The 54,256-nt window shown below is 73.9% G+C and carries 59 protein-coding genes, 1 tRNA gene and 2 pseudogenes (2 of these 62 cut by a window edge); 34 read left to right on the top strand and 28 right to left on the bottom strand.

All coding sequences use genetic code 11. The features are described 5' to 3' along the window. The 4 genes from D7193_RS17100 to D7193_RS17085 all read right to left on the bottom strand — a co-directional run. A protein-coding gene (locus D7193_RS17100; RefSeq protein WP_120780533.1) for a LacI family DNA-binding transcriptional regulator crosses the window boundary here: on the bottom strand, positions 1 to 171 show its start. 903 nt of this gene lie to the left of the window's left edge; 171 of the gene's 1,074 nt are visible here — the first part of the coding sequence; the start codon lies at positions 169 to 171; its stop codon lies beyond the left edge, outside the window. A 64-nt stretch (positions 172 to 235) separates the two neighbouring features. Then, positions 236 to 1,201 carry a carbohydrate ABC transporter permease gene (locus D7193_RS17095; RefSeq protein WP_120780532.1) on the bottom strand — a complete coding sequence of 322 codons (966 nt, stop codon included), beginning with the start codon at positions 1,199 to 1,201 and terminating at the stop codon, positions 236 to 238. Position 1,202: 1 nt separating this feature from the next. After that, positions 1,203 to 2,252, bottom strand: a complete 1,050-nt coding sequence (locus D7193_RS17090; protein WP_120780531.1) for a carbohydrate ABC transporter permease — start codon at positions 2,250 to 2,252, stop codon at positions 1,203 to 1,205. 69 nt (positions 2,253 to 2,321) lie between these two features. Next, on the bottom strand, positions 2,322 to 3,668 hold the full coding sequence (locus D7193_RS17085) for an ABC transporter substrate-binding protein (RefSeq protein ID WP_120780530.1): 1,347 nt from the start codon (positions 3,666 to 3,668) through the stop codon (positions 2,322 to 2,324). A 245-nt stretch (positions 3,669 to 3,913) separates the two neighbouring features. Here D7193_RS17085 and D7193_RS17080 point away from each other — a divergent pair, with 245 nt between their 5' ends. Beyond that, on the top strand, positions 3,914 to 4,687 hold the full coding sequence (locus D7193_RS17080; RefSeq protein WP_120780529.1) for a M23 family metallopeptidase: 774 nt from the start codon (positions 3,914 to 3,916) through the stop codon (positions 4,685 to 4,687). Positions 4,688 to 4,868: 181 nt separating this feature from the next. On the opposite strand, the gene D7193_RS33710 is transcribed toward D7193_RS17080, so the two are convergent. From D7193_RS33710 to D7193_RS17065, 4 genes are read right to left on the bottom strand one after another with little or no spacing between them, the layout of a single operon-like run. Next, entirely contained in the window at positions 4,869 to 5,012 is a 144-nt protein-coding gene (locus tag D7193_RS33710; RefSeq protein ID WP_165435832.1) for a GPGG-motif small membrane protein, read from the bottom strand. A 6-nt stretch (positions 5,013 to 5,018) separates the two neighbouring features. Further along, on the bottom strand, positions 5,019 to 5,780 hold the full coding sequence (locus D7193_RS17075) for a metallophosphoesterase family protein (RefSeq protein ID WP_120780528.1): 762 nt from the start codon (positions 5,778 to 5,780) through the stop codon (positions 5,019 to 5,021). A 10-nt stretch (positions 5,781 to 5,790) separates the two neighbouring features. Then, positions 5,791 to 6,066 (bottom strand): hypothetical protein, encoded by a 276-nt coding sequence (locus tag D7193_RS17070; protein WP_241563154.1) that lies wholly within the window; start codon positions 6,064 to 6,066, stop codon positions 5,791 to 5,793. Further along, entirely contained in the window at positions 6,063 to 6,752 is a 690-nt protein-coding gene (locus D7193_RS17065; RefSeq protein ID WP_338324092.1) for a nucleotidyltransferase, read from the bottom strand. The genes D7193_RS17070 and D7193_RS17065 overlap by 4 nt, the downstream gene beginning before the upstream one ends. 52 nt (positions 6,753 to 6,804) lie before the next feature. On the opposite strand from D7193_RS17065, the gene D7193_RS17060 reads away from it, so the two are divergent. Further along, positions 6,805 to 7,533: a dTMP kinase gene (locus tag D7193_RS17060; RefSeq protein ID WP_120780526.1), complete on the top strand. Its 729-nt coding sequence runs from the start codon at positions 6,805 to 6,807 to the stop codon at positions 7,531 to 7,533. A gap of 8 nt (positions 7,534 to 7,541) precedes the next feature. Here D7193_RS17060 and D7193_RS17055 read toward each other — a convergent pair whose 3' ends face one another. Continuing rightward, on the bottom strand, positions 7,542 to 8,234 hold the full coding sequence (locus D7193_RS17055) for an SDR family oxidoreductase (RefSeq protein ID WP_120780525.1): 693 nt from the start codon (positions 8,232 to 8,234) through the stop codon (positions 7,542 to 7,544). Between the two features lie 297 nt (positions 8,235 to 8,531). On the opposite strand from D7193_RS17055, the gene D7193_RS17050 reads away from it, so the two are divergent. The 3 genes from D7193_RS17050 (at position 8,532) to D7193_RS17040 (ending at position 11,947) form a co-directional block, all read left to right on the top strand. Then, on the top strand, positions 8,532 to 9,446 hold the full coding sequence (locus D7193_RS17050; RefSeq protein WP_120780524.1) for a MurR/RpiR family transcriptional regulator: 915 nt from the start codon (positions 8,532 to 8,534) through the stop codon (positions 9,444 to 9,446). After that, entirely contained in the window at positions 9,443 to 10,402 is a 960-nt protein-coding gene (murQ, locus tag D7193_RS17045) for an N-acetylmuramic acid 6-phosphate etherase (protein ID WP_120780523.1), read from the top strand. The genes D7193_RS17050 and murQ overlap by 4 nt, the downstream gene beginning before the upstream one ends. A gap of 555 nt (positions 10,403 to 10,957) precedes the next feature. Continuing rightward, the gene (locus D7193_RS17040; protein WP_174242655.1) at positions 10,958 to 11,947 is read left to right on the top strand and encodes a sigma-70 family RNA polymerase sigma factor; all 990 of its coding nucleotides are present in this window, start codon (positions 10,958 to 10,960) and stop codon (positions 11,945 to 11,947) included. A 68-nt stretch (positions 11,948 to 12,015) separates the two neighbouring features. Here D7193_RS17040 and D7193_RS17035 read toward each other — a convergent pair whose 3' ends face one another. After that, positions 12,016 to 12,993: a C40 family peptidase gene (locus D7193_RS17035; protein ID WP_120780521.1), complete on the bottom strand. Its 978-nt coding sequence runs from the start codon at positions 12,991 to 12,993 to the stop codon at positions 12,016 to 12,018. A 548-nt stretch (positions 12,994 to 13,541) separates the two neighbouring features. Here D7193_RS17035 and D7193_RS17030 point away from each other — a divergent pair. Beyond that, complete coding sequence (locus tag D7193_RS17030) at positions 13,542 to 14,024, top strand: DUF6232 family protein (protein ID WP_241563152.1); 483 nt, start codon at positions 13,542 to 13,544, stop codon at positions 14,022 to 14,024. A gap of 70 nt (positions 14,025 to 14,094) precedes the next feature. On the opposite strand, the gene D7193_RS17025 is transcribed toward D7193_RS17030, so the two are convergent. Beyond that, entirely contained in the window at positions 14,095 to 14,421 is a 327-nt protein-coding gene (locus D7193_RS17025) for a DUF3817 domain-containing protein (protein WP_120780519.1), read from the bottom strand. A gap of 25 nt (positions 14,422 to 14,446) precedes the next feature. Continuing rightward, positions 14,447 to 14,881, bottom strand: coding sequence for a hypothetical protein (locus tag D7193_RS17020; RefSeq protein WP_120780518.1), 435 nt, complete (start codon positions 14,879 to 14,881; stop codon positions 14,447 to 14,449). 130 nt (positions 14,882 to 15,011) lie between these two features. Between D7193_RS17020 and D7193_RS17015 the strand changes: the two genes are divergently transcribed. The 3 genes from D7193_RS17015 (at position 15,012) to D7193_RS17005 (ending at position 16,335) form a co-directional block, all read left to right on the top strand. Continuing rightward, the gene (locus D7193_RS17015; RefSeq protein WP_120780517.1) at positions 15,012 to 15,353 is read left to right on the top strand and encodes a DUF6158 family protein; all 342 of its coding nucleotides are present in this window, start codon (positions 15,012 to 15,014) and stop codon (positions 15,351 to 15,353) included. Next, complete coding sequence (locus tag D7193_RS17010) at positions 15,353 to 15,688, top strand: hypothetical protein (RefSeq protein ID WP_120780516.1); 336 nt, start codon at positions 15,353 to 15,355, stop codon at positions 15,686 to 15,688. Before D7193_RS17015 ends, D7193_RS17010 begins: the two co-directional genes overlap by 1 nt. Positions 15,689 to 15,792: 104 nt before the next feature. After that, positions 15,793 to 16,335: a DUF1360 domain-containing protein gene (locus tag D7193_RS17005; protein ID WP_120780515.1), complete on the top strand. Its 543-nt coding sequence runs from the start codon at positions 15,793 to 15,795 to the stop codon at positions 16,333 to 16,335. A gap of 57 nt (positions 16,336 to 16,392) precedes the next feature. Here D7193_RS17005 and D7193_RS17000 read toward each other — a convergent pair whose 3' ends face one another. The 3 genes from D7193_RS17000 to D7193_RS16990 all read right to left on the bottom strand — a co-directional run bounded on the left by D7193_RS17000 (position 16,393) and on the right by D7193_RS16990 (position 18,146). Continuing rightward, positions 16,393 to 16,602 (bottom strand): hypothetical protein, encoded by a 210-nt coding sequence (locus tag D7193_RS17000; RefSeq protein ID WP_120780514.1) that lies wholly within the window; start codon positions 16,600 to 16,602, stop codon positions 16,393 to 16,395. 37 nt (positions 16,603 to 16,639) lie between these two features. After that, positions 16,640 to 16,873, bottom strand: a complete 234-nt coding sequence (locus D7193_RS16995) for a hypothetical protein (protein ID WP_377456127.1) — start codon at positions 16,871 to 16,873, stop codon at positions 16,640 to 16,642. A gap of 178 nt (positions 16,874 to 17,051) precedes the next feature. Next, positions 17,052 to 18,146: a 3-deoxy-7-phosphoheptulonate synthase gene (locus D7193_RS16990; protein ID WP_120780512.1), complete on the bottom strand. Its 1,095-nt coding sequence runs from the start codon at positions 18,144 to 18,146 to the stop codon at positions 17,052 to 17,054. A gap of 282 nt (positions 18,147 to 18,428) precedes the next feature. Between D7193_RS16990 and D7193_RS16985 the strand changes: the two genes are divergently transcribed. Then, the gene (locus D7193_RS16985) at positions 18,429 to 18,641 is read left to right on the top strand and encodes a hypothetical protein (protein WP_120780511.1); all 213 of its coding nucleotides are present in this window, start codon (positions 18,429 to 18,431) and stop codon (positions 18,639 to 18,641) included. Here D7193_RS16985 and D7193_RS16980 read toward each other — a convergent pair. Continuing rightward, positions 18,608 to 19,360, bottom strand: coding sequence for a phosphodiesterase (locus tag D7193_RS16980; protein WP_120780510.1), 753 nt, complete (start codon positions 19,358 to 19,360; stop codon positions 18,608 to 18,610). The two genes, D7193_RS16985 and D7193_RS16980, sit on opposite strands and share 34 nt — an antisense overlap. 105 nt (positions 19,361 to 19,465) lie before the next feature. Between D7193_RS16980 and D7193_RS16975 the strand changes: the two genes are divergently transcribed. From D7193_RS16975 to D7193_RS16945, 8 genes are all read left to right on the top strand, one after another. Continuing rightward, the gene (locus D7193_RS16975) at positions 19,466 to 20,758 is read left to right on the top strand and encodes a M16 family metallopeptidase (RefSeq protein ID WP_120780509.1); all 1,293 of its coding nucleotides are present in this window, start codon (positions 19,466 to 19,468) and stop codon (positions 20,756 to 20,758) included. Continuing rightward, positions 20,755 to 22,113 carry a M16 family metallopeptidase gene (locus D7193_RS16970; RefSeq protein WP_120780508.1) on the top strand — a complete coding sequence of 453 codons (1,359 nt, stop codon included), beginning with the start codon at positions 20,755 to 20,757 and terminating at the stop codon, positions 22,111 to 22,113. The genes D7193_RS16975 and D7193_RS16970 overlap by 4 nt, the downstream gene beginning before the upstream one ends. 306 nt (positions 22,114 to 22,419) lie before the next feature. Continuing rightward, positions 22,420 to 23,445, top strand: coding sequence for an aspartate-semialdehyde dehydrogenase (locus D7193_RS16965; protein WP_120780507.1), 1,026 nt, complete (start codon positions 22,420 to 22,422; stop codon positions 23,443 to 23,445). A gap of 148 nt (positions 23,446 to 23,593) precedes the next feature. Next, complete coding sequence (locus D7193_RS16960; RefSeq protein ID WP_120781334.1) at positions 23,594 to 24,034, top strand: PPOX class F420-dependent oxidoreductase; 441 nt, start codon at positions 23,594 to 23,596, stop codon at positions 24,032 to 24,034. Between the two features lie 108 nt (positions 24,035 to 24,142). Beyond that, on the top strand, positions 24,143 to 24,304 hold the full coding sequence (locus tag D7193_RS33480) for a hypothetical protein (RefSeq protein WP_158674819.1): 162 nt from the start codon (positions 24,143 to 24,145) through the stop codon (positions 24,302 to 24,304). A 189-nt stretch (positions 24,305 to 24,493) separates the two neighbouring features. Next, complete coding sequence (locus D7193_RS16955; protein WP_120780506.1) at positions 24,494 to 24,910, top strand: CBS domain-containing protein; 417 nt, start codon at positions 24,494 to 24,496, stop codon at positions 24,908 to 24,910. Positions 24,911 to 25,184: 274 nt separating this feature from the next. Continuing rightward, positions 25,185 to 25,556: an SCP2 sterol-binding domain-containing protein gene (locus D7193_RS16950; protein WP_120780505.1), complete on the top strand. Its 372-nt coding sequence runs from the start codon at positions 25,185 to 25,187 to the stop codon at positions 25,554 to 25,556. Then, a complete protein-coding gene (locus D7193_RS16945; RefSeq protein ID WP_120780504.1) occupies positions 25,556 to 27,616 on the top strand; it encodes an amylo-alpha-1,6-glucosidase in 2,061 nt (686 codons plus the stop codon). The genes D7193_RS16950 and D7193_RS16945 overlap by 1 nt, the downstream gene beginning before the upstream one ends. 121 nt (positions 27,617 to 27,737) lie before the next feature. Here the strand turns inward: D7193_RS16945 and D7193_RS16940 are convergent, their stop codons facing one another. After that, on the bottom strand, positions 27,738 to 28,385 hold the full coding sequence (locus D7193_RS16940) for an alpha/beta hydrolase (protein WP_120780503.1): 648 nt from the start codon (positions 28,383 to 28,385) through the stop codon (positions 27,738 to 27,740). Positions 28,386 to 28,485: 100 nt separating this feature from the next. On the opposite strand from D7193_RS16940, the gene D7193_RS16935 reads away from it, so the two are divergent. The 3 genes and pseudogenes from D7193_RS16935 to D7193_RS16925 all read left to right on the top strand — a co-directional run. Then, positions 28,486 to 29,205: a lysophospholipid acyltransferase family protein gene (locus D7193_RS16935; protein ID WP_120780502.1), complete on the top strand. Its 720-nt coding sequence runs from the start codon at positions 28,486 to 28,488 to the stop codon at positions 29,203 to 29,205. A gap of 213 nt (positions 29,206 to 29,418) precedes the next feature. Continuing rightward, a complete protein-coding gene (locus tag D7193_RS16930; RefSeq protein WP_174242653.1) occupies positions 29,419 to 30,027 on the top strand; it encodes a cysteine hydrolase family protein in 609 nt (202 codons plus the stop codon). Positions 30,028 to 30,029: 2 nt separating this feature from the next. Continuing rightward, positions 30,030 to 30,860: pseudogene (locus D7193_RS16925) on the top strand (GlxA family transcriptional regulator); the annotation flags it as partial. A gap of 31 nt (positions 30,861 to 30,891) precedes the next feature. On the opposite strand, the gene D7193_RS34725 reads toward D7193_RS16925, so the two are convergent. From D7193_RS34725 to D7193_RS16905, 4 genes are all read right to left on the bottom strand, one after another. Next, positions 30,892 to 31,623: a hypothetical protein gene (locus D7193_RS34725; RefSeq protein ID WP_120780499.1), complete on the bottom strand. Its 732-nt coding sequence runs from the start codon at positions 31,621 to 31,623 to the stop codon at positions 30,892 to 30,894. A 75-nt stretch (positions 31,624 to 31,698) separates the two neighbouring features. After that, a complete protein-coding gene (locus tag D7193_RS16915) occupies positions 31,699 to 32,412 on the bottom strand; it encodes a response regulator transcription factor (RefSeq protein ID WP_120780498.1) in 714 nt (237 codons plus the stop codon). Continuing rightward, on the bottom strand, positions 32,385 to 33,551 hold the full coding sequence (locus tag D7193_RS16910) for a hypothetical protein (RefSeq protein WP_241563245.1): 1,167 nt from the start codon (positions 33,549 to 33,551) through the stop codon (positions 32,385 to 32,387). Before D7193_RS16910 ends, D7193_RS16915 begins: the two co-directional genes overlap by 28 nt. An 85-nt stretch (positions 33,552 to 33,636) precedes the next feature. After that, the gene (locus D7193_RS16905; protein ID WP_120780497.1) at positions 33,637 to 34,815 is read right to left on the bottom strand and encodes a sensor histidine kinase; all 1,179 of its coding nucleotides are present in this window, start codon (positions 34,813 to 34,815) and stop codon (positions 33,637 to 33,639) included. Positions 34,816 to 35,040: 225 nt separating this feature from the next. On the opposite strand from D7193_RS16905, the gene D7193_RS16900 reads away from it, so the two are divergent. Next, positions 35,041 to 36,042: a hypothetical protein gene (locus tag D7193_RS16900; protein ID WP_147434418.1), complete on the top strand. Its 1,002-nt coding sequence runs from the start codon at positions 35,041 to 35,043 to the stop codon at positions 36,040 to 36,042. Positions 36,043 to 36,112: 70 nt separating this feature from the next. Here the strand turns inward: D7193_RS16900 and D7193_RS16895 are convergent, their stop codons facing one another. Then, complete coding sequence (locus tag D7193_RS16895) at positions 36,113 to 37,000, bottom strand: septum formation family protein (protein ID WP_120781332.1); 888 nt, start codon at positions 36,998 to 37,000, stop codon at positions 36,113 to 36,115. A 257-nt stretch (positions 37,001 to 37,257) separates the two neighbouring features. Between D7193_RS16895 and D7193_RS16890 the strand changes: the two genes are divergently transcribed. Both D7193_RS16890 and D7193_RS16885 read left to right on the top strand, forming a co-directional pair. Continuing rightward, on the top strand, positions 37,258 to 37,998 hold the full coding sequence (locus tag D7193_RS16890) for a class I SAM-dependent methyltransferase (RefSeq protein WP_120780495.1): 741 nt from the start codon (positions 37,258 to 37,260) through the stop codon (positions 37,996 to 37,998). Between the two features lies 1 nt (position 37,999). Continuing rightward, positions 38,000 to 38,770 (top strand): aminoglycoside adenylyltransferase family protein, encoded by a 771-nt coding sequence (locus tag D7193_RS16885; RefSeq protein ID WP_120780494.1) that lies wholly within the window; start codon positions 38,000 to 38,002, stop codon positions 38,768 to 38,770. A gap of 72 nt (positions 38,771 to 38,842) precedes the next feature. On the opposite strand, the gene D7193_RS16880 is transcribed toward D7193_RS16885, so the two are convergent. Beyond that, on the bottom strand, positions 38,843 to 39,373 hold the full coding sequence (locus D7193_RS16880) for a hypothetical protein (protein WP_120780493.1): 531 nt from the start codon (positions 39,371 to 39,373) through the stop codon (positions 38,843 to 38,845). A gap of 221 nt (positions 39,374 to 39,594) precedes the next feature. After that, a tRNA-Arg gene (locus D7193_RS16875) sits at positions 39,595 to 39,667 on the bottom strand. 215 nt (positions 39,668 to 39,882) lie between these two features. On the opposite strand from D7193_RS16875, the gene D7193_RS16870 reads away from it, so the two are divergent. Further along, the gene (locus D7193_RS16870) at positions 39,883 to 40,578 is read left to right on the top strand and encodes a hypothetical protein (RefSeq protein WP_120780492.1); all 696 of its coding nucleotides are present in this window, start codon (positions 39,883 to 39,885) and stop codon (positions 40,576 to 40,578) included. A gap of 8 nt (positions 40,579 to 40,586) precedes the next feature. On the opposite strand, the gene D7193_RS16865 is transcribed toward D7193_RS16870, so the two are convergent. Continuing rightward, positions 40,587 to 41,702, bottom strand: a complete 1,116-nt coding sequence (locus tag D7193_RS16865; RefSeq protein ID WP_120780491.1) for an alpha/beta hydrolase — start codon at positions 41,700 to 41,702, stop codon at positions 40,587 to 40,589. A 99-nt stretch (positions 41,703 to 41,801) separates the two neighbouring features. Further along, on the bottom strand, positions 41,802 to 42,215 hold the full coding sequence (locus D7193_RS16860) for an HPF/RaiA family ribosome-associated protein (protein WP_120780490.1): 414 nt from the start codon (positions 42,213 to 42,215) through the stop codon (positions 41,802 to 41,804). A 295-nt stretch (positions 42,216 to 42,510) separates the two neighbouring features. On the opposite strand from D7193_RS16860, the gene D7193_RS34880 reads away from it, so the two are divergent. From D7193_RS34880 to D7193_RS16845, 3 genes are all read left to right on the top strand, one after another. Then, the gene (locus tag D7193_RS34880) at positions 42,511 to 43,482 is read left to right on the top strand and encodes a single-stranded DNA-binding protein (RefSeq protein WP_120780489.1); all 972 of its coding nucleotides are present in this window, start codon (positions 42,511 to 42,513) and stop codon (positions 43,480 to 43,482) included. 322 nt (positions 43,483 to 43,804) lie between these two features. Further along, positions 43,805 to 44,812, top strand: coding sequence for a cobalamin biosynthesis protein (locus D7193_RS16850; protein ID WP_120780488.1), 1,008 nt, complete (start codon positions 43,805 to 43,807; stop codon positions 44,810 to 44,812). Next, complete coding sequence (locus D7193_RS16845; RefSeq protein ID WP_120780487.1) at positions 44,809 to 46,350, top strand: cobyric acid synthase; 1,542 nt, start codon at positions 44,809 to 44,811, stop codon at positions 46,348 to 46,350. The genes D7193_RS16850 and D7193_RS16845 overlap by 4 nt, the downstream gene beginning before the upstream one ends. A gap of 163 nt (positions 46,351 to 46,513) precedes the next feature. On the opposite strand, the gene D7193_RS16840 is transcribed toward D7193_RS16845, so the two are convergent. Beyond that, a complete protein-coding gene (locus D7193_RS16840; RefSeq protein ID WP_120781331.1) occupies positions 46,514 to 46,915 on the bottom strand; it encodes a rhodanese-like domain-containing protein in 402 nt (133 codons plus the stop codon). A 270-nt stretch (positions 46,916 to 47,185) separates the two neighbouring features. Here D7193_RS16840 and D7193_RS16835 point away from each other — a divergent pair. From D7193_RS16835 to D7193_RS16820, 4 genes and pseudogenes are all read left to right on the top strand, one after another. Continuing rightward, a pseudogene (locus tag D7193_RS16835) lies at positions 47,186 to 48,059 on the top strand (uridine kinase family protein); the annotation flags it as partial. Next, complete coding sequence (locus D7193_RS16830; RefSeq protein WP_187356262.1) at positions 48,052 to 49,404, top strand: dipeptidase; 1,353 nt, start codon at positions 48,052 to 48,054, stop codon at positions 49,402 to 49,404. The pseudogene D7193_RS16835 and the gene D7193_RS16830, both read left to right, overlap by 8 nt. Positions 49,405 to 49,486: 82 nt before the next feature. Beyond that, positions 49,487 to 49,693 (top strand): hypothetical protein, encoded by a 207-nt coding sequence (locus D7193_RS16825; protein WP_120780485.1) that lies wholly within the window; start codon positions 49,487 to 49,489, stop codon positions 49,691 to 49,693. Positions 49,694 to 50,088: 395 nt separating this feature from the next. Beyond that, positions 50,089 to 51,672 (top strand): ATP-dependent DNA ligase, encoded by a 1,584-nt coding sequence (locus D7193_RS16820; RefSeq protein ID WP_120780484.1) that lies wholly within the window; start codon positions 50,089 to 50,091, stop codon positions 51,670 to 51,672. A 16-nt stretch (positions 51,673 to 51,688) separates the two neighbouring features. Here the strand turns inward: D7193_RS16820 and D7193_RS16815 are convergent, their stop codons facing one another. Continuing rightward, positions 51,689 to 52,513, bottom strand: a complete 825-nt coding sequence (locus tag D7193_RS16815) for an SURF1 family cytochrome oxidase biogenesis protein (protein WP_174242651.1) — start codon at positions 52,511 to 52,513, stop codon at positions 51,689 to 51,691. Positions 52,514 to 52,742: 229 nt separating this feature from the next. Here D7193_RS16815 and D7193_RS16810 point away from each other — a divergent pair, with 229 nt between their 5' ends. Together D7193_RS16810 and D7193_RS16805 are read left to right on the top strand one after the other, a co-directional pair. Next, positions 52,743 to 54,146 (top strand): cobyrinic acid a,c-diamide synthase CobB, encoded by a 1,404-nt coding sequence (locus tag D7193_RS16810; protein ID WP_120780482.1) that lies wholly within the window; start codon positions 52,743 to 52,745, stop codon positions 54,144 to 54,146. Beyond that, positions 54,143 to 54,256, top strand: the beginning of a protein-coding gene (locus D7193_RS16805; RefSeq protein ID WP_120780481.1) for a GNAT family N-acetyltransferase. 456 nt of this gene lie beyond the right edge of the window; only the first 114 of its 570 coding nucleotides appear in the window; the start codon lies at positions 54,143 to 54,145; its stop codon lies beyond the right edge, outside the window. Before D7193_RS16810 ends, D7193_RS16805 begins: the two co-directional genes overlap by 4 nt.

Raw genomic sequence — 54,256 nt, 5'->3', positions numbered from 1 at the left:
GCCACCGGCCAGGCGCGACGCGCTCGGCGAGACCGCGTACTCCAGTTGCTCGGCCGCGGCGAGCACCCGGCGGCGGGTCTGCGGCGACACCGTCGGGAGGCCGCGCAGCGCACGGGAGACGGTGGCCGTGGAGACCCCGGCCAGGCGGGCGACATCATCGATCGTCGTCACGGTTCCCCCCGCTCCACGTCCGCGCCCGCCGCCGCCCGGGTGGCGGGCGGCGGCGGAGGCACGGTCAGCCCTTGACGCTGCCGGCGAGCAGACCCCGGACGAAGTAGCGCTGGAGCGACAGGAACACGATCAGCGGTACGACGATCGAGACGAACGCGCCGGCCGTGAGCCGCTGCCACTCGTTGCCCCGGGTGCCGGCCATCTCGGCCAGCCGGACGGTGAGCGGGGCGGTCTCGTTCCCGCCGCCCGCGAAGATGAGCGCGACCAGCAGGTCGTTCCAGACCCAGAGGAACTGGAAGATGCCGAACGCGGCCAGCGCCGGGGTGATGAGCGGCAGCACGATGGTGCGGAAGATCTTCGGGTGGGTCGCCCCGTCGACCCGGGCCGCCTCCATGAGGTCGCCGGGCAGCTGCGAGATGAAGTTGTGCAGCAGGAAGACGGCGAACGGCAGCGCGAAACAGGTGTGCGCGAACCACACCTGCGCGAACTTCTGCTCGTCGACCAGGTCCCAGGCGGGCAGTACCTGGATGCCGCCGACGGTGACGCCGGTGGAGAAGAACTTCAGCAGCGGCACCAGGGCCATCTGCAGCGGCACGATCTGCAGGGCGAAGATCGCGATGTAGAGCCAGTCCCGACCGCGGAAGTTCATCCACGCCAGCGCGTACGCGGCCAGGGCCGCGAAGGCGAGCGGGAAGAGCACCGACGGGATGGTGATGGCCAGCGAGTTGATGAAGTAGCTGGCCAGCTGCCCGGAGGAGGACGAGCGGCCGAACAGCACCTCCTGGTAGTTCTCCAGCGTGAACTGCGGGTTGCCGAAGAAGGTCCACCAGCCGGTCGTCTTGATCTCGTCCTCGGGCCGGAACGAGGAGATGAACAGGCCGAAGGTCGGGACGGTCCAGAGCAGCGCGATGACGATCGACACCAGGGTCGCGGTGCGGCTGTTGAGCCGCTTGCGGACCCGGCCGGCGACGGTCTTCGGGGCGGTGGTGTCCTGGGTGCCCGCGGGGATCGTGGGGGTGGCGGTGGTCATCTCAGCCCTCCCGCTGCTGACGGAGGTTGCGGATCTGGTAGATCACGATCGGGATCACCAGGATGAAGAGGAAGACCGCGAGTGCGGAGCCCTGCCCGTTCTCGCCGTAGCGGAACGCCTGGTTGTACATCTCGCTGGCGATCACGTTGGTGTCGTAGTTGCCGTTGGTCGCGGTCCGGACGATGTCGAAGACCTTGAGCGTGCCGATCGACAGGGTCACCACCACGACGATCAGCGCCGGGCGGATGCTCGGCATCGTGATCTGCCAGAACATCTGCCACGGGCTGACCCCGTCGAGCCGCGCCGCCTCGACGATGTCCGCCGGGATGGCCTTGATGGCCGCGGAGAGCACCACCATGGCGAAGCCGGCCTGGATCCAGATCATGATGACGACCAGCAGCAGCGTGTTGAGCGGTGACTCCAGCAGCCACTGCCGGGGCTCGCCGCCGAGGCTCACGACGATCTGGTTCAGCAGGCCGATCTGCTCCTGCCCGTCGCCCCGGTAGGCGTAGACGAACTTCCAGATGATGCTGGCGCCCACGAAGGAGATGGCCATGGGCAGGAAGATCAGCGACTTGGCCACCGCCTCGAACCGGGCCTTGTCGACGAGCACCGCGTAGATGAGGCCGAACGCGGTGGCCACGAGTGGTACGAGGAGCACCCAGACCAGGGTGTTGATCAGCACCCGGACGATGGAGTTCTCGCTGAACATCCAGCCGTAGTTGCGCAGCCCCACCCAGTCGTTGCTGTTCGAGTCCATGAACGAGAGCAGCGTGGTGCGGATGGCCGGGACGATCAGCCCGATGGTGAGCAGCAGCAGCGTCGGCAGCAGGAAGAAGAGCGCCATGCCGCCCTCCCGCCGTCTCCGGCGTCGGGGGAGCGGGGCGCCGCTCGCGGAGGCGGCGACGAGCTGCGCCTCCCGGCGGCGGGCGAACCAGGCCGGCACCACGTCGAGAAGCAGGAGCAGCCCGCCCACCACCGCGACGAAAGCGATCAGCCCGTACATCAGCATGAGGAACTTCGGCTGTTCCTCCGCGAAGTCGAACTCCATCGACCCTCCCAGGTCCGTTGTCCGCCGGTGGGCCGGCCCGCGTCCCGCGGACCGGCCCACCGGCTCAGATCACTTCCAGCTGCTCTCGATGCCCTGGAGCACCGACGCCGTGTCCTTGCCGTTCACCCAGTCGACCATGCCCTTCCAGAACGTCCCCGCGCCGACCGCGGCCGGCATCAGGTCGGAACCGTCGAAGCGGAAGACCGTGCTCTTGTCCTGGAGGATCTGGACGGAGAGCTTGTCGATCGGGTTGGCGACGTTGGCCAGGTCGAGCTTGTTGTTGGCCGACACCCAGTCGCCGATCTTGGCGCGGCTGTTGGCGTACTCGCCGGAGGCCAGGTAGGTCTGGACCGCCTGCACCTCGGGCCGGTCCGCGAACGCCGCCACGAACTCGCCGCCGCCCAGCACCGGCTTGCCCTTGGCCGGGTCGACGGCCGGGAAGTAGAACGCGAAGACGTCGCCGTCCTCGGCCACCTTGGTGCCCTCGGGCCACTGGTTGGCGTAGAAGGACGCCTGGCGGTGCAGGGCGCACTTGCCCGTGGTGATCGGCACGCCGGCCTCCTGGAAGGAGGTGGTGGCGAGGCTCTTCACGCCGCCGAAGCCGCCGTTGACGTACTTCTCGTTCTTCAGGATGGTGCCGGCCCGGTCGACGGCCTCGGCGACCTTCGGGTCGTTGAACGGGATGCCGTGGGTGGTCCACTGGTCGTAGACCTCGGGTCCCGCCGTCCGCAGCATCAGGTCCTCGATCCAGTCGGTGGCCGGCCAGCCGGTGGCGTCACCGGACTCGATGCCGGCGCACCACGGCTTCATGCCGGTGGCCGCGATCGTGTCGCTGAGCTTGATCAGGTCGTCCCAGGTGGTCGGGACGGTCCAGCCCTTCTCCTGGAACTGCTTGGGGGAGTACCAGACGAAGGACTTCACGTTCGAGCCGAGCGGCGCCCCGTAGAGGGTGCCGTTCACGGTGCTGTACTTCAGCCAGTCGGCCGGGTAGTTCTGCTCGGCCTGGGCCTTGGTGTCGGCGGGCGCCGGCTTCAGCTTGCCCGCGTCGGCGAACCGCTTGAGCAGACCAGGCTGGGGGATGAACGCCAGGTCGGGGGCGTTGCCGCCGTCCACGCGGACGCCGAGCTGGGCCTCGAACTCGCCGCTGCCCTCGTGGTCGATGTCGATCCCCGTGCACTCCTCGAACTGCTTCCAGGACTCGTCGAGACGGTCGGCCTCGATGTCCCGGATCGAGGAGTAGATCGTGACCTTCTTGCCGTCGTGGCCCTGGTACTTGTCGTATGCGGCGCACTCCGCGGAGTCCGCGTTGCTGCTGCTCCCCTTGTCGTTGCCGGTGCCGCAGGCGGCGGCGCTGAGCGCCAGCCCCAGTACGCCGGCGATCACGAAGGCCTGGCGTGGTCTGGCAAAGACCGCCATGCCGTCCTCCTTTCTTGCCGGCGCGATCGGGTGACCCCGGCGCCGGTCCGATGGGCGTCTCCACATGTAAGCGCTTGCATCCGGCGCGGTCCACCCCCTGTCAGACACGGACGAGTAACAATCCGGAAACCTCGGGTCCCCCCGTGGGCACGCTCCCGGCCCAGATCCCCGCCTCTTTCGATAGCCGGCGATATCTGTCAGGCTAGACGCATCCCATCGAAGGATTTCGACATAGGGGGAACTGGATGCGTAAACGTTGGTTCAGCCTGATGGCGGCCGCCCTGCTGCTCGGGAGCACCCTGCTCCCGGCGGCGCCGGCGATGGCCGCCCCGACGTTCAAGGTGCCCTTCCCGTGCGGCCAGTCCTGGTCCGGGCAGACGCGCAGCGACCACAGCCCGGCGTACGCCATCGACTTCAACCGCACCGACGACCTCGGCGACCCGGTGGTGGCCAGCGCGCCGGGCACCGTCGACCGGGTCACCGACCTCGGTGGCACCAGCTACGGCAAGTACGTACGGATCGACCACGGCGGCGGCTACACCACGTACTACGCCCACCTCAACGGCTTCAACGTCTCCGTCGGCCAGAGCGTCGGCTACGGCAAGGTGATCGGCTGGGTCGGCAGCACCGGCGGCTCGACCGGCCCGCACCTGCACTACGAGCAGCGCCTCAACGGCAGCGACATCCAGGTGCGGTTCAACGGCAGCCTCGCCCTCTACTGGGGCACGAAGACGTACACCAGCGACAACGCCTGCTCCTCGGGCGCCGGCTCGGGCACGGTCGACACCAGCGGCACGCCGCTGACCGTGCGCTCCGGGCCGGGCACCAACTACTCGGCCGTCGGCACGGTGGCCGACGGCACGCGCGTCACCATCCAGTGCCAGACCAGCGGCACCACGGTCACCGGCACGTACGGCACGAGTTCGATCTGGGACCGGATCGGCTCCGGGCGGTTCATCGCGGACGCGTACGTCTACACCGGCTACGACGGCTACATCCCGAACGTCCCGCGCTGTTGACGCGGCCGGCGGGCCCGGTCGACCGTGGCCGGGTCCCGCCGAGCGGGCCCGGGCTCGGCGGACCCCGGCGGGCCCGGACAGTAGGGCGCCGGGGCCACCGCGTCCGGTGCCCCTGTCGGGAGGACGGAGCAACGGGTCGCGGTGACCCCGGCGGGTCGGGGTGGGGGAGGCGGTGCCGGCGTCAATTGAAGATGCTGACACCGCCCGGGCCGACGAGCAGCCCGACGATGATGAGGACGATGCCCCACAGGATCTGCCGACGGAACAGCGCCAGGATGCCGGCAACCACCAGTACGACCGCGAGAATCCAGAGAATCAGCTCCATGTCGGGTCAGGTACCCGACGCGCTCAGGCGGGAAACCTCTCCCTGATCAAGGTGGTCGCCCACGTGGAAGACGCTGTACGCCTGCTTGATGACGGGGTGGGCGACGTTGCGGACGCGGACCCCGCCCGGCGTGACGCCCCGCTCGCTGCCGGCATGGGCGTGCCCGTGCAGGGCCAGCGCGGTCGGGGCCGAGTCGATCGCCTGACCGAGCTGGTACGCCCCGAGGAACGGGTAGATCTCCAGCGGCTCGCCGGCGAGGGTGTCCGGCACCGGCGCGTAGTGCGTGAGCGCCACGAGCAGGTCGCAGTCGAGGCTGTGCAGCGCCTGGGCCAGCCGGTCGGCGCTGTCGGTGGTCGTCCGGACGAACGCCTTCATCTCCGGCTCGCCGAAGTCGCTCGCGCAGCGCCCGGCGAAGCCGCCGCCGAAGCCCTTCACACCGGCCACGCCGAGCCGGCCGCCCGCGCACTCCAGCACCACCCCGGTGCCCTCCAGCACGGTGATGCCGGCGTCCTCCAGCACCTTGACCACCTGCGGCACCTGGTCGCACTGGTGGTCGTGGTTGCCCAGCACGGTGATCACCGGCACGCCGAGGCCGCCGAACTCCTGGGCCACGCAGCGCGCCTCGGCCTCGGTGCCGTGCCGGGTCAGGTCTCCGGCGAGCAGCAGGACGTCCGCGCAGTCGGGCAGCTCCTCCAGGGCCGGCCGGAACCGTCCGACCACGTCCTCGTCCAGATGCACGTCGCCGACGGCCGCGATCCGGATGACCATGAAACCTCCCTCAGGGCAGTTGCTCGATCTGCGTGGGCGCCTCGGTCCGGATGACCCCGATCTCGCTGGTCACCGGCACGTCCGGGAAGCGGTCCGCGACGCGGCGGACGATCTCCTCCCGCCGGTGCGCGCTCTCCACCTCGCCGTAGAGGACGAGGCCGGTCTCCCGGCGGACGACGGTGATGCCCTGCTCGGCGACGGCGGGGTCCTCGGCGAGCAGCCGGTGGATCTCCGCCTCGATGTACTCGTCGGGTGGCCCGATACCGGTGCCGCGGTGCTGGGTCACGATGTCCCCTTCTCTGCCGGGGTGCCGGACTGCGGCACCACCTCCAGCCGGTCCAACAGCACGAGGAACGCCTCGGCGTACGGCGAGTGCTGCGTCTCCTTCCGTACCCGTTCCCAGTCGATCTGCTCCCGCAGCGAGCGGGCCAGCGGCAGGCCCCGGGCGAAGTCGCAGTAGTGCTGGGAGAAGCTGAGCAGCTTGTGGACCATCAGCTGCGTCGCCGAAAGCACCGGCATGTGGATCGCGTCGACCGGCCGCACCATCGTGTCCGCGAACGTCTCCTCCGTCACCGGTGTCTCGATGGGCCGGTGGATGAGGTCGACCATCCGCCCGTCGTCGTAGACCTTCACCAGCCAGTCCTCCGGCGGCCGCTCGGCCGTGAAGCCCGCCTCGACCAGCGCCTCCAGCGCCTTCTCGACGTCGGACTCCCGGATGAGGAAGTCGACGTCGTGCTCGCTGGAGTGGCCGCCGTGGGCGTACACGGCGAAGCTGCCGCCCAGTGCGAACGGGATGTCGGACTGCTTGAGCACGGCGGCGACCTTCTTGAGGGTGTGCAGAAGACTCTCGTCCCCGCGCTCGGCCATCTGGGTCTCCCGTCGGTCGTGAACTGGCGGTTGATTCCAACTTCGATACCCGGCATTCCGGTCGCCCACACCTGCGTCGGTGGCGGTTAGGTGCGAACACGGCATAACCGGGACATAGTGCCGGCCCGGAGAGCGTGGGTCCGATAGCCTGGGCAAGGTGGTGAGATCACTGCGGAGGCGCCGCCACCCGGGCCGGTTGCGCACCGTCGCCCTGATCGGCATCGACGGCTCGGGCAAGACCACCCAGGCGCACCGGCTCGCCGAGGAGCTCACCGCGGCCGGGCGCCCTGCCACCTACCACCGCAACGCCGGGGGCCGGCGCTGGCTCGGCCGGCTCGCCCACCGCCTCGGCCGTCCGGACGCGCAGCGGCTCGTCGGCCGCGACGGGTTGCTCGCGGTGGAGTCGGTGCTGCGCTGGCTCGCGATCGCCGCCGCGCTGGTCAGTTGCCTTCTCACCGGCCGGACGGCGGTGATGGACCGGTACGCCGCCTGCCAGTACGCCAGCATCCGCGCACACGGCGGGCACCGCTGGGAACGGCTTGCGCGCGCCGGCTACCGGGTCTTCCCGCGGCCGCAGGTGACGTTCCTGCTCGCCGTGGACCCGGCCGAGGCGTACCGGCGGATCGAGCGGCGGGGCACCGACCACGAGACGATGGGCTGGCTCACGGCCGCGGACACCGCCTACCGGGCGCTGCCGGAGTACCCGACCTTCGTCCTGGTCGACGCGGGCGCGTCGCCCGAGGAGGTGTCCCGGCAGATCCGCGACCACCTCGACGGCCTGTTCCCCGGTCGGCACGGGCCCGACCCGGCCGGCGACGGGTCACGGGACGCCCCGCCGGCCGGAGACGCGGGCGCGGAGTCGCTGGCGGCCCGGACCGGCCCGTGACGGCGGTCTCAGGCCCGGCCGTAGACCGGCACCGCCGCGCCGCTGGTCGGTGACGACTCGTCGGAGGCCAGGAACCGGATCACCGAGGCGATCTCCGCCGGGGCGACCCAGCGTGAGTGGTCGGCGTCCGGCTGGGCGGCCCGGTTGGCCGGGGTGTCGATGACGCTGGGCAGCACCGTGTTGCACCGCACACCGAAGCGGCGGTACTCGACGGCCACCGCGTTGGCGAAGGCGAGCACGGCCGCCTTGGCGGTGGCGTAGCCGGCCGCCCCGGGGAAGGGGTTGGTCGCCGCCCGGGCGGAGACGCACACCACCGCCCCGCCGCCGGCCGCCACGAGGTGCGGCAGCGCCGCCCGGGTGACCAGGTGGGTGGGGCGGAGGTTCGCCGTGAACATCCGCTCGAACTCCTCGACCGGGGTCTCGTGCACGAGGCCGCCGCTCGCGTACCCGCCGACCAGGTTCACGACGGCGCGCAACGGCGCCGACGGGTCGCCGGCGGCCGCCGCCACGGCCCGGGCGACGGACTCCGGGTCGGTGAGGTCCGCGACCGGCCGGTCCGCGTCGCCGGCCGCCGGGGCCGTCGGAGTCCCGCTCGGCCGCTGCGGTAAGACCACCCGCCAGCCCGCCTCCACGAAGGCGGCCGTGACCGCCCCGCCCAGCCCACCCGTGCCTCCGGTGACCAGCACACTGCGTCGCGCCATGCGGCACACGCTAGCGCCGCCCGCCTCCGGCGGTGGCCCGGGTGTCCCCGCGGGTGACGCCGGGTCGTCCGATCCCGGCCTGCCGGACCGGCCGCCCGTCGACGCCGTACGGTTGGACCTGGCCCGGATGCCCGCGCCGCGGGCCGCCCTCCGGGATGGTGGAGCCGGCCCGGCGGCTGACGCGTCGGCACCGTGGGGATGGCACGCTGTCCCGCGGGACGGAGTACGGCGGCGGTACTTTCCCCAACACGCGCAGTCATGGTTGACGCTCACGCCTCGTGAAAGTAAGTTTCATCCGTGGCGAAGAGTCCGAAGATTTCTGCGAGTCACGAGCCTGGTGGACTGATCGTCCACATCAGTGGCTTGCTCCCGTCGCTGTCGCCGGCCGAACAGCGGGTCGCCCGGTTGGTCGTCGCCGACCCGGCCGACGCCGCACGCCGGACGATCACGGATCTCGCCACCGCAGCCGAGACCTCCGAGGCGACCGTCATCCGGTTCTGCCGCTCGGTCGGCATGGACGGCTACCCGCAGCTACGCATCCGGCTCGCCGCCGAGGCCGCCCGCCGCGTGGAGCCCCCGGACGCCCGGGTGGTCGGCGGTGACATCCCGCCCGGCGCCGACCTGGCCCAGATCATCGCGACGATCGCCTTCAACGACGCCCGGGCCGTGGAGGAGACCGCCGAGCAGCTCGACCCGGCCGTCTGCGAGCAGGTGGTCGACGCGATCGCGGGCGCCGGCCGGATCGACGTCTACGGCGCCGGCGCGAGCGGCTTCGTGGCGTCGGACTTCCAGCAGAAGCTCCACCGCATCGGCCGCACCGCCTTCTACTTTCCGGACGTGCACACCGCGCTCACGTCGGCGGCGCTGCTGGGGCGGGGCGACGTGGCCGTCGGCATCTCGCACACCGGCACCACCTCCGACGTGATCGAGGTGCTCGAGCAGGCCCGCGCCCGCGGCGCCGCCACGGTGGCGCTCACCAACTTCCCGCGCTCCCCGATAACCGAGGTGGCCGACTTCGTGCTCACCACGGCGGCCCGGGAGACGACCTACCGCTCCGGAGCGATGGCGAGTCGCCTCGCCCAGCTCACCGTCGTCGACTGCCTCTTCGTCGGCGTGGCCGCCCGGAACCGGGCCCGGGCGAAGAAGGCCCTCGAGGTGACCGCCGAGGCCGTCCAGTCACACCGGGTGGGCGGCGGACGGAGGCGGGCATGACGGCCGGCGCCGTGGAGCCGGACGAGGTGTCGTCACCCGCACCGGCCGCCCGCCCGGCCGTCCGGGTGGGCGCCCCCACCGAACACCGCAACCCGCTCAGCGCCGATCTCGACCTGATGTCGACCCGGGACGTGCTCACGGTGATCAACGACGCGGACCGCCGGGTGCCGGCCGCGGTCGCCGAGGTGCTCGACGAGATCGCCGCCGCCGTCGACCTGGCCGTGGCGGCGCTGCGGGGCGGCCACCGGGTGCACTACTTCGGCGCCGGCACGTCAGGCCGGCTCGGCGTGCTCGACGCGGCCGAGCTGGCCCCCACCTTCAACTCACCCCGGGACTGGTTCTGCGCCCACCTGGCGGGCGGGCCGGACGCGGTCTGGCGGGCCGTCGAGGACGCCGAGGACGACGACCGGGGCGGCGCCGCCGACGCGGCCGACTGCGTACGCACCGGTGATCTCGTGGTCGGTTTGGCCGCGAGCGGGCGCACCCCGTACGTCCTGGGCGCGCTCGCCGCGTCCCGCGCCAAGGGCGCCGCGACGGTGCTGGTGTGCGCCAATCCGGAGGCGGAGGCGGCCGGCTCGGTGGACGTCTTCATCGGGGTGGACACCGGACCGGAGGTGGTCACCGGGTCGACCCGGATGAAGGCGGGCACCGCGCAGAAGCTGGTGCTCAACGCGTTCTCGACCGCTGTGATGGTCCGCCTGGGCCGGGTCTACTCGAACCTCATGATCGACATGGTGGCGACCAACGCCAAGCTCCGCGGCCGGATGATCTCGATCCTGGTGGAGGCGACGGGCTGCTCGGAGGAGGTGTCCCGGCGGGCGCTCACCGAGGCCGACGGCGACCTGAAGGTCGCCCTGGTGTCGCTGGTCTCCGGTGCCGGGATCCCGGCCGCACGCACCGCCCTGGCCCGTTCGGCCGACCAGGTACGCGGCGCCCTCGCCCTGCTCGCCCCCTGACCGCGCCGGCGACGTCCGTCACGTCCGCCCGCCAGCACGTCCTGATCAACGCCGGATCACCGGCGTCGGGTATCCGCCGTCCCGGGCCGCCCGGGGCCGGCGCAACGGAGATCACCCGGCCTTCCGTCAGGTGCCCGACTTTGATCTCCGGCCGCGCTCCCCGGGCCCGGGCATAGAACCGGGCAGCGGATTGTTCACCATGGCGCGGGGTAATACCGATCCCGTGGATGAACCGACCCGACCGCTGGTGCGTATTCGGCAGTGACCAGGATCGCACCAGGCTGGTGACCCGGGTCGCTGTCCCCACCGACGAGCGGTGTTGCCATTGAAGGGGCGGACGGCGATCCGTCGATCCACCGACCCCGTGCGTGGTGCCCATCGGCGAGCAACCCGGCGGGGAGCTGACAGCAAACATGGACCGTGCTCTCAGCTACTACTCAGGCATTCGTGACACTTTCGACTCACGACATGGAATCCCTGACACGTCTCATCTGTTGTGTAGGTGTCAGCACCGACGGGCACAGCGGAAGTTACGGGGGGCTGACGGACGTGGGGATGGCAAGGAACCGGGCAACCGGCGCGAGCGAGGGGACCGTGGGCAACGTGGACAAGAACATCGGCATGCGAACCGACGAGGTCGCCGAGGAGCGTGACCTGGTCGGCGTCTACCTGCACGAGATCTCCCGGACGCCACTGCTGGACGCCGCCAAGGAGGTCGACCTCTCCAAGGCGATCGAGGCCGGCCTCTACGCTGAGCACCTGCTCGACGAGGACCGCGTCCCCGCGGGTGTCGACCGGGACGAGCTGGAGCGGCTCGTCGTCGAGGGGGAGCGGGCGAAGGACCTCTTCATCCGCGCGAACCTGCGACTGGTCGTGTCGATCGCCCGCCGGTACGTGCGCTCGGGCATGCCCATGCTGGACCTGATCCAGGAGGGCAACACGGGCCTCGTTCGGGCGGTCGAGAAGTTCGACTACGAGCGCGGCTACAAGTTCTCCACCTACGCCACCTGGTGGATCCGCCAGGCGATCAGCCGGGCGATCGCCCAGCAGGAGCGCACCGTGCGGCTGCCGGTGCACCTGGTGGAGGACGTCAACCGGATGCGCAACGTGGCGCGCCAGCTCACCCGCGAGCTGGGCACCGACCCGGAGCCGGAGCAGATCGCGGCGGCCCTCGGCGTGACCGTCGAGCGGGTCAACGAGCTGGTCCGCTGGTCGCAGGACACCGTGTCGCTGGACACGCCGGTCGGCGACGACGGCGACACCAACCTCGGTGACCTGGTGGCCGACAGCGACGCCCCGTCGCCGGAGGACATCGTCCTGACCGGGCTGGAGCGGCAGCGCATCGAGGGCCTGCTCAACCACCTGGACGACCGCTCGGCCGGCATCATGCGGGCCCGCTACGGGCTGGAGGACGGCCGTGAGCACTCCCTCACCGAGGTGGCGTCGCGGTTCTCGCTCTCCCGTGAGCGGATCCGGCAGCTGGAGATCCAGGCCCTCGGCCGGCTCCGCGAGCTGGCCCGGGCGGAGGGGCTGCAGGCGGCCTGAGCTGGTAGTAATGACGAGGAACGGCCGGCGTCCGATAGGGGGACGCCGGCCGTTCCGCGTGCCGGGGGTCAGCGCACGCGACCGTAGCCGTGGATGGGCATCAGGTTCATGCCGCGCTTGAGCACGTTGCGGCCGGCGCTCGGCGCGTCGATCACCTGGCCGCCGCCGACATAGAAGGCGACGTGCCCGAGACCGCTGTAGAACACCAGGTCACCCGGGCGCAATTCGCCGCGGCCGATGTGGGCGACGGCGCCCCACTGCATCCGGGCGTTGTGCGGCAGGGATTTCCCGGCGGCCCGCCAGGCCGCCGAGGTGAGACCCGAGCAGTCGTAGCCGTCCGGCCCGGACCCGCCCCAGACGTACGGCTTTCCGATGGCGCCGTAGGCGTAGCGGACGGCGACGCCGGCCTGGCCGGACACGGCCGGAGCCTCCGCGGCGGCCTGCGCCCGGGGCGCGGACGGAGCCTCGGTCGCCCGACCGTACGCCTCGCGCCGCAGCTCGTAGAGCCTCGCGAGGTCGCGTTCGATACGCGTCTTCGTGGTGGCCAGCGTGCGGGCCTGGGCGGCCTGGCGCGCGAGCACGGTGTTCAGCCGGTTCTTCTCGTCGATGAGCCGGCGCTGGCTGGTCGTGAATCCGTCGATCCGTTCCTGGCGCTGCTGCGTCAGCCGATCGATGGTGCCGAGCCGGTCGATCAGGGCGGCCGACCCGCCGGGACGCAGCAGCGCGTCCGCGGTCCGCAGCCCACCCGTCTTGTACGCCGTCGCCGCGAACTCACCCAGGTCGGCCCGGCTCTGCGCGGCCTCCCGTTCGAGCGGGCCGATCCGCGACTGTAATCGGACCACCGCGGCCTCGTTCGCCTTGATGTCCTCGCGGATCTTGTTGTACGACTCCACGACCCGCTCCAGCTCGGCCGAGGACCGTTCGATCCGCCGGGTCAGGTCGGCGGGGGACGGTTCGGCGTGAGCCGCCGCCGCGGGGGCGACCAGAGCGGCCGACAGGCCGGCGACCGCCAGGGTGCGCAGCAGGTTGGTCTTCAGGGATGACAAGAGCGAAAGGCTCCTCTCCCACGGCCGCCGGTGGGTGCTGACGCCCCCGGCGACACCGGACCGGGGCCCTCCGGATGGTGGGCGCTGGGCCGGGCCGGCCCGCCCAACCTAACCCGGGACGGGAGTCGCCCGCAGTGGAAGACGGGACGAATGTTGGCAAAGTGGCGGGAAGCGTCCGCTGCGACGCGTGACCCACTGTGATCACCAACGAGGCGTCCACGCGGAGGACGCGCCAGGCTTGTCGCTTTTGTTCAGACAATGGCATTCGTCGTTCTGGGCGTATGCCGCCGGACAGCAACACGTGATAACCGACAAAGACGGAAATGGATTCCCATTCCTGGTCATGCCCCGCCCGCGTGCCTGGTCGGTGAGTCGGTTAAACGGCGGTCTTCGCTGGCAGGGCCACAACACAATGAACCCGCGGGGCCGGGATTCCCGTCGACCGGCATTGATGCCTCCGACGTCGACGGGCCGACCCGGCGAACCGCCGCGGGAGGAATGACGTGAATCCTGAAGGCGCGACCACACGGGTGCCGGGATCACCCAGGGTGACCGGCTCGAGGAACACGCTGCTCTACGCACGGCCCGGCATCATCGTGACGATCGACCGGTTCACCGTGGGCCGCAACACCTTCCGGGTCGCCCACCTGACCCACCTGCGCAGCACCCGCGGCCCCCACGACCGGATCGCCGTCCGGGCCGTGGCCACGAGCGGAGCGATGATCGGCGGAGTGGGCCTGCTGCTCGGCTTCAGCGGTGGGCTGCAACGGCTCACCGCCGGGGCGTACCTGATCTTCGGAGCGGTCCTGCTCGTGCCCGCGCTGCTCGCGCTGGCGGGCGACCGCTGGCGGCCGCCCGCGTACGAGTTGCGGGGCATCTACCGGGGCGAGGAGGTGCTGCTGTTCAGCACCGACGACGAACGGCAGTTCGGCCAGGTCACCCGGGCGCTCGTGCGGGCCCGGGAGATGAACCGGTACGGCGGCTGGAACGAGCCGCTGGCCTCGGTCGACCCCTGGCGACCGAGCCGCTGACCGGTCGGCGCCGGCCGGGCCGACCCCACCGGCGCCGACCGGCTCAGCCGGGATCGAACTGGGCCGCTTGTCAGCCGGCGACCGGCTCCGGGGTGCGCTCGGCGGGCCGGTGCAGCCAGTTCGTCACGCGCCGCTCGGCGTAGAAGGACACGAACGGCACCGTGCCCGCGAGCATCACGGCGAGCATCCGCTTCAGCGGCCAGTCCGCGCGGCGGCCCAGGTCGAAGGCGGCCACCAGGTAGACCATGTAGAGGAACCCGTGCGCCGGGCCGACGGTCTCCACGACGACCGGGTTGTCGAACGCGTACTTCAGCGGCATCCCGATCACGACCAGCACGATCAGCACCACACCCACGATCCAGGCGATCGCGCGGTACCGGGTAAGGGCTCCGCCCACCTCTGTCCGTCCTTCCGAACCCGGCTCAGCCGGGATAGTCACCGGGCTTCGCGCCCGGATTCGCGTTCAACCATGACAGGTAGCGGTTGTAGGCGGCCAGGTCGGCGTCCTCCGGACCGTCGGCCGCGGCCGGCACCCGGGCCACCCGGACCGGCCGGCGGACGACCGGACGCGCCGCCGGCCCGTCGGGCCCGCCGCCCGCGACGGCGGTCGGCTCGGGAGTGACGGCGACCTGCTCGACGGGCAGGACGCCGCCGCGCAGGGTGTGCCGCACCTCACGCCACCAGACGAAGACCACGAACCCCGCGAAGATCGGCCACTCGAATGCGTACGCCCAGCTGAGCGTGTTGCCGCCGGCGGCCCGGCTGATCTGCCACCAGCCCAGCGCGAGGAACGCGACGACCAGCACGACCGTGGCCACGTGGCGTGCGATCCACGCCGGGGTCCAGAGCCGCTTCATGGCATCGAGGGTACCGGGACGGGCGGCGCTCTCCGACGCGGTGTCGTAGTTGTCGCCGACGTGGCGTGGTTTGGTGGCACCCGCTGTGGGCAACCGTCTAGACGCCAGCCCAAACGAGACCAGGGGGGCGATGATGACCGGATCCGTACGACAGGACGGCTACCCGTCGAGCGGCGCGAGCGACGCCAGCCCGGAGGAGCGGGTCACCGAGTGGAGCGGCGACCACCTCGCCGACCCGGCCACCGCCGGCCCGGACCTGGACGGCGAGCTGGGCGTCGACCCCGGTGAGCTGACCGACGAGGACCTGATCCGCGAGATGCACAGCCTGCACCGCACCCGGCTGGACACGCTGCGGCACGCGTCCGACTCCGCGCTCGCCCACCACCTGCGTCGCACCGCGGAGCTGGAGACCGAGTACCTGGCCCGGCACCCGGGCCGCGAGGTCGACCCGAGCCGGCTGCGGGACGAGTGATGGCGCACGCCGAGCGCGGCATGTCCGCGCCACCGGAGGTCGTCTTCAACACCGCGACCGATCCGGCCCGGGCGTCCGCCTGGTTGCCCGCGCCGCTGCGCAGCGACGGCGCCCCGACGCCGGAGATCCGGGGCGAGGAGCTGAGCGCGCGGTGGCGCGCCCCCTCCCCGGCGGACCTCACGGCCGAGATCCGGGTGGGCCCGGAGGACTCCGGCGGCGCCCGCATCCGGTTCGACCTCGCCGGCGAGACCGGCCGTCCGGACGCCGACCGGCTGGCCACCGAGGCGCTGGACAACCTGGCCCGCGAGGTGGCCGACAACCTCCAGGCCGGCTGAGTCGGCGGCCGGTGGCCGCGCCGACCCCGCCACCCGACCGCGGGAGACGGCACGCCGCGCCGGCGGTGCGCCGGCGCGTAGGACGTGAGGAGCGAGGAGACCGGGTGACCCCCAACGGCTTGAAGCAGAAGGTGACGCGGCTGCGCCAGGCGTACGCGCCGCACGAACACCGCCCCCTCGGCGGCTACCTGGCGGCCATGGGCACGTACGCGGGCGTGACGGCGGCACTCGCCGGCGCGGCCCGGCTGACCGGGCGGCCGGTGCCGGAGCGTCCGGCTCCGTCCGACGTGGTGCTGCTGTCCATCGCCACGCACAAGTTGAGCCGCCTGCTGTCGAAGGACGCGGTGACCAGCCCGCTGCGCGCCCCGTTCACCCGCTACGACCGGCCGATCGGCAGCGGCGAGGTCATGGAGGAGGTGCGCGACTCGGGCAGCTCCACCCGGCACGCGATCGGGGAGCTGCTGAGCTGCCCGTTCTGCCTCGCCGTCTGGGTCGCCACCGGCCTCACCGGCGGCCTGGTGCTGGCTCCGCGGCTGACCCGCCTGGTGGCCACGGCGCTCACGGCGGTGGCCGCGTCCGACTTCCTCCAGATGGGGTACGCGGTGGCCCAGCAGGCCGCCGAGGGCGGCGGCCACGAGGAGGACTAGACCCCGACCACGCGGAAGGGCCGGCGACCCGCGCCGGCCCTTCCGTACGTCTGGTGCTCAGGTCGGTGTGGTGCCGTGGTCCTCACCGGCCCAGCCGCGGGACCGCTCCGGCTCCCGCTCGCCCTCGTCGGCGCCGGTCACCACGTCGCGGTCGACCGCCGTCCGCTCGTGCTCGTTGGCGAAGTCCGGGTCGGGCAGGGTGTCCACACCCTCCGGGGGCTGTCCCAACGCCGGGACGTTCTCGTGCTGCTCCTCGTGGCGGGCCATGGCGCTCTCCTCTCACCGGGGGCTGCGGGGGTTCGGCTCAGGTGACCGAGCCGCCGAGCAGGTCCGCGGCCTCGTCGACCGAGTACTCCCCCTCGGGCAGGGCGGCGATGCGGGTGAGCCAGTCCGCGGGAAGCTCCGCGGCCACCGCCCGGCGGTAGATCGTCGCCTGGGTGACCCGCTCCTGGCCGTGGTACAGGTCTTCGAGCAGGTCGTCGAGGCGGCGGGTGTCGGTCTCGTCGGTCACGGGTGCGTCGTCGGTCACGCCGATCAGCTACCCCGGCCGAAAAGGGCCAAACGCCCACCCACCCCCGGAACCCGTCCCCCGCCCGCCCGCCCGCCCACCCGCCCCTCACCCCGGTGATCAAGAGGTTTGCGTCAGATCCGGCGGCTTCCGAGACGCAAAGCTCTTGATCACGAGGGTGGACCGGCGAGGGCGGACGGGGAGGGGGTCAGGCTGGGGTTGGGAGGGTGGCGCGGCGGGCGCGGACGGCCTTGGCCAGCTGGTCGAGGACGTCCGCCGTGGTGTCCCAGCCCATGCAGGCGTCGGTGACGGACAGGCCGTACTCCAGCTCGCGGGTCGGGTCCAGGTCCTGACGGCCGGGCTGGAGGAACGACTCCAGCATGATGCCGACGATGCCGCGCTGGCCGGCCGCGAGCTGCGCGGCCACGTCGGCGGCCACCAGCGGCTGGTTGCGGTGGTCCTTGCCGCTGTTGGCGTGGCTGGCGTCGACGACCACCCGCTCCGGCAGGCCGGCCGCCCGCAGCAGGTCGAGCGCCCCGGCCACCGATTCGGCGTCGTAGTTGGGCCGGCCGCCGCCACCGCGCAGCACGAGGTGGCCGTCCGCGTTCCCGCGCGTGTGCATGATCGCCGGGGTGCCGGACACGTCGATGCCGGGGAAGACGTGCGGTACGCCGGCCGCGCGGATCGCGTCCACCGCCGTGCTGATGCTGCCGTCCGGGCGGTTCTTCATCCCGATCGGCATGGACAGCCCGGAGGCGAGCTGTCGGTGTACCTGGCTCTCGACCGTCCGGGCCCCGATGGCGCCCCAGCCCACCGTGTCCGCGATGTACTGCGGCGTGATCGGGTCGAGGAACTCGCAGCCCACGGGCAGGCCGAGGCGCAGCACGTCGAGCAGGAGCGCCCGGGCCAGCCGCAGGCCCGTGTTCACGTCGCCCGAGCCGTCCAGCCCGGGGTCGTTGATGAGGCCCTTCCAGCCGACCGTCGAGCGCGGCTTCTCGAAGTAGACCCGCATCACGATGAGCAGGTCGTCGGCGAGCCGATCGGCGGCCTCGCGCAGCCGTCGGGCGTAGTCCAGGGCGGCGGCCGGGTCGTGCACCGAGCACGGCCCGACGACCACCAGCAGGCGGTCGTCGGCGCGGTCGAGCACCTTGGCGACCGCGCGCCGGTCGGCCAGTACGGCCGAGGCGAGCGAGTCGTCCAGGGGCAGCTCGTGGTGCAGCAGGGCCGGGGTGGTCAGCGGCACGACGCGGTCGATCCGCTGGTCGCTGACCCGGTCGGTCTCCGGGGTCGTCACGGTGGGCATCCTTTCGCCGACCGCGCCGGGGCCGGTGCCCGGGTCGAGCCGGCTGCTCGTACGCGAAAGGGCAGGAACCCGAGGCCCTGCCCTTGCCGGCTCGAAGAGAGGTGACGTCAGATCATGGTGAAGTCACCGGCTCCTCCAGCCGGCTGCCTAAACCATCGATACGACCGCGTCACGGGGGCCAGCCTACCCGACGGATCCGGTCGGTCACACCCCGACGCCGCGGACGCCACCCCGCGGGCGGCGCGGGCGTGCCGGCGGCGGGGCCGGGGTATGAGGGGTGCCATGAGCGACGAGCACAGCGAGCCCGACCGTGTCGAGACCCGGTCGCACCTGCTGCCCGAGGAGGCGGTGGTCGGGAGCGACGACCCGGAGGCGCAGGCCGAGGCGATCCTCACCGAGTCGGACGACCGGGAGGACCGGAACATGGCGCCCGACACGGTGCTGGAGCACCGCACCTCGGATCAGACCGTGACCCCGAGCGAGCCGCCGGACTGAGCCGAGGCGCCGCGGGCCGCGCGGGACCCCCGGTAGGTCTGGTCCCGCAGCCACGCCAGCGGTCCGGTCGCGCGCAGCCCGGCCGGCACGTTGCCGATCGGGTCGAACGCCAGGGCGGCGTCCTGCCGGGCGCTGAGCTGGTCGCCGACGCTGACCTCGCCGAGCGGTCGCCACGGTCCCACGGCGGAGGCGACGGCGAGCACCAGGCGGGGCTCGCCCGTCCGGGCCGCGGTGGCCACCTGCGCGAGGCTGCGGCCGAGGTCCGGCGACTCCGGGTCGGCGAGCAGGCCGAGCCACACCCGGCGGCGGGCCGTCCGCAGCGGCGTGACCGTGCTGTACGTCCCCGCGAAGCGCCGCCGGGGCAGCGACATCGCCCGCAGCAGCGGTGGCGCCGCGCTGGAGCCGACCAGCAGGTCGAACGGGCCGGCGGCGTGCAGCCGCACCGCCAGCCCGAGCACGTCCGGCCAGCTCCCCGGTGTCGACAGGCCCTTGGAGAAGCGGATGGTCGCCGGGTACCGGCCCGGCTGGTCGAGCAGGGCGACACCGGTCGGCGGGCCGGGCGTACCCCAGATCGTCACCTCGCCGGTGAACGAGCGGCCGTCGGGGTGGAACAGCCGGGCCCGCCGCAGGCGGGCCAGGACGGCGGAGGCGCGGCGGACAGCGGCGGCCGCGCGCGCCGCGGCGCCGGGCGCGGACGGGCGGACGGTGGGCGCGGACATGGACCCCCCGTACCCGGGCACGCGCCGTCAATGCGCCGGGCCGCACCGGCTCGCCCGACGCCCGCGCGTCCCCTTTCCGCCTGCGCGATCGGATAGCGTCGTCCCATGCCCGACAGCGGTTACCCCTGGCCCATCGAGACGACCCGACTGGACAACGGCCTGCGCGTGGTGGTGAGCGAGGACCGCACCGCGCCGGCGGTCGCGGTGAACCTCTGGTACGACGTCGGCTCCCGGCACGAGCCGCAGGGGCAGACCGGCTTCGCCCACCTCTTCGAGCACCTGATGTTCGAGGGCTCGGTGAACGTCGCGAAGACCGAGCACATGAAGTTGATCCAGGGCTCCGGCGGCTCGCTCAACGCCACCACCAACCCGGACCGGACCAACTACTTCGAGACGGTCCCGGCCGAGCACCTCGAACTGGCCTTCTGGCTCGAGGCTGACCGGATGGGCGGCCTGGTGCCGGCGCTGACCCAGGAGACGCTGGACAACCAGCGGGACGTGGTCAAGAACGAGCGCCGCCAGCGCTACGAGAACGTGCCGTACGGGGACGCCTGGCTGCGGCTGCTGCCCCTGCTCTACCCGCCGGGCCACCCGTACCACCACGCCACGATCGGTTCGATGGCCGACCTGAACGCCGCCGACCTCGCGACCTTCCAGGCGTTCCACCGGACCTACTACGCGCCCAACAACGCGGTGCTCACCGTGGTCGGCGACGCCTCGGCCGCCGAGGTGTTCGCGCTGGCCGACAAGTACTTCGGCGGCATTCCGGCGCGCGCGGACATCCCGCCCGCGCCGGACGGCCGGACGGTCCCGGCCACCGGGCGGCCCGCGGTCGAGACGGTCACCGCCGAGGTGCCGGCTCCCCGGGTGTACGTGGCGCACCGCACCCACCCGTTCGGCAGCGCCGGCTACGACGTGGTGACGGTGCTGGCCGCCGTGCTGGGCAGCGGCCGGGGCAGCCGGCTCTACCAGCGGCTCGCCGACGGCGAACGGATCGCCCAGCCGGACCTGGTCGGGGCGTACGGGGTGGACCTGGCGCACGCGCCCGCGCCGCTGATCGCGACCGCGACCGCCCGTCCCGGTGTCGGCGCCGAGCGGCTCGCCGCCGGGCTGCACGCCGTGGTGGACGAGCTGGCCACCGTTCCGGTCACCGCCGCCGAGCTCGACCGCGCCAAGGCGCTGCTCAGCACGGCGTGGTGGCGCCAGATGTCCACCGTGGACGGCCGCGCGGACACGCTCGGCCGGTACGCCACCCAGTTCGGCGACCCGGCCAAGGCCGCCGAGCGGCTGCCCGCCTGGCTCGCGGTGACCGCCGAGCAGATCGCCGAAGCCGCCGCCGAGGTCCTCGCCGCCGACGACCGGGTGACCCTGACCTACCTCGCCGAGGAGAAGCCATGACGCTGATCACCGCCCGCCCCGGGCCGGGCGCCGCCCGCCCGTACCGGTTCCCGCCGGTGGTCCGCCGCACCGTGGCCGGCGGTCGGGTGGTCGCCGCGCACCTGCCCGGGCAGAACCTCGCCGTGGCGCTGCTGCTGCTCGACGCCGGCGCCGAGCGGGAGCCCGTCGGCAAGGAGGGGCTCGGCGGGGTGCTCGCGAAGGCGCTGGAGGAGGGCACCGCCCAACGTGACGCGGCCGCGTACGCGCTCGCCGTCGAAGGGCTCGGCACCGAGCTGGTCGCGGGGCTGGACTGGGACTCGTTCCAGGTCAGCGTGCAGGTGCCGGTGGACCGGCTGAACGCCGCCGTGGAACTCCTCGCCGAGGCGGTCCGCACGCCCCGGCTCGACCCCGCCGACGTCGCCCGGGTGCGGGACGACGAGGCGACGGCGCTGCGGATGGACTGGGCCAACCCGGGCCCGCGGGCCGACGCGGCGCTGCGCGCCGACCTGTTCGGCGCGGAGAACCGCTGGGGCCGCCCGATGTACGGCGACCCGGACTCGGTCGCCGGCCTCGACGTCGAGGACGTGCGGGTCTTCCACTCCGAGTGGTTCATCCGGCCGGGCACCCTCATCGTGGCCGGCGACCTGGACCGCGTCGACCTGGACGCGCTCGCCGCCGCGGCGTTCGCCGGCACCGGTGGCGGCCCGGTCGAGCGGGGCGGCCCGATCCAGACGCCGCCGCGCGCCGAGCGGCGGATCATCCTGGTCGACAGGCCCGGCTCGGTGCAGTCCACGCTGCGGCTGGGGCACCCGTCCCCGCACCGCGCCCACCCCGACCACGTGCCCATGACGCTCGCCGGCACCGTGCTCGGCGGCGCCTTCACCTCCCGGCTCAACCACCTGATCCGCGAGGTACGCGGCTACACGTACGGCATCCGGGGCGACTTCGCCTCGTCGCGGCGGTTCGGCCGGTTCGCCGTCAGCTCCGGGGTGCAGACGGCCGTCACCGCCCCGGCCCTGGTCGAGTCGGTCGGCGAGATCGCCCGTACGCAGAGCGGCGGCGTCACCGAGGAGGAACTGGCGGTCGCCCGCTCCTGGCGGGCCGGGCAGCTGTCGGTGGAACTGCAGACCCCGCGCGCCATCGCCTCGGCCCTGACCACGCTCGTGGTGCACGACCTGCCGGACGACTACCACGCGCGGCTGCGCGAGGCGCTGCTCGCCGCCGACGTGGAGCAGGTGAGCGCCGCGGCCGCGGCCCACCTGCACGCGGATTCGCTCACCCTCGTCGTGGAGGGCGACGCCGCCGTGATCCGGGACGAACTCGCGGCCAGCGGTCTCGGCGACATCGTCGACGTGGCGCCCGGGTCCCGCCGCTGAACCACCCGCCGGGGTGTCCGAGGTGTCGGGCACCCCGGCGGTGGGCGCGGTGTGATCTCGGTCGCGTCGCGGCCCCCGGCGAAGGGCGGCCGTGCGGCGCCGGGCCGCCCGGTCCGGCCGGCGATGCTCCGGCGGGACGCCGTGGTGGCCCGCCAATCTTCCGTGGCTCGGCGTCGCCGGGCGGTTTCGTTGCGGGCGGGCGATGGTGGCGGGGCTCCGCCGGGACCGGCCGCGGTCTGTGACGCCGGGCGCGGGCGGTGGGAAAGCCTTCCCGGTCGGAGGGTCGGCGTAGGTAGCCTCGCGGGCATGAGGATCGGCATTGTGGGGGCCACCGGCCAGGTCGGTGGCGTGATGCGGCAGGTGCTGGCGGAACGGGAGTTTCCGGCGGAGCAGGTGCGGTTGTTCGCCTCGGCCCGGTCGGCGGGTCGCACGCTGCCCTGGCGGGACGGCGAGGTCACCGTGGAGGACGCGGCCACCGCCGACTACTCCGGGCTCGACATCGCCCTCTTCTCGGCCGGCAAGGGCACCGCGAAGGAGCTGGCTCCCCGGGTCGCCGCGGCCGGCGCCGTGGTGATCGACAACTCCTCGGCGTTCCGGATGGACCCGGACGTGCCGCTGGTCGTCGCCGAGGTCAACCCGCACGCCGCCGCCGTACGCCCGAAGGGCATCATCGCCAACCCGAACTGCACCACGATGGCCGCCATGCCGGTGCTGCGCCCGCTGCACGCGGAGGCCGACCTGGTCGGCCTCGTGGTCTCGACCTACCAGGCGGTCTCCGGCGCCGGCCTGGCCGGTGTCGCCGAGCTGGACGAGCAGGTGCGCAAGGTCGCGGAGCACGCCGCGGGGCTCGCCTTCGACGGCGCGGCCGTGGAGTTCCCCGCGCCGCGCGCGTTCGCCCAGCCGGTCGCGTTCAACGTGCTGCCGCTCGCCGGGTCGATCGTCGACGACGGCTCCTTCGAGACGGAGGAGGAGCAGAAGCTCCGCAACGAGAGCCGCAAGATCCTCGAGATTCCCGGGCTCCCGGTCTCCGGCACCTGCGTCCGCGTCCCGGTCTTCACCGGCCACTCCCTGCAGATCAACGCCCGGTTCGCCCGGCCGATCAGCCCGCGGCGGGCCCGGGAGCTGCTCGACGGCGCACCCGGCGTGGTGCTCGCCGACGTCCCCACGCCGCAGCTCGCGGCCGGCCGGGACCCGGTGTACGTCGGGCGCATCCGGGCCGACGAGACCGTGGCGCACGGGCTGGCCCTCTTCTGCTCGAACGACAACCTGCGCAAGGGCGCCGCGCTCAACGCCGTGCAGATCGCCGAGCTGGTCGCCGCCGAGCGCCGCTGAACGCCGCCGCGCCGCACCGGGTCCCGGCCCGCGCCGCCGCGCGCCGGGCTCGCGCCTCCGGGCGCGGCCCGGCGGCGGCCGGCCAACCCGGCCGGCCCGGCCCGGCGTGTATGGATCGGAGATTGGATCGTGCGAGGTGGAGGACGTCGTGGCCGATGAGCGTACGCAGCAGGCGTTGACGGACCTGGTGGCCTGCGGCCGGCTGGGCGTGCTGGCGACCATCAAACGGGACGGGCGGCCGCAGCTGTCCAGCGTGAATTACGCGTTCGACCGGGACGCGGGCGTCATCCGCGTCTCGTTGACCGCCGACCGGGCCAAGACCGCCAACCTCCGCCGGGACCCGCGCGCCAGCTTCCACGTGAGCAGCGCCGACGGCTGGGCGTACGCGGTGGTCGAGGCACGCGCCGAGCTGACCCCGGTCGCCGCGGACCGGACCGACGCCACCGTGGAGGAGCTGATCGGGCTCTACCGGTCGGTCCAGGGCGAACACCCCGACTGGGACGACTACCGGCGGGCCATGGTCGACGATCGTCGCCTCGTACTGCGGATGCACGTCGAGCGCATCTACGGCCTGCCGCCGCGCGGCTGACCACTCGGCGGCCGGCCGTCGCCGCCCCCTGCGGCGAGGACGTCCCCGACGCGCGCACGCTCCCGGGCGGGACGGCGGCGCTTCTTCCGGCTGGAGCGGGCCCGTGGGGTGTTCGGGCTGTTCGCGTTCGGTGGGGCCGGCCTGGTGGGGTTCCTGGCCAGCCCTCCCGTCGCGCTCGGGATCTTCCTGTTCCTGCCGGTGTTCTCCGCGACGTCCGTCGTCGGCCTGGACCAGGTCCGTGGCCGGTTGCGCCGGCGCCGGTCCCGCTGACGAGGGTCGCGCCGGCGCCGGCGCCGGCGCCGGCGCCGGCCGGTCGGCCCGCCGGCCGGTCGGCCCGCCGGCCGGTCGGCCCGCCGGCCGGTCGGCCCGCCGGCCGGGCGGACCCGAACGCGTGGCGGCCGGCGTTACCCCGTCGGGGGTGCCGGGTAGACGGCCGTGCCGACACCGAGAGGGGGCACCATGACAACGGTCGGTGAGTTCATGACGACCCGGTTGGTGACGATGAGCGGCGACGACACGCTCACCGCGGCGGCCCAGGAGATGCGCGACAGTGCGATCGGGGACGTGGTGGTGACCGACGGCGGCAACGTGGTCGGCATCGTGACGGACCGGGACATCACGGTCCGGGCCGTGGCGGAGAACATGGACCCTGCCACCACCCGGCTCAACCAGATCACGTCCAAGGACGTGGTCACCGTGAGCCAGTACGACGACGCGGTGTCCGCCGCCGACCTGATGCGCACCTACGCGGTGCGGCGGTTGCCGGTGGTCGACGACGGTCGGCTCGTCGGGCTCGTCTCGATGGGTGACCTCGCCGTCGAGCGTGAGCCGCAGTCGGTGCTCGCCGACATCAGCGCCGACGACCCGAACAACTGACGTCCGCCGCGGACGTGCGCCGGCTCCCCCGGATCACCGGGGGAGCCGTCGCCTGTCGCGACCGTTCCCGCCGTACGGCGAGGAGCCTGCGCGGCGCCGGGACGCCAGCGGCCGGTGCCGACGCCATGGCAGCACGCGCCGGATCACCCGATGCGGGCGAGGTTGACGGCACGCCGGGCGGGGACCCGTCCTCCGACGCCGGCCGGGCCGTCTGGAGCGTCCGTATCCACCTCGGCCGGTCGGCACCGGGCGCGCGACCGGGAGGAGGGACCGGATGCTGGACGCCACCACGAGGTTCTTCGAGGAGATCGACCGGCGGGGGTACGAGCCGCGGCTGGCCAAGACCGCCGGGAAGCTCCGGCTCGACCTGCACGAGGGGCCGCAGACCACGCACTGGCTGCTGCACATCGACCACGGCCGGATCCAGGTGAGCCAGGAGGATCGTGAGGCCGACACGGTGATCGGGACCAGCCCGGCACTGTTCGAGGACATCGCCGCCGGCCGGGAGCACGGGATCGCGGCGATCCTGCGCGGTGACATGACGGTGGCCGGCGACGCCCGGTTGCTGGTGCAGGTGGAACGAATCTTTCCCGGCGACCCGGAGTCCCGCGGGCCCCGCCGACGGTTCCAGCGGGAGGTGCGCTGATGGCGGCGAGCGGCACGATCCGGATCCTGGACGGCAACACGTTCGTGGTCTCCGAGGACACCGGTGACATCGAGGCGACGCCCAGCGAGCCGACCGGCCTGTTCTCCCTGGACACGCGCTTCCTGTCCACGTGGGTGCTGAAGGTCAACGACGAGCGGCTCAACGCGCTCTCCTACGACGACCTCCAGTACTACGAGGCGCGGTTCTTCCTGGTCCCCGGCATGGCCACCCACTACATCGACGCGAAGCTGTCGATCATCCGGGAGCGGGCCGTCGGTGGCAGCTTCCGTGAGCAGATCACGATCCTCAACCACGACGAGAAGGCCGTCGACCTGGAGATCCGGATGGACGCCGGGTCGGACTTCGCCGACCTGTTCCAGGTCAAGGACGAGATCCTCAACAAGAAGGGCGAGATCTACAGCGAGGTCGAGCCCGACCGGCTGCGTCTGGGCTACCGGCGCGGCAACTTCGTCCGCGAGACGGTGATCTCCTCCTCCGCTCCGGCCCGGTACGACTCGCAGGGCTTCGCGTACACCATCCACCTGGAACCGAACGAGCAGTGGGAGACCCGGATCGACGTGGAGACTCTCGCCGTCGGGCCCGGCGGCCGGGACCTGCGGATCGGTGTACGGGCGCACGGCACCGAGCGACTCGCCCTCCAGCACGACCTGGAGAAGTGGATCCGGGAGGCCCCGAAGCTCAACAGCCAGCATGAGGATCTCGCGTCCACATACCGGCGCAGCCTCGTCGATCTCGCGGCCCTGCGCTTCTCACCGCTCTCGCTCGGCGGGGCGACCCTGCCCGCCGCCGGTCTGCCCTGGTTCATGACGATGTTCGGGCGGGACAGCATCCTGACCTGCCTCCAGACGCTGCCGTTCACCCCGGCGCTGTCGAAGACGACGCTGCGGATCCTGGCCTCGCTCCAGGGCACCCGCTTCGACGACTTCCGCGACGAGGATCCCGGCCGGATCCTGCACGAGATGCGGTACGGGGAGACCGCCGCGTTCGAGGAGCAACCCCACTCGCCGTACTACGGCTCGGTGGACGCCACCCCGCTGTTCGTGGTCCTGCTCGACGAGTACGAGCGGTGGACCGGGGACGTCGCGCTGGTCAAGGAGTTGGAGCAGGAGTCCCGGGCCGCGCTGCGGTGGGTCGACGAGTACGCCGACCTCGTCGGCAACGGCTACATCTGGTACGAGCGGCGCAACACGGACACCGGTCTGGAGAACCAGTGCTGGAAGGACTCCTGGGACTCCATCTCCTACTCCGACGGCCGGCTGCCGCCGTTTCCCCGGGCCACGTGCGAGGTGCAGGGGTACGCGTACGACGCCAAGGTCCGGGCCGCCCGGCTCGCCCGGGAGTTCTGGAACGACCCGGCGTACGCCGATCAGCTGGAGCGGGAGGCCGCGGAGCTGAAGCAGCGGTTCAACCAGGACTTCTGGGTGGACGACGGCGAGTACTTCGCCCTCGCGCTCGACCCCGACGGGCGTCAGTGCGACGTGCTCAGCTCCAACATCGGCCACCTGCTGTGGAGCGGGATCGTGGACCACGACCGGGCCGAGAAGATCGCCGGGCACCTGGTTGGTCCCCGGCTGTTCTCCGGCTGGGGTGTCCGTACGCTCGCCGAGGGGGAGATCCGCTACAACCCGATCGGCTACCACAACGGGACGATCTGGCCGTTCGACAACTCCTTCATCGCCTGGGGCCTGCGCCGCTACGGCTTCTCGGAGGAGGCGGCCACCATCGCGAGCGGCATCCTGGACGCGGCCACCTACTTCGACGGCCGGCTGCCCGAGGCGTTCGGCGGCTACCACCGGGACCTCACGAAGTTCCCCGTGGAGTACCCGACGGCGTGCAGCCCGCAGGCGTGGTCGACCGGTACGCCGCTGCTCCTGCTGCGCACCATGCTCGGCCTTGAGCCGCACGAGGGCCACCTGTCGGTCGACCCGCGGCTGCCCATCGGCATGGGCCGGATCGAGGTGCTGGACATCCCGGGCCGGTGGGGCCGGGTGGACGCCTTCGCCCGGGGCCGGCTGGACCTGCACCGGTTGACCGACTGAGAACTCCGCACCGCCGCCGGTCGCACCGGCGGCGGTGCGGCGTGCCGCCGCCCCGCGTCGGGCGGCTTCACGTCGAGTGCCGGTCGCCCGCGCGGGCCGCGTCGGGACCGGCCGGCGTGCCTCAGGCCGGCGGCAGGACCGTGTCGAGGAAGGCGGCGGTGACGGCGTGCAGGTCCGGCCGGTCCAGCGGCAGCGCGTGCCCGCCGTGGGTGATCCAACTGTGCACGGGGTGCCCGGCGGCGAGCAGCGCCCCGGTGAGCCCCACGGCCTGCGTCGCGGGCACGGACCGGTCGTCGACGCCCTGGACGAGCAGCACCGGCACCCGGTTGCCCACGTGCGTCGCCACGGTGGCGTCGAGGGTGGCCGGGTCGCCGGCCACGGGCGGGTGACCGATCAGGTCGGCGAACGGGTCGTCGCCGTCGCGCAGCCGCTTCCAGTCAGAGCCCAACGGGTCCACCGGCGGCCAGTACGCCAGCGCGCCCGCCACGTCGTGCGGCTCGTCGACGCCGCGCAGCGCCAGGTGCAGCGCGAGCATCCCCCCGGCGGAGTCGCCGGCCACCAGCAGCGGAAGACCTCCCGCCTCCGCCCGGGCCCGCCGGGCGGCGGCGCGTACGTCGTCGAGCTGGGCCGGCCAGTGCGCCTCGTGCACGAACCGGTAGGTGGTCGGCACCACCCGCAGCCCGTGCGCGGCGAGCGCCGCGCCGTCCTCGCTCGAGCGGGCGCGCCAGCCCCCGCCGTGGATCCAGAGCACCACACCGCGTTCCGTCATGCGGCCATCGTGCTGCGCGTCGCCATCGACGACCAGGGTGATCCTCTGAGGGCAGAAACACGTTCAGGTTGAGCACAGTCGGGTTGGGTAGATTCCGCGGATGCCGGAACTCGTGTACCCGCCCGTGATCGCCTTCGCCAAGACGATGTTCCGGGTCCTCGACCTGCGGATCACCATCGAGGGCGCCCACCACGTACCCCGCACCGGCGGGGCGGTGCTGGCCAGCAACCACGTCAGCTATCTCGACTTCATCTTCTGCGGGCTCGGCGCCCACGGGTCCCGCCGGCTGGTGCGTTTCATGGCCAAGCAGTCGGTGTTCAGGCACCGGGTCTCCGGCCCGCTCATGCGCGGGATGCGGCACATCCCGGTTGATCGGGCCGCCGGCGCCGGTTCGTACGAGGCCGCGGTGGACGCGTTGCGCCGCGGCGAGGTGGTCGGCGTCTTCCCCGAGGCGACGATCAGCCAGTCGTTCACGGTCAAGGAGTTGAAGAGCGGCGCGGCACGGATGGCCCACGAGGCGGGCGTGCCGCTGCTGCCGGTGGCGCTCTGGGGCACGCAGCGGCTCTGGACGAAGGGCCGCCCCCGTACGTTGACGCGCCGGCACACGCCCATCACCATCCTGGTCGGTGAGCCGATGGACCCGGCCGGCTGGCCGGACGCCGCGGCGATGACGGCGGGGCTGAAGGAGCGGCTGTCCGCCCTCGTGGACCGGGCGCAGCGGGCGTACCCCGAGCAACCGGCCGGCCCGGACGACCGCTGGTGGCTTCCCGCGCACCTGGGCGGAACGGCGCCCACCCCACCCGAAGCCGCCGCGCGCTAACCCCGGACGCCCGCTGACCCCCCGCGATCTTGCACCTTCTGCCCCGACATAAGGGGCAGAAGGTGCGAACCAGGGGCCGAAAGTACAAGATCGGCGAGGTCGGGGGGCGGGGACGGGGTCCGGGGCCGGGGGAGCGGGCTTGGCTGGATCGTTCCGCATCGGGGCAGGATGGTGTCTGCCCCGCCCGGCTTCCTTCGCGCCAGGATCAGTGTCATGAGCAGAGCAGCACTCGTCGTGATCGACGTCCAGGAGTCCTTCCGCCAGCGCCCCATCTGGGCGTACGGCTCGAACCCCGACATCGTCCGGCAGGTCGACCGGCTGGTGGCCGCCGCCCGCGAGCGCGGCGACCTGGTGGTCTGGGTTCTGCACGCCGAACCGGGAACCGGTGGCGTGTTCGACCCGGCCCTCGGGCACGTCCGCCTCATCGAGGGGCTGGCGCCGGTGGACGGGGAACCGACGCTGGTCAAGACCGCGCACAACGCGTTCACCACCACCAACCTGCAGCAGGTGCTCACGCTCGCCGGGATCCTGGACGTCACGGTCTGCGGCATCCGTACCGAGCAGTGTGTCGAGACCACCGCCCGGGTCGGCGCCGACCTCGGCTACCGCATGACGTTCGTGACCGACGCGACGATGACCTTCCCGATCCCGCACCGGGACCTGCCCGAGGACGCCACCCTCGCGGAGATCCTCGCCGATCCCCGCACCCTTTCGAACGAGGAGATCGTGGGCCGCACCGAGTACGCGCTGGCCGGCCGGTTCGCCACCGTACGCACGGTGGACGAGGTCACCGGGGCAGCCCTCACGGGCACCCGGAGCTGACCGTGGCCCGGGTCGTCTTCCTGCTGGTCCCGCAGTTGCACCTGCTGGACCTCGCGGGGCCGGCCCAGGTCTTCTCCGCGGCCGCCGACCTCGGTCACGACTACCGGCTGCACTACGTGGCCGAGCGGGACGAGGTGCCGACCGTGCAGGGCATCCCGCTCGTGGCCGGCACGACCTGGCCCGAGCTGACCCCCGACGACCTCGTGGTGGTGCCCGGCTGGCGACCGGCCGCGCACGGGTCGGCCGAACCGGTCGGCGATGACGACCTGCGTCGACTGGCCGCGCACCACGCGGCCGGCGGCACGGTGGCGAGCGTCTGCGCGGGCGCGTACGCGCTGGGCCGCGCGGGCCTCCTCGACGGCCGGCGCTGCACGACCCATCACGACGTGCAGGACGACCTGGCCCGCCGGCACCCGGCAGCCCGGGTCGTGCGGGACGTGCTCTACGTGGTCGACGACCGGGTCGTCACCTCCGCCGGCATCGCCAGCGGCATCGACGTGGCGCTGCACCTCGTGGCCACCCGCCACGGCCCGGCCGCCGCGGCCGCCGTCGCCCGCTCCCTCGTCGTGTACGTGCGGCGCAACGGTCACGAACAGCAGGCCAGCGTGATGCTGCGGCATCGTTCACACGTCTCCGACGCGGTGCACCGGGTCCAGGACCTGATCGACAGCCGCTTCGCCGAACCGCTACCGCTCGCGGAGCTGGCCGCCGCCGGCGGGGTGGCCGAGCGGACGCTGACCCGGCTGTTCCGCCAGGCGACCGGGCTCACGCCGCTCGGCTACCAGCAACTGCTCCGCGTCGAGCGTGCCGAGCACCTGATCGGGCACGGCGCCACGGTCGACAGCGCGGCCCGGACCGTCGGCTTCACCGATGCCCGGATGCTGCGCCGCCTGCGCGCCCGGGCGGCTCGTCTGCCGGTTCGGCCGCCCGGCGGTAGTAGTCGTCCCGCGACCGGAACTCCACGGGCAGCGACCCGGGCAGGGTAATCCGGTCGCCGGCCGGCGGCGCAGCGGACCGCCGCGCCAGCACCTCCCGCTCCGGTGGCGACAGGTCGACCAGGTGCGGCCGGGCGAGCCGGAACCCGGCCACGATCCGGCACACCTGCCAGGCCAGCTCCGCGATCAGCTCCGGGCTGCCCCCGAGAGCCAGCGCGGGCTGGCGGATGGTGCGCAGGGCGTCGCAGACGATCAGCAGCTGGGCGGGCTCGTCCGGCCCCGCGGGCAGCACGTCCAGCCGGGACGGCCACTGCCAGCGGATCTGCCCGCTCATCAGACCGGGCAGCCGGACCGGGGGGCGGTGCCGGGCGCCACCGGCGCCCCGCCCGCCGGCCAGCACGGCCAGCTGTGAGCCCTCACCCACCCAGACGAGCCGCTGGTCGGTGACGGTCACCGCCACCGGCCCCGGCAGCGTCCACGCCCGACGTGTCTCGCTCGGCCCGAGCAGGTATCCCGCCACGGGCAGCCGGTGCCGCCCGAGCACCCGCTCGCCCCCGGCCGGCACCAGCTCGTACCGGCGGTCGAGCACCGGGCCCACCTCGTCGTCGGACGCGTCGAACCGGTGCGGACCGATGAAGAAGGGGGACACGTCACCCTGCATCGTCAGGACCTCCCACCAGAGCTCACCTTCGCCGTTGAGATTGGCGGATACGCAGGCCAGGTGTCATGACACCCGTTAGGGGGTCGGCCGGTCGTACCGCGCCTGCGACCGGTAGATGCCGATCTCTTCCGGCCGGATGAGGCCGTCCTCGATCGCGCGGGCGAGCAACGCCGCCTTCGTGGCGGCCGGCCGGCCCGCTCGGGTGTACTTGATCCGCGCTCGGTCGACGTACTGCTTGACCGTGTGTTCGCTGATCCGCATCCGCCGGGCCACCGACGCCTTCGACATGGACTGGAACCAGAGCAGCAACGCCTCGCGTTCCTTGTCGGACAGGACGGGGCGGTCCGGGCGCGGGTCACCGACCATCGCGCCGGCGAGCGCCGGCGGCACGTAGGGCCGGTCGCTGGCGGCCGCGAGCACGGTGGCCACACAGTGTTCCCGTCCCTCGTGCTTCGCGAGGAACGCCACCGCCCCGGCGTCCAGCACGGCCAGCATCGTCTCCGGATCGGTGTGCTCCGAATAGACCACCACCCGGCGGCCGGCCGTGCTCAGCTCGGCCAGCTTGCCCAGCGCCATCTGGCCGTGCAGCCGCAGGTCCAGCAGCACCACGTCGGCCTCCGGCGCGGCCCGCAGCACCTCGTCGGGGTCGTCCCCGGTGGCCAGGACGGTCAGCCGCGGCTCGCTGGCCAGCCACGCGCGGACCCCCTCGACGACCACGGGGTGGTCGTCCACGATGGCCACCCCCACCGGCCGTCCACCGCTCATCTCCGCCACCGGGCCTGCGTCCACCTGATCTCCCCGTCCCGCTCGTCGAGCCGATCCACCCGGCCACCGTCATCCTCCGCCACCCCGCCCCCGCCCGGCGGTCCCGTCGCGTCCGGCTCACCCCGGTCCGGGGTCACGAGACTGACCACCACCTCGTCCGGGCCGGACACCACGGTCAGTCGGGCCCACCCGCCCGCCTCGGCCAGCGCGGCGGTGAGCGGGTCGACCAGCAGGCGGCGGGTGCGCACCGGCAGCGGCGGCGGCTTGCCGATGATCACCAGCTCGATCGGCAGTCCGTTGCGTTCGGCCACGTCGGTCGCCGCGCGCAGCTCGTGCAGCAGCGGGTCGGGCACGTCGTCGGACTCGGCGATCAACCGCCGCAACTGGGCGGCGGCCAGCACGGCCCGGCGCTGCACCCGCGGGTCGGCGGGGTCGGCGCGTCCGTCGGCCAGCTCGGCGAGCACCGCCTCGGCGGCGCCGCTCACCAGCGCCAACCGTTCCCGCCTCTCGCGGCGCGCCCGCTCGGCGGCGTCCCGCTCGGCCGCCATCGCGTGGGTGGCCGCGGCGGTGGCGGCGCGCTCCCGGGCCAGCGCGGCGATCACCGCGCTCCCGGCGAAGGCGGCCACCGGCAGCGAGTACGTGCCGTAGACGTACATCGCGAAGCGGGCCAGGTCGGCCGGTGCGGTCTGGCCGTGACCGACGACCGCGACCAGCGCGATGAGCGAGTGCGCGGCCAGCAGGGCGAGCAGGCCAGTCACCCGTCGGCCCCACAGCGCCAGCACGAAGAACCAGCCGAGCGTGCTCCACACCCAGTTGGCAGCGGTGAAGAGCTGCCGCTCGCCCGCCGCCGCGAAGACCGTGGCGTCGACCGCGAGCAGCAGCCCGGCCAGGGGCCACGCGGGAAGCGGGTCGCCCCTCAGGAGCCGCGCCCCGGTGAGCACGCCGACCGCCGCCACGACCACCCAGGCGGCGAGCACCACGCCGGGCGCCGCCAGCTCCGACCGGTTGGCCAGCACGGCCGGCAGCCCGATGACGCTGTGCCAGGCGAGCGCGATGACGATGGCCGCGATCCGGGCGCCCCGGTCCGAGGCCCGCGCCACGGCGGCAGCGGCCCGCCCCGCCGCGGCGGCCTCCGGCGTACGCGGGCCGGGGGCGGTCCACACGGGTGCCCCGGTCACCGGGGCCGGACGCACCCCGGACGTCGACCGGGCGCGTGCGGCATCGACGCGGACGGCAGCCGCGTCGAGCTCAGCCGACACCGGGCCACTCCAGGCGGATCCGGGTGCCCGCACCGGGCGCGGAGTCGATCCGGGCGCTGCCACCGATCGCGGCCATCCGCCCGCGTACCGACTCGCGCAACCCGTATCGGTGCGGCAGGACGGCCGCCGGGTCGAAGCCCGGGCCGTCGTCGGCCACCTCGGCCACGACACCTCCACCGACCTGGTGCAGCCGCAGTGTCGCGGTGGCGCCCGGCGCATGCCGCACCACGTTGGACAGCGCCGCGTAGACGCTCTCCGCGACCGCGTCGGCCACCGCCGCGGGCACCGCGCACGGCTCCAGGGCCAGCGCCACCGGCAGGTCCGGCAGCCGGTCCCGCACCGACCGGAGCCGGTCGTCCAACGACGCCGGGCCGTCGCCGGGTACCGTCCGGGCGTCGGCGAGGGCGGTGAGCGTACGCAGGTCCGCCGCGCACCGCTGGCGCAGCGCGGCCGACGGGCCGGACACCGCACCGAGGCCCACCATGGTGAGCGTGGCGAGCACCGTGTCGTGCAGGTCCCGGTTCTGCCGGCGCTCCGCCTCGCGGGCCGTACGGGCCACGAGCGCCTCCCGCACCAGCCGTTGGTGCGCCGCGAAGGCCCGGTCGGCCCGCCCGATCCGGCGGCGCATGACGACACTCATCATCGCCGTGCAGGCGGTCTGCACGAGCAGGGTGGCCGAGTGCGCGGCCGCCTCGCGGGGGTTGCCCGCGGCGTGCGCACCGGCCACGTACCCGGCGGTGACCAGCACGCCGGCCGGGATGGACCAGCGCACCGGGGCGGTGACCTGCGCGTTGATCACCGTGGTGCTGGCCAGCACCGCGATCCAGCTGCCCTCGCCGGGCAGCACCTCCGGCGCCACCAGACGGGGGATGAGCAGGCAGGCCGCCGTGGTGAGCGCCACGTCGCCGGCCATCATGGCGGGGGTGACGCCCCCACGCAGGGCGCGAGCGCCGTACCAGAGCGACCACACGGTCAGCAGCGCGACGGCGGGCAGGAGGAGACCGACGAGTACGGGCGGCGTCCGGACGGAGAGCGCGACCACGGCGCCCACCAGCCCGCAGCTCAACCGGAGCAGGGCCGGCAGCGTGGTGAAGATGAGACTGAGTGCGCCGCCGGCCGGGCTGTCCAGCACGGCGGGCGGCACGGTCCGAACGGGAACGGCCGGCATCGGGGGAGGCGTCCTTCCGACCACCGACCCGGTCCGGGGCCGGGCGGCATAGATCGACGAGCGAGAATAACACGGGGTTGTGACGCACGATCACACACTGTGTGCGACATGCCGCCGCGCCGTCGGTGCCCGCACGGCACCGCGGGCCGGCCGGACGCCGGGCCGGCGACCGTACGTCACCGGACGGCACGGGAACGGGTGCGGCTCCCGGGGCGTCTCACCGGCATGCTGCGAAAGACGTGGGCGGTCCGGCTGGTCGCCGGGGGATCGGGTCTACTCTGCCTCGTGCTCGCCGGGTGCGCAGACGCGGGCCCGGCCGGCTCGGGCATCCGGGAGAGCGGCCCGCCGAAGATCGAGGACCGGTGGACCTCGTGCGCGGACGCCGGCGTGAATCCGGGCACCGAACCCGGCGCGATGGTGCTGTCCGGCAGCGAGGCGTACGACCTGCCGTTGCTGGACGACACGTTCACCCCGGTCGCCGCCGTCCTCTGCGGGCAGCAGGTGACGGCCCGGCCCGGTGGCGGGCAGGACCTCGTGGCGACCGAACAGCGGGCGGACGAGGTCACCGACCTGGTCTCCGCGCTCCGGCTGCCCGACGCGCCGCGCGCCGCCGGCCCGTGCACGGCCGACATGGTCGTCCCGCCCTGGCTGGCGCTGCTCGACGACCGCGGGCGGTGGCTCCGGCCCGGCATCCCGGTGGACGGGTGCGGCAAGCCCCGCGGCGAGGTCCGCGAGGCCCTCGGCGGGCTGCGGCTCACCACGGTCGGCACGCGTACGCTCCGCGAGGTCGAGTCCGCCGAGGCGGCCGCCGCCGGCTGTGACCAGCGGCGGGCGGACATGGTCGCCGTGCAGGCGGGCATCGGCTCGGGGCCGGTCACCGGTCCGCCCGCCAACCCGGCCGTCGGGGCGGGAGCGGCCCTGCGGCTCTGCGTCTACGCGGTTCCCGCGAGCCAGCAAGGCGGCGCGAAGCCGGCGGGCGAGTTCGCGTACGGCAGGACGCTGCCGCCCGACCGCGTGGCCGCCGTGACCCGGGCGATCGCGGCGGTCGGGCCCGCGGCCCCCTGCACCACCCCGGCCGGCCGGTTCGCGCTGCTCCGCCCGGTGGACGGGCCCGGCACCGAGGTGTACGTGGAACTCGACGGCTGCCACCGGATCCTCGTCGTGACGCCGGGCGGAAGCGCCACCCTCGGCCAGGCCGACCGAGCGCTCGCCGGGCTGCTCAGGTGACGGGGCGTTCGCCGGCCTGCTCAGGTGGCGGGGCGCTCGCCGGCCTGCCCTTGAGCGACCCGGCGCCCGCTCAGGTGATCGGCAGCACGGCCGGGCCGCCGCCCGCGATCGAGCGGGTGAGCCGGCGCCCGCCGGACCAGAAGTAGCAGCGCACGCCGCGGTCGCCGCGCGCCCACGCCTCCGAGGAGGGGAAGCGGAAGGTGGTGCCGGTGCGGTACCGCAGCATCCGGTCGGCCGGCACGTTCGCGAAGTGGGCGATGACCGTGCGGCACTGGCGATGGATGGCCTCCTCGTCCCGCTTCGCCGCCTCGTACGACCGGTCCGGCGCCGTCCAGACGCCCGCGTACTCGAACTGGTGCGGCGTGGTGCAGGCGGTGGCGAGCAGGCGGCCCCACTCGTCCTCGTCCATACACCCGAACCGCACCGGCGAACCGCGGCGCACCGCGTCCCGCAGGCTGCCGGTCCGGCTCACCGCGTCGTCGTCCTCGCCGTTAGCGCCGGTGACCGCGTTCAGCTCGAACAGGTCGCAGCGGAACCAGCGACCGCCGCCCCGCCATCCCGCCGGCGAGCCGGTCGTCACCTGCACCGACAGCCGCGCACCCCGCCAGTCGCCGCCCACGAACTCCTTGGCCCGGGTGTCACACTCGCCGAACGCCGACCGCATGGCGGCCGACCCGACCGGCGGCGGCGCGGCGTCCTGTGCCTCGGCGCCGGTGAACGTGCCGACGTGGAACGTCTCGACCAGGTGGACGCTCGCGCAGTCGACGGGCTGGTAGCGGGCCGGGTCCCCGCTCGCCGCCACGGTGTGGCACTCGCCGCTGCGCGGGCTGAACTGCCGCGTCCCGACGGCCGACGGCCAGTCGTCGGTCAGGTCGCCGTCGCCGCCCGACGCGCCGCATCCCGCCAGCAGCGTCGTGACGAGCGCAGCCCGCACCACCGCGCGCCACCGGCGTCGCATGTCACCCTCCCGCAGGTCCCCCGTGACACGGCGCAGCATAGGCCACCGCCGCGAGTGCGCGACACGCCGTGTCGTACCTCAGGGTTCCCGGACCGTGACGGCGGCCGCCCCGCGTCGTCCGCGACCGTGGAGATCGACACCGGATCGGCGATGTGGCGGTGTCGAGGGTGCCCGTACCCCGCCACCTCGGCGGAACGGAGTCGATCGAGCGGCCAAATTGGATCGACAGGGCCGTGCGCCGAGGGCAAGGTGGGCGCGTGAAGCAGGAAGAGATCTGGGACGTCGACGCCGCACAGCGCTACGACACACCGGGCGCCGGCATGTTCGCGCCGGAGGTGCTGGGGCCGACCGTCGACCGCCTCGCCGAGCTGGCCGGCGGGGGAAACGCGTTGGAGTTGGCCATCGGCACGGGCCGGGTGGCGGTGCCGCTCGCCGAGCGCGGGGTGCCGGTGACCGGCATCGAGCTGTCCCGCCCGATGATCGACCGGCTGCGGATGAAGGCTGACGAGGCGACGATCCCGGTCGTCACCGGCGACATGGCGACCGCCGTGGCCCCGGGCGAGTTCACGCTCGTCTACCTGGTCTACAACACCATCTCGAACCTGCTCACCCAGGCCGAGCAGGTCGAGTGCTTCCGCAACGCGGCCCGCCACCTCGTACCGGGCGGCCGGTTCGTGATCGAGCTGTGGGTGCCCGAGCTGCGCCTGCTGCCGCCCGGCCAGCAGGCCACGGTCTTCCACTGCGAACCCGGCTACATCGGCCTCGACACGTACGACGTGCTCCGCCAGCACGTCGTGTCACACCACTTCCGGTTCGACGACACCAAGCAGGCCCGGTTGACCCGCAGCCCGCACCGCTACATCTGGCCCGCCGAACTCGACCTCATGGCGCAACTGGCCGGATTCACGCTGGAGAGCCGGCACGCCGACTGGGCCGGAGCGGAATTCACCGCCGAGTCGCGGTCACACGTGTCCGTCTACCGCCTCCCGGAGCGGTGACGTGAGCGGGGAGGAAGCGCAGCTCCAGCGTGTCGTGCGGCTGGTCACGGACACGATCGGGCCGACAGTGCTCGGCATCTACCTGCACGGCTCGGCCGTGCACGGCGGCCTGAAACCCGCCAGCGACCTGGACCTCCTGGTGGTCACCGGACGGAGCCTGGACGACGCCGAGCGGCGGGCGCTCGTGCACGGCCTCCTCCCGCTCTCCGGTCCGGACGCGGGGGGCCGGCACCTCGAACTCACCGTCGTGGTCCAGTCCGAGGTACGCCCCTGGCGCTACCCGCCCACGATCGATTTCCTGTACGGCGACTGGCTGCGAAAGGAGTTCCAGGCCGGCCGCCTGCCGCAGCCCACCCCCACACCCGACCTGGCCCTGGTGGTCACGCTGACGCTGGCCGGCGACCGCACGCTCGCCGGTCCTCCGCCGGCCGACCTCCTCGATCCGGTTCCACCGGCCGACGTGGTCCGGGCGACTCAGGCCGGCGTCCCCGACCTGCTCGTCGACATTCCCGGGGACACCCGCAACGTGGTGCTGACCCTCGCCCGCGTCTGGACGACGCTCGCGACCGGCGAGATCAGGTCCAAGGACGCCGCCGCAGACTGGGCCCTCACCCGGCTCGGGGCCGAGCACCGGCCGGTCCTCGCGTATGCCCGGGAGCTGTACCTCACCCGCACCTACCGCGAGGAGACGTGGAGCGACGATCTCCGGGCGCGGGTGGAACCGTGCGTGGAGGCGATGCTCGCCGAGATCGACGCGCTGCCGGTCGGCTGAGCGCCGGGTGGGTTGGAGGTGCGCCCGGCAGATACGGTCCGCCCATGCCGGATCGGGTACGCCTCCAGCTCGTCAGCGTGGGCATCCAATGTCTTCGCCAGCAGGCTTGAAGCTGATCTCGATCTGGACGTCGCCGTAGGTGTGCGGACCTGGGGTGCCATGCCACCCGTACTCGAGGAGTAGACGGATCTGTTGCCCGTTCGTCACCCGATCGGCGCACCACCGATCTCCCAACTCGTCCGAGATCGGAACCATCCTCCACTGACCCGCCGTCAACAAGGTGCGGTAGTGGTCGAGGACCGAATCCATCGACGTGCCGGGCGGCAAGCTGATGTCAGCCGTAACGTAGCGGGCCCCTGGGTCGCTGTCATCGCCGCACGGAACCTGTTCGATGCGGTCGAGGGTGGTGCCGGGTGGAGGCGAGGACAGCGCAGGATCTCGTGCCAGCAGCTCGGCCAACCGGTGGTCGCTCTCCGAGCACTCGACTTCCTCCGCAGGGCTGGCCGATCCGATGAATCGCTGCACGGTCAGGCCACACAGCGCCAGAACCCCGACCAGCAGCGCACTGACTACGGCAACGCGGCCGATGATCTGGTGAGGCATTCGCCGAGGGTAGGGCAAGTACGCCGATGGCGGTCTGGTGCCCGGCGAGGTGAGCCGCGGTGGGACCTGCGCGGCGTTCGTGCTCGTCTCGCTGCCGCGCCCCGGACCGTGATGAAGGCAAAGCACCTCTTCGGGTGACCAGGCTGTACGAATGGCTGTTCGGAGGCCGTGGTGATCGCCTCGACCGGGAGCGGAAAGCCGCTGACCTGCGGTGAGGAAGGTGCGCCCGGCAGGATTCGAACCTGCGGCCTTGGGATTAGAAGTCCCCTGCTCTATCCGCTGAGCTACGGGCGCGTGGCGTGGTGTCGCGCCAAGAGGGTACCGCCCGCCTGCGGGCTGATCGACGTAACCGTCCTGGGCCGGACCGCCGACAAGGTTCCCACGGGTCGGCCGGAGCGGGCACCGGATTTCCGGGCCTCGCGGGTGGGCCGGACGGCTGGCAGGAACGCCGGTGACCGGGCACCTGACGCTCGCGGGGGCCGCGACGCCCACCACGTACCCTCGGCGGCGTGCTGCTTGACCCCGATGCCGAGAACGACGTCGCCTACGAGCTGTGCCAGCTCCTCGGTCGCGCCATCCTGCCGTACCACCGGACCGGCGAGACCGGCCGCGACGTCGCCGGCGGCCATGCCACGGCTTTCTTCTACCGCGACGGCGGCCGCGACTGGCTGCTGACCGCCGACGCGGTGACCGGCGGCGCGGGCGAGCTGGGTCTGCGGCCGAGCGTCACCGAACCGGCCGGCGCGGCCCCGGAGGCCCTGCCGGTCGACGGCTGGGTCCGCCGCCCGGACCTCGGTGTGGCCATCCTGTCGGCGGCCGAGCTGGAGCGCCGCGCGGGGGAGGGCGGCTGGGCGTGGCGTACCCAGCCGGTGGTCGAGGTGATCGCGGCGGACGCCGCCGTGGTCGCCCGGGTCGGCGCCGAGCCGGGTTCGGCGTTCGTGCTGGCTCTCGGGGTACGGGAGGAGGGCGCCCGGCCGCTGGAGGTGGCGATCGAGCGGGTGGTCCGCGTGGACGACGTGGTGCGGATCACCGCCGAGATTCCGGCCGGCTACCTGGGCGCGCCCGTGTTCGGCGTCGAGGCGAGCGCCGACGGCGGGGTGGCCCTGCACTGCCTGGGCCTGGTGCTGCCCGGCGGCTCCGACGGGCATCCGGTGGCGACCTTCGACCGGATCCGGGCGGCGCTACCCGGGGCGTCCGACGCCTGACCGGTTGCTCAGGCGCCAGGCGTGGCCGCGTCGGCCTGGTCCGTCGGCCGCCGGCTGGCGGGCGCCGGGACGTCCGCGCCGGCCACAGTCGTCGCGCCCGCGCCGTGGACCGCGGCCGTCGCGTCCGCGCCGTCGGCCGGTGCCGTCGCCTCCGCGCCGTCGGCCGGGGCCGTCGGGCCGGCGTGGAGGAACGCCTCGGCCCAGCGGCCGACCTCCGTGAGGACCTTCTCCCGCACGGCGGCGCCGGAGAGCGTGAGGTCGTGCAGGCCCCCGTCGAAGCGGGCGAGGGTCACGTGCCGGCCGAGCCGGGGGGCGTACCGGACGATGTGCTCGACGTCCAGGACCGCGTCCGCCAGGCCGGCCGACTCGTGCCACTGCCGCCCCCGGAACGACCGGGTCGAGCAGGCGACGAGCACCGGGACCGGGATGTCCAGCCCGGCGCGGAGCTGCCGCTGCGCGGTGCGGATCGCACCGAGCCAGCCGGCCCGGACGGGGAACCCCGCGAGGGGCTTCCACGCGAGGTCGTAGCTCCACTCGCCGCGATGGTCGGCGTGGATGCTCTCGCCGTACACCGTGCCGAGGCCGAAGGGCAGGACGCGGTGCGGCGCCCTGCGGCCCAGCCGGGAGACGGCGGCCGCGAGGGGTCGCCGCACCACCCAGGGCGCGTTGATGTCGAAGAAGGGGCTGTTGAGGACGAGCCCGTCGACGACACCGGCGTCGCGGCGGGCGTGCGCCCACAGCGAGAGGATGAGGCCGCCGGTGGAGTGGCCCATGGCGAGCAGGACGTCGTGGCCGTCGTCGTCCCGGATGATCCGCGCCGCGGCGTCCAGTTCGGCGTGGTAGTCGCCGAGGTCGTGGCAGAAGTTCGGCGTCTGGTGGGCGAGCAGGCTCCGGCCGTACTTGCGCAGGTCGAGCGCGTAGAAGTCCCACCCGCGCTCGGCGAAGAAGTCCGCCAGATGGGTCTGGAAGAAGTAGTCCACGAAGCCGTGCACGTAGAGCACGGCCCGCCGGGTGGGCCGGTCGGCTCGTCGCCGGACCAGCGTGGCGACCACCGGTCCCTCGTCGTCGGTGCCCAGGTCGATCGTCTGCCGCTCGTAGGGCGGCCCCAGCACGTCCGGTTCCACGAGCCGACGGTACGCCCGCACGCTACCCGGCGGTAGCCCCGGAGCGCCGCCGGCGCCGTGGCCCCCGCCCGGTCCGCGCGGGGGCCACGGGCGTACGCGTCAGACGGTTTCCGCGTCGGCGCGTTCCCGGTCGGCCGGTGGGGCCTCCTCGTCGGGCTGGCCGATCTCGCGTACGTGCTTGTTGTGGCGCGGCTCCTGCCGGGTCTTCGCGTCGTTGAGCCGGCGGCGCAGGTCGTCGCGGGCGTCGTTGAGGGCGGCCCGCAGGTCCTCCTCGCTGGAGGTCGTGACGATCTTCTGGCGGCCGGCGATCCAGCACTCCAGCGTCACCTTCTGCCCTCGGGCGTTGCGGTCCTTGACCGAGACCTCCAACTCGGTGGCGTCGGCGTGGAACGCGGCCAGCCGGGCGTCCAGCGTCGCGAACTGTTCCACGATCCAGTTCCGGTCGCCCTGGGAGAACCCCGCGCCGACCCGCAGGCACTCCGCCACGGTGGCCGGGTTCGCGGCGGCGCTCATCGCCGCACCTCCGCGCGGTCGTCGGCGGTGCGGCCGGCGTTCGTCGTCATGGTCGCTGTTCCTTCCGTCGGGGGCGGTGCCGTTGGTGTTGCGGTGGTGCGGTTGATCAAGTCCATACCCAGGGCGGCAGGCCCCCGAACCGTTCGCCTAGCAGATGTGACCGTGATCAGGGCGTTGTCCACAGGCCGCCGCGCTGTCCACAGGTGGGCGGTCGGCGGTGGCGGACGGCCGTCGTACGGCGCAGGCTCGGCGCGAGTCGACTCGCGATGGCAGCCCCAGAACCCCTGGAGGGACGATGTTCGACACCTACGTCACGGTCGTCGGCAATGTGCTGACGGCACCGGAGTGGCGGCGTACCACCCAGAGCAACACCCTCGTGGCCAACTTCAAGGTGGCCTCGACGGCCCGGCGGCTCGACCGGGACAGCGGTCGCTGGGTCGACGGGAACAGCCTGCGCGTCCGGGTGAACTGCTGGCGGAAGCTCGCCGAGGGCGTGGCCGCCTCGGTGATGGTCGGCGACCCGGTGGTGGTGTGCGGCCGGCTCTACACCCGCGACTGGACCGACGACGCGGGCAACCACCGGACCCTCTACGAGCTGGAGGCGGTGGCCGTCGGCCACGACCTGTCCCGCGGCCGGGCGCGGTTCCTGCGCAACCGTCCGAGCATGACGACCAGCAGTGTGGAGGACGTCGAGGCGGAGAGCCGGGTGCACGGCGAGCCCACCGAGCCGGTGCCGGACGGGCAGGCGCCGACGCTGCCCGACGCCCGGCAGTTCGACGACGACCTGGAGCCACCGGACTTCGGCGCACGTGCCGGCGGTGAGTCGCGTACCGGTGCGGGTCTCGACGGGTCGCTCGGCGCCGGGCCGGGGCGGGCGCTCGCCGGCGCGGTCGACCGGTTCGCCGGGATCGGCGGGACGGACCCGTTCGACGGCGAGGCCGACCCGTTCGCGGAGGGGACGGGCTCACGCGGCGGGGCGGGCTCGTTCGCCGAAGGGGCGGGCTCCCTCGGCGCCGGGACGGGCGCGCTGGCCGAAGGGGCGGGCTCCCTCGGCGGCGGGGCGGGCGACGACGGATCGCCGGCGGAGAGCGCGAGCCGCGGCACCGATCGGACGGCCGACGATGACGCGGACGAGCTCGCGCCCGTGACGGGCGAGCCGGAGACCGGTGACGGCGAACTCGACCCCGTGCCGGACGAGCCGCCGGCGACGAGCCAGCCGGCCGGACGTGGCCGCCGCGGTCGGGGACGGGTGCCCCAGCCGGCCTGACGCGCGACCGGCCGGCGCACGTCCGGCCGGTACGGCGGTGGTCCGGTCGGCCGCACCACGGGATCGGGCGGTACTCGCCGGGTGGGTCCGCCTGCGCCGGGCTCGACGGGGGGCCGGCGCGGAACGGGCGGCCGCGACGGGGGCGGGGTGGCGGCCCACCGTCACCCCGCGCGCCGGCGCCGCCCGTTCAGGCGCGGCAGGCCACGGCCCGGTCGCGGCCCTGTTCCTTCCGGTCAACAGGGTGGCTGGGCTCGACGGGGTGACGCGGCCGGGTCGGTGGCGCAGGCCGCTCGTCTAGGCTGGCCGGCCGGAGGTGGTGCGCGTGCGGCAGACGGCGCCGGTGGCGAACGCGGCGGGGCTGGTTGCGGGGTACGCCCTGGACCGGCTACTCGGCGACCCGCGCCGGTGGCACCCGGTCGCCGGGTTCGGCCGCGCGGCCGGCGTGCTGGAGCGGGGGCTCTACCGTCCCGACCGGTGTGCGGGCGCCGCGTTCACCGCCCTTGCCGTCGGAGCGCCCGTGCTGCTCGGGGCGGCCGCCACGGTGGCCACCCGGCACCGGCCGCTGGCCCGGGCGGCGCTGGTGGCGGCCGCGACCTGGACGGTGCTGGGTGGCCGTACGCTGCGGCACGAGGCCGAGGTGATGGGCCGGGCGTTGCGCGACGGCGACCTTCCGGCCGCGCGGCAGCGGCTCGGGCACCTGTGCGGTCGAGACCCGTCGACGCTCGACGAGTCGGAACTCGCCCGCGCAACCGTCGAGTCGGTTGCCGAGAACACCTCCGACGCGGTGGTCGCCCCGCTGCTCTGGGGCGCCGTGGCGGGCCTCCCCGGCCTGCTCGGCTACCGGGCCGCGAACACCCTCGACGCGATGGTCGGGCACCGCTCGCCGCGGTACGCCCGGTTCGGCACACCGGCCGCCCGGCTCGACGACCTGCTCAACCTGGTGCCGGCACGGCTGACCGGGCTGCTCACCGTCGCGGTCGCGCCCGTCGCGAACGGAGACCGCGACCGGGCGTGGCGGGTGTGGCGGCGCGACCGCAACGACCACCCGAGCCCCAACGCCGGCCAGTGCGAGGCGGCGATGGCCGGGGCGCTGGGCGTACGCCTCGGTGGGCGCAACGTCTACTTCGGCCGCTCCGAGGTGCGGCCGTTCCTTGGTGACGGCCCGCGTCCCGAGGCGCGGCACCTGCGCCGGGCCGCTCGCATCTCGGGTGCCGTCGGGCTGGCCGCCCTCGCCGTGGCGGCCGCGTACCCGGTGACCGCCGGCCGGCTGGTGTCCGCCGTCGCCCGTGCCTCGGGCCGGGCGGCGATCCCGCGGGGCTGGCGGCCGTGAACGGCGGGCTGCTGGTCGCGGGTACGACCTCGGACGCCGGCAAGAGCGTGCTCACCGCCGGCATCTGCCGCTGGCTGCACCGCCAGGGTGTGAAGGTGGCGCCGTTCAAGGCGCAGAACATGTCGAACAACTCGGCGGTGGTGGTCGGCCCGGACGGGCGGGGTGGCGAGATCGGCCGGGCTCAGGCGATGCAGGCGGCCGCCTGCGGGCTCGCCCCCGACCTGCGTTTCAACCCCGTCCTGTTGAAGCCGGGCAGCGACCTGGCCAGCCAGGTGGTGCTGCTCGGTGAGGCGGTCGACACGGTCACCGCCGGCAGCTTCCGGGAGCTGCGCCCGCGTCTCGCGGAGACGGCGTACGCGGCGCTCGCCGAGCTGCGCGCGACGTACGACGTGGTGATCTGCGAGGGTGCCGGCAGTCCCGCCGAGATCAACCTGCGGAACGGGGACTACGTGAACATGGGGCTGGCCCGGCACGCCGGCCTGCCCACGATCGTGGTCGGCGACATCGACCGCGGGGGCGTGTTCGCGTCCATGTTCGGCACCGTGGCGCTGCTCGACCCGGCCGACCAGGCGCTGATCGCCGGCTTCGTGATCAACAAGTTCCGAGGCGATCTCGGCCTGCTCCGCCCCGGGCTGGACATGCTGCGTCAGGTCACCGGCCGCCCGACGTACGGGGTGCTGCCCTGGGCGCTGGACCTCTGGCTCGACGCGGAGGACTCACTGGCCTACGGGCGGGTGCTCGGCCGACCGGCCGCCCCACACGGCACCGACTGGCTCGACGTGGCGGTCGTGCGGCTGCCGCGCATCAGCAACGCCACCGACGCGGAAGCGTTCGCGACCGAGCCGGGCGTCCGCGTACGCCTCACCGTTGAGCCCGCCGAACTCGCGGCCGCCGACCTGATCGTCCTGCCCGGCACCAAGTCGACCGTCGCGGATCTGGCGTGGCTGCGGGAGACCGGTCTCGCCGACGCCGTCCTCGCCCACGCCGCGGCAGGGAAACCGCTGCTCGGCATCTGCGGCGGCTTCCAGATGCTGGGCCGCGCGATCCACGATCCGGTAGAGAGCCGGCGCGGCAGCGTACCGGGACTCGGTCTGCTGCCCGTCGAGGTCACCTTCGACCCGCGCAAGACCGTCCGGCAGTCCGTCGGCACCGCACTGGGCGGCGCACCGGTACGCGGCTACGAGATCCACCACGGGTACGTCTCCTCGGCCGACCCGGCGCTCGCCCCGCTCGTCACCAGCGCCGACGGTACGGGCGAGGGGGCGGTGCTCGGCGCGGTGCACGGTACGCACTGGCACGGCGCGTTCGAGTCCGACGAGTTTCGCCGGCGCTACCTGACCGAGGCGGCGCGGCTGGCGGGCCGCAGCGGGTTCCGGGTCGCACCGGGCACCGCGTTCGCCGCGGCCCGCGAACGCACGCTCGACCTGCTCGGCGACCTGGTCGAGGAACACCTGGACACGGAGGCGCTCCGGCGCCTCATCGAGACCGGCCCGCCCCCCAACCTCCCCACGATCCCACCCGGCGCCCCAACCCCATAACCCTGTGCCCCCCGCGGCGCCCCTGGCGCGCGCCGCTGGCGCGCGTCGATCATGCAGTTGTGGTGGGCAACAAAAGCCGCCAATGGGGACGAGACGGGCACCACAACTCCATGATCGACGGCATCAGGGGCGGGGCGGCAGGGCAAGGGCAGGGCGGGGGCGGTCAGGGGCGGACGTCGGCGGGGTGATCGGCCAGGGGGAGGCCGGCCGCTATCCACGCCTGGACGCCACCGATCATGTCGGTCGCCCGGCGCAGCCCCAGCGCCTGGAGGCTCGCCGCGGCGAGGCTGGAGCTGTAGCCGTGCCGGCACACCACCACGATCTGGCGGTCGTACCCGGTGGCCTCGGGGATGCGCCACGGGCTCGCCGGATCGAGCCGCCACTCCAGCACCGTCCGGTCGATGACGATGGCGCCGGGCAGGTCGCCCTGCTCCCGGCGGTGCCGGTCGCTGCGGGTGTCGACCAGCAACGCGCCGCCGCGTAAAGCCTCGACTGTTTCGTGCGGGGTCAACCGCTGCAGCCCGGAGCGGGCCTGTTCCAGCAGGGCCTCGACGCCGGGGCTCATCACGTCACGGAGCACCTCCCGATCATGCCCAGCCGGCCGACGCCCCGCCTGCCGAACGGACGCGCGGACGCCGGCGGGTGAACGGATTCCCCCGGACGTGATCGGCCGCCGCCGACCGCGTACTCCGAACGGGCACCGGGCCGCCCCAACCCCACGGGCGCCGGCTCGCCGCGGACCGCCTTTCCGAACGGGCACCGAGCCGCCCCAACCCCACGGGCGCCGGCTCGCCGCGGACCGCGTTCTCCGAATGGGCGCCGGGCCGCTTCAACCCCACGGGCGCCCGGACCGCCTGCTTCGAACGGGCGCCGGGCCGCCCCGGCGGACCCCGGTCCCGCGCCGGACGCCGCCCGGCATACTGGCGCGATGCCGAGCAACGCCCCGGCGGACAGGGGGGTCGGGTCCGGGCGGGCGGCGACGCCGGTCGCGGTCGTCGAGCCGTACGCCGATCTGGCGCGCCGGGTGCTGGCCGCGCCCGCGCGGTTGGGGCGTACCCGGATCGTGGCGGTCGACGGGCCGAGCGGCGCGGGCAAGAGCCGGTTCGCGGCGCACCTCGCGGACGCCCTCGCGGCGCAGCCCGGCGGCACCCGACCGCCGGTCGTGCACACCGACGACCTGCTCGCCGGCTGGGACGACCAGCTCACCTTCTGGTCCAGGCTGGAGGAGCGGGTCCTGGCCCCGCTGCGGGCGGGGCGGCCCGGGGCGTACCACCGGTACAGCTGGGTGCGGCGGCGGTTCCTGCCGGACGAGGTGGCGGTGCCGGTCGGCCCGGTGCTCGTCGTCGAGGGCGTGAGCGCGGCGCGGGCCGCCGTACGCCCGGAACTGACCCTCGCCGTCTTCGTGACCGCGCCGGCGCCGCTGCGGCTGGCCCGCGCGGTCGCCCGGGACGGCCCGGAGATCCTGCCCGAGCTGCGGCGCTGGCACGCGGGCGAGGCCGCGCACTTCTCGGCCGACGGTACGGCGGAGCACGCCGACCTGGTGGTCGACGGCGCGCCGGGGCTGCCGCACGATCGTGCCCGGTATTTCGTACGGATCCGCTGACCGGGCCGTCGGTGGCGGTCGCGACCTGCACGTTCGTCGACCGGGCGGGCCGGGATCGGTAAGGCCGGCATACGATGCCGGTCATGACCACACCGATCATGTCCGAGTCCGAGGTACGGGCCGCCGTCGAGCGGGAGATGCCCGGAGTCCGTGCCGACCTGGAACGCCTCGTCCGCATCCCCGGCATCGCGTTCGACGGCTTCGACCACTCGCACGTGGAGCGTTCCGCCGAGGCGGTCGCCGAGCTGCTGCGGGGCTGCGGTCTGGACGTCGACATCGTGCGCTCCGGCGGGCAGCCCGCGGTGATCGGGAAGAAGGCGGCCCCGCCCGGCGCGCCGACGGTCCTCCTGTACGCCCACCACGACGTGCAGCCGATCGGCGACCGGTCGCTGTGGGAGTCGGACCCGTTCGAGCCGGTCGAGCGGGACGGCCGGCTCTACGGCCGGGGCGCCGCCGACGACAAGGCCGGCATCATGGCGCACGTGGCGGCGCTGCGCGCGTACGGTGACCGCCTGCCGGTCGGCGTGGTCCTGTTCATCGAGGGCGAGGAGGAGTACGGCTCCGACTCGCTGGAGCGGCTGCTCGCCGAGCACCGCGACGAGATCGCCTCGGACGTCATCGTGATCGCCGACTCCGGCAACTGGGACATCGGCGTACCGGCCCTCACCACGTCGCTGCGCGGCATCGTGAACTGCTTCGTCGAGGTCCGCACCCTCGACCACGCGGTGCACAGCGGCATGTTCGGCGGCGCCGTCCCGGACGCGCTCACCACCCTGGTCCGGCTGCTCGCCACGCTGCACACCGACGCCGGCGACGTCGCGGTGGAGGGCCTCGTCGGCCGGGAGGGCGCGACCGTCGACTACCCGGAGGAGCGGATCCGTGTCGAGGCCGGGCTGGCCGAGGGCGTCGAGTTCATCGGCACCGGCCGGCTCACCGACCGGCTCTGGACGAAGCCCGCGCTGTCCGTCCTGGGCATCGACGCGCCGGCCACCGGTGAGGCCCCCAACGCGCTGGTGCCGGCCGCGAAGGCGAAGCTCAGCATCCGGCTCGCGCCCGGCGACGACCCCAAGCGGGCGTACGCGACGCTCCGCACCCACCTGGAGAAGCACGTGCCGTGGGGCGCCCAGGTGACGGTCACGTTCGAACACGACGGCGACCCCTGCGTGATCGACGCGTCCGGGCCGATGTTCGACGCGGCGCGTTCGGCGTTCCGGACCGCCTGGGACGGCACCGCCCCGGTGGACATCGGCGTGGGTGGCTCGATCCCGTTCATCGCCACGTTCCAGGAGATGTTCCCGCAGGCGGCCATCCTGGTCACTGGCGTGGAGGACCCGCACGCCCGGGCGCACGGGCCGAACGAGAGCCTGCACCTCGGCGAGTTCGCCCGGGTCTGCCTCGCCGAGGCGCTGCTGCTCGGCAACGTCGCCGAGGTGGCGCGGAGCCGGAGCTAGGGCGTGTGTCGAAACCGTAACGTCCCGGTCTGTCTGGCCGTTTTCGGTGTGTCGGCCGCCGGGGTGTTATAGCCTTTCGAACATGAGTACGAACGAGGTGATGGCCCGGTTGCAGGCCGCCGTCAGCGCTCTGGGGGACGTCGACGTCTCCGCGTGGCCCGAGGACACGCTCAAGGAACAGCTCGGTGAGCTGTCCGCCGCCCTGGTCGCTCTCGACTCGCTGCTCACCCGGGTCGCCGACGAGGTCCGCGCGCGCGGCCTGCGGATCGAGGAGCCGGTCTCGGCCTGAGCGCCTCCGGCGCCACGCGTGCCGGCCGGCATGGCTCGACACCGGATCGCCGATGTGGCGGGGTCCTGAACCGACGGACCCCGCCACCTCGCCGACCTGCCGAGATCGCCCCGCCGCGCCCCGCCCGGCCCAGCCCCGGCCCCGCCCCGGCCCGGTCCGCCCGGCCCGGTCCGCCCGGCCCGGTCCGCCCGGCCCGGTCCGCCCGGCCTGGCCCAAGCCCGGCCCGCGGCCAGGCCCAAGCCCGGCAGCCGGCCAAGCCCGGCCAGACCCGGCCCCGGCCAGACCCGGCCCTCAGCCAGACCCGGCCCCGGCCAGGCCCGGCACCGGCCCGCCCGGCTGGGCGCCGGGCCAGCCAATGGCCGGGTGGTGTCGGGGGTGGCTGGCAGGATGGGCCTGTGCGGTTCCTCGATCTGGCGGCCACCTCCGCCGCCGTGGCCGCCACCAGCGGCCGGCGGGCCAAGGTGGAGTTGCTGGCGGGTGCGCTGCGGGCGCTCGACCCGGCCGAGGTGCCGGCGGGCGCGGGCTGGCTCGCGGGCGAGTTGCGCCAGCGCCAGACCGGCGTCGGCTACGCGAGCCTGCGCGACCTGCCGCCGCCGGCCGCCGAGCCCACGTTGACCGTGGCCGCCGTCGACGCGGCGATCGACGAGATCGCCGCGGTGCACGGTGCCGGGTCGCAGGCCCGCCGCCGGGCGCTGCTCGGCGCACTCTACGCGGCGGCGACCGCCGAGGAGCAGCGGCTGCTCACCGGCCTGTTCAGCGGCGAGCTGCGCCAGGGCGCCCAGGCCGGGCTGCTCGCCGACGCGATCGCGCGGGCCGCCGAGGTGCCGGTGGCGGCCGTGCGTCGGGCCCTGCTGCTCGCGGGCGACCTGCGCGCGGTCGCGGTGGCCGCCCTCGGCGGTGGTGCGGCCGCGCTGGCCGGGTTCGGTCTCCAGGTGGGGCGTCCGCTGGCGCCGATGCTGGCGCAGAGCGCGCCCTCGGTCGACGAGGCCCTCGCGGCCACCGGCACGCCCGCGGTGGTCGACGTCAAGCTCGACGGGATCCGGATCCAGGTGCACCGTTCCGGCCAGGACATCGCGGTCTTCACCCGCAGCCTCGACGAGATCACCTCCCGGGTGCCCGAGGTGGTGGCCGCCGTGCGCGCCCTGTCCGGCCGCGAGCTGGTGCTCGACGGCGAGGCGATCGGGCTCGACGAGACGGGCCGCCCGCTGCCGTTCCAGCAGACGTCGAGCCGGGCCGCCCGGCGCACCACGCCGAGCACCACCGGCCGCACCCCGGTCGCGCCGGCCGTGCTCGCGGCGGCGGAGACGACCGGGCAGGCGGTGCTGACACCGTACTTCTTCGATCTGCTGCACCTCGACGGCGAGGATCTGATCGACCTGCCGGGCCGCGACCGCTGGGCCGCGCTGGCCGGCGCGGTCGACGAGTCGCTGCTGGTCGGGCGGATGGAGGTCGACGGGCCGGAGCAGGCCGGCGCCGCGTTCGCGGCGGCGGTCGACGCGGGGCAGGAGGGGGTCGTGGTCAAGGCGCCGGACGCGCCGTACGACGCCGGCCGCCGCGGCGCGGCCTGGGTGAAGGTCAAGCCCCGGCACACCCTCGACCTGGTGGTGCTAGCGGTCGAGTGGGGCAGCGGCCGCCGCCGGGGGTGGCTGTCCAACCTCCACCTCGGTGCCCGCGACCCGCGTACGGGCGAGTTCGTGATGCTCGGCAAGACGTTCAAGGGCCTCACCGACGAGGTGTTGCGCTGGCAGACGGAGCGCTTCCTCGAACTGGCCGTGGAGAAGGGCGACTGGGTGGTGCGGGTGCGGCCCGAGCAGGTCGTCGAGATCGCCTTCGACGGGGTGCAGACCAGCTCCCGCTACCCGGGCGGGATGGCGCTGCGGTTCGCCCGGGTGGTGCGCTACCGCACCGACAAGAGCGCCGCCGAGGCGGACACGATCGACGCGGTGCGGGCCATCCACGCGGGCCGCGCCACCGGCTGAGCGGCGCCGCGCGGGGTCAGGCCGAGGCGCTCGGCTCCGGCTCGGCGGCCCGGTCGACCGGCCGCGTGTCGTCGAGGCCGGCGGCCCGGCGCGCCTCCCGGCGAGCCACCCAGCCGTAGCCGAAGAGGGTCATGGCGGCGAACAGCCACCACTGCACGATGTAGCCGAAGTTCTGCCAGTTGTTCGTGTGCCCGACGGGCACCGCGGTGAAGAGCGGGTCGGCCGCCGGCGTCTGCTCGTCCAGCAGCACGTACGCCCCGTACACCGGGTAGGGCAGCTCGCGGGCCAGCCGCGGGACGGAGATCCGTCGGGTCTCCAGCCGGCCGTCCCGCCGGTCCACGGCGCCGGCGCCGCTCTCGGTCTCGTGGACCCGGCCGACCACCGTCACGTCCCCGGTGGGGGCGGCGGGCACCTCCGGCTGCGCGGTCGCCCCGCCGGGCGCCGGCGGGATCCAGCCACGGTCGACGAGTACGGCGCTGCCGTCGGCGAGCACCAGCGGGGTGACCACCTCGAAGCCGACCCGGCTGTCGACGGTCCGACCGCGGACGAGGACGGTGTTCGTCGGGTCGTACCGGCCGGTGACCGTGACCCGGGTCCAGACCTTCTCCTCGGCCGGTGCCGGGCCGGTGCTGCCCGCGCCGCCGGTCGGGGCGGTCAGCGCGTCACGCAGCGGCGCCGGTGTCATCCGCTCGCCGGCGTCGATGCGCTCGTTGATCTCCGTACGGCCCCGGTAGCGGTCCAGCTGCCAGTTACCCAGGAACACCATCACCGTGGCGGCGACCAGGGTCAGCGCGAGGATGCCGAGCCAGCGTGGGGTCAGCAGGAACCGGTACACAGCCACGAGGCTACCCGTATGACCGGGGCCACTGGCCGCGACGGTCCGGCTGCGTCGCGCGACACGTCCGGCGCGTGTCGGTTCCGGTGCGCGACGGGCCCGTGACGGCCCGTTTCCCGCGGCGACAGGCCCCTTCCGGTGTCACTCGCCCGGCGTCCCGGGCCGGTATCGTCACCGGGCGAACCGCTGCTGCGGTTCCCCGACCGCGTACCCCGCCGCCCGCGAGGAGTCGATGATGACCGTCGTGCCGCGCCTGGTGCTCAGCGCGCCGTCCTCCGGCCACGGCAAGAACGCGCTGGCGATCGGGCTGCTCGCGGCGCTCGCCGACCGCGACGTCGAGGTCGCCGGCTTCAAGATCGGGCCGGACCAGGTCGACGCCGCGTACCTCGGGCTGGCCTCCGGCCGCCCCGGGCGCACCCTCGACCCCCGGCTGGTCGGCGCCGACCGGCTCGCCCCGCTGCTCGCCCACGGCGCCACGGGCGCCGGGTTCGCCCTGGTGCAGGGCAGCATGGGCCTGTACGACAGCGTCACCGGGCGTCCCGAGAACGACTCGACGGCGGCCGTGGCCACCGCGCTGCGCAGCCCCGTGGTGCTGGTGGTCGACGTGGCGGCCATGGGCCAGTCGGCGGCCGCCCTGGTGCACGGCTTCCGGTCGTTCGACGAGCAGCTCTGGCTCGGCGGGGTGATCCTCACCCGGGTCGCCTCGTCCCGGCACGAGGCCATGCTGCGGGAGGCGCTCGACGACATCGACGTGCCGGTGTACGGGGCGCTGCGCCGCCAGGACCTGCCGCCGGTGCTGCCCAGCCGCCGCCACGGCGTGATCCCGGCGATCGACGGCTCCGCCGAGGCGGCCCGTGCGGTCCGCCGGCTGGGGGAGGCCGTGGCCGCGACCGTCGACCTGGACCGGCTGCTCGGGCTGGCCCGTTCCGCGCCGCCCCTGCCGGCCACGGCCTGGTCGCCGCAGGACGCGCTGGGCGCCCCGGAGGCGCCGGCGGAGCGTCCGGTGGTCGCCCTGGCCGGCGGCCCGGGCGGCAGCTACAGCCCGCCGGAGACCGCCGAGCTGCTCCGGGCCGCCGGCGCCGAGGTGGTGACCGTCGACCCGCTGCGGGACGAGGCCCTTCCCCCGGGCACCCGCGCGCTCGTCGTCGGCGGGGCGCTGCCCGAGTCGTACGCCGAGCAGCTGTCCGCCAACCGCCGGCTCTGCATCGCGGTGGCCGAGCTGGCCCGTACCGGCCGGCCGGTGGTCGCGGAGGGGGCCGGCCTGCTCTGGCTCGCGCGCGAGCTGGACGGGCTGCCGATGTGCGGGGTGCTGGACGCGGTCGGCACCACCCGGGACGGTCTGGTGGTCGGTTACCGGGAGGCGACGGCTCAGACGGCGAGCGTCGTGGCCGCGGAGGGGGCCGTGCTGATCGGGCACAAGGAGCACCGCGCGGTCCTCACCCCGCGTGGTGGGCAGCGGCCGGCCTGGACCTGGGAGGGCGGTGCCCCGGAGGGCTTCGTCTGGCGCAACGTGTACGCGTCCCAGCTCACCCTCCACTGGGCCGGCCACCCGGAGATCGCCACGCGACTGGTGGCCGCGGCGCTGGCCGAGCCGACCCCCGAGGCGGTGCCGGCCGGGTCCGGCGGGGCGCCGGCGTGATCGGTCAGGTCGCGGTACGCCGCTTCCCGACGCTCACCGTGTCGACCCCGCGTACCGAGGTGCGGCAGTTGGTGGCGGCGGACGCGGCGGCGGCCGGGGACATCCTCGCC

The sequence above is a fragment of the Micromonospora costi genome (assembly GCF_003626655.1).
GTDB classification, from domain to species: Bacteria; Actinomycetota; Actinomycetes; order Mycobacteriales; family Micromonosporaceae; genus Micromonospora; species Micromonospora costi.
Note: the sequence above shows the minus strand (reverse complement) of the source record. Positions and strands in the feature narration are given on the sequence as shown.

Excerpts from the sequence above, each read along its gene's own strand:
- D7193_RS17095 (WP_120780532.1), bottom strand. The coding sequence starts at position 1,201 with ATGACCACCGCCACCCCCACGATCCCCGCGGGCACCCAGGACACCACC.
- D7193_RS17090 (WP_120780531.1), bottom strand. The coding sequence starts at position 2,252 with ATGGAGTTCGACTTCGCGGAGGAACAGCCGAAGTTCCTCATGCTGATG.
- D7193_RS17085 (WP_120780530.1), bottom strand. The coding sequence starts at position 3,668 with ATGGCGGTCTTTGCCAGACCACGCCAGGCCTTCGTGATCGCCGGCGTA.
- D7193_RS17080 (WP_120780529.1), top strand. The coding sequence starts at position 3,914 with ATGCGTAAACGTTGGTTCAGCCTGATGGCGGCCGCCCTGCTGCTCGGG.
- D7193_RS33710 (WP_165435832.1), bottom strand. The coding sequence starts at position 5,012 with ATGGAGCTGATTCTCTGGATTCTCGCGGTCGTACTGGTGGTTGCCGGC.
- D7193_RS17075 (WP_120780528.1), bottom strand. The coding sequence starts at position 5,780 with ATGGTCATCCGGATCGCGGCCGTCGGCGACGTGCATCTGGACGAGGAC.
- D7193_RS17065 (WP_338324092.1), bottom strand. The coding sequence starts at position 6,752 with ATGCCGTGTTCGCACCTAACCGCCACCGACGCAGGTGTGGGCGACCGG.
- D7193_RS17055 (WP_120780525.1), bottom strand. The coding sequence starts at position 8,234 with ATGGCGCGACGCAGTGTGCTGGTCACCGGAGGCACGGGTGGGCTGGGC.
- murQ (WP_120780523.1), top strand. The coding sequence starts at position 9,443 with ATGACGGCCGGCGCCGTGGAGCCGGACGAGGTGTCGTCACCCGCACCG.
- D7193_RS17040 (WP_174242655.1), top strand. The coding sequence starts at position 10,958 with ATGGCAAGGAACCGGGCAACCGGCGCGAGCGAGGGGACCGTGGGCAAC.
- D7193_RS17020 (WP_120780518.1), bottom strand. The coding sequence starts at position 14,881 with ATGAAGCGGCTCTGGACCCCGGCGTGGATCGCACGCCACGTGGCCACG.
- D7193_RS17015 (WP_120780517.1), top strand. The coding sequence starts at position 15,012 with ATGATGACCGGATCCGTACGACAGGACGGCTACCCGTCGAGCGGCGCG.
- D7193_RS17010 (WP_120780516.1), top strand. The coding sequence starts at position 15,353 with ATGGCGCACGCCGAGCGCGGCATGTCCGCGCCACCGGAGGTCGTCTTC.
- D7193_RS17000 (WP_120780514.1), bottom strand. The coding sequence starts at position 16,602 with ATGGCCCGCCACGAGGAGCAGCACGAGAACGTCCCGGCGTTGGGACAG.
- D7193_RS16990 (WP_120780512.1), bottom strand. The coding sequence starts at position 18,146 with ATGCCCACCGTGACGACCCCGGAGACCGACCGGGTCAGCGACCAGCGG.
- D7193_RS16985 (WP_120780511.1), top strand. The coding sequence starts at position 18,429 with ATGAGCGACGAGCACAGCGAGCCCGACCGTGTCGAGACCCGGTCGCAC.
- D7193_RS16980 (WP_120780510.1), bottom strand. The coding sequence starts at position 19,360 with ATGTCCGCGCCCACCGTCCGCCCGTCCGCGCCCGGCGCCGCGGCGCGC.
- D7193_RS16975 (WP_120780509.1), top strand. The coding sequence starts at position 19,466 with ATGCCCGACAGCGGTTACCCCTGGCCCATCGAGACGACCCGACTGGAC.
- D7193_RS16970 (WP_120780508.1), top strand. The coding sequence starts at position 20,755 with ATGACGCTGATCACCGCCCGCCCCGGGCCGGGCGCCGCCCGCCCGTAC.
- D7193_RS16965 (WP_120780507.1), top strand. The coding sequence starts at position 22,420 with ATGAGGATCGGCATTGTGGGGGCCACCGGCCAGGTCGGTGGCGTGATG.
- D7193_RS16955 (WP_120780506.1), top strand. The coding sequence starts at position 24,494 with ATGACAACGGTCGGTGAGTTCATGACGACCCGGTTGGTGACGATGAGC.
- D7193_RS16950 (WP_120780505.1), top strand. The coding sequence starts at position 25,185 with ATGCTGGACGCCACCACGAGGTTCTTCGAGGAGATCGACCGGCGGGGG.
- D7193_RS16945 (WP_120780504.1), top strand. The coding sequence starts at position 25,556 with ATGGCGGCGAGCGGCACGATCCGGATCCTGGACGGCAACACGTTCGTG.
- D7193_RS16940 (WP_120780503.1), bottom strand. The coding sequence starts at position 28,385 with ATGACGGAACGCGGTGTGGTGCTCTGGATCCACGGCGGGGGCTGGCGC.
- D7193_RS16935 (WP_120780502.1), top strand. The coding sequence starts at position 28,486 with ATGCCGGAACTCGTGTACCCGCCCGTGATCGCCTTCGCCAAGACGATG.
- D7193_RS16930 (WP_174242653.1), top strand. The coding sequence starts at position 29,419 with ATGAGCAGAGCAGCACTCGTCGTGATCGACGTCCAGGAGTCCTTCCGC.
- D7193_RS34725 (WP_120780499.1), bottom strand. The coding sequence starts at position 31,623 with ATGCAGGGTGACGTGTCCCCCTTCTTCATCGGTCCGCACCGGTTCGAC.
- D7193_RS16905 (WP_120780497.1), bottom strand. The coding sequence starts at position 34,815 with ATGCCGGCCGTTCCCGTTCGGACCGTGCCGCCCGCCGTGCTGGACAGC.
- D7193_RS16900 (WP_147434418.1), top strand. The coding sequence starts at position 35,041 with ATGCTGCGAAAGACGTGGGCGGTCCGGCTGGTCGCCGGGGGATCGGGT.
- D7193_RS16895 (WP_120781332.1), bottom strand. The coding sequence starts at position 37,000 with ATGCGACGCCGGTGGCGCGCGGTGGTGCGGGCTGCGCTCGTCACGACG.
- D7193_RS16880 (WP_120780493.1), bottom strand. The coding sequence starts at position 39,373 with ATGCCTCACCAGATCATCGGCCGCGTTGCCGTAGTCAGTGCGCTGCTG.
- D7193_RS16860 (WP_120780490.1), bottom strand. The coding sequence starts at position 42,215 with ATGAGCGCCGCCGCGAACCCGGCCACCGTGGCGGAGTGCCTGCGGGTC.
- D7193_RS34880 (WP_120780489.1), top strand. The coding sequence starts at position 42,511 with ATGTTCGACACCTACGTCACGGTCGTCGGCAATGTGCTGACGGCACCG.
- D7193_RS16840 (WP_120781331.1), bottom strand. The coding sequence starts at position 46,915 with ATGAGCCCCGGCGTCGAGGCCCTGCTGGAACAGGCCCGCTCCGGGCTG.
- D7193_RS16830 (WP_187356262.1), top strand. The coding sequence starts at position 48,052 with ATGTCCGAGTCCGAGGTACGGGCCGCCGTCGAGCGGGAGATGCCCGGA.
- D7193_RS16825 (WP_120780485.1), top strand. The coding sequence starts at position 49,487 with ATGAGTACGAACGAGGTGATGGCCCGGTTGCAGGCCGCCGTCAGCGCT.
- D7193_RS16810 (WP_120780482.1), top strand. The coding sequence starts at position 52,743 with ATGACCGTCGTGCCGCGCCTGGTGCTCAGCGCGCCGTCCTCCGGCCAC.